The following is a 49,529-nucleotide window of genomic DNA, read 5'->3' as shown; positions in this document are numbered from 1 at the left end:
CGGTTACATTCCGAACCCGGAAGCTAAGCCTCACAGCGCCGATGGTACTGCAGGGGGGACCCTGTGGGAGAGTAGGACGCCGCCGAACAATTCTTCAAAAGGGTTGGACCCCGAACTTCGGTTCCGGGTCCAACCCTTTTTTGTTGCCCCGGTATGCGTACGGCCGCCGGCCGGCTCGGACGCCGCTGTGAACCTCCTGGTGGGTCGTCCCGGCCTGCCACGCCCGCGGGGGAGTGCTGCAGCGACGTCGGAAACGGCTCCGCGAAGCGGCCGGCGGTGGTTGGGAGCACGGCTGTGTTCGGGGTATGATCTATTCCGTTGCCGCGAGGGAAACCTCGTCGAGCGACCGGCCCCTATAGCTCAGTCGGCAGAGCGTCTCCATGGTAAGGAGAAGGTCAACGGTTCGATTCCGTTTGGGGGCTCTAGCAGAAAGGCCCCGCCCTTCCGGGCGGGGCCTTTCGCGTTCTTCCGCTCAGTCCTTCATGAGTTCCGGCACCCGCATCGCCAGGATCGCCATGTCGTCGGACGGCGCATCAGAGGCGAAGCGCTCCACGGCACGCATGATGCGGGCGGCCACGGCGCCGGCCGTCAGTCCGGTACAGGTGGTCAGGACGTCGGCCAGGCCGTCGTCGCCGAGCATCCTGGTGCCCTCGCGGCGTTCGGTGACGCCGTCCGTGACGCACAGCAGGACGTCCCCTGGGTCGAGTCTGACGGTCTGCTCGTACAACTCCAGGTCGTCCATGACGCCGAGGAGCGGCTGGGGCTCGGCGGCCGGTTCCACCGTGCCGTCCTGGCGCAGGCGCAGCGGCAGCGGGTGGCCGGCGCACACCACCTTCAGCAGTGCGCTGCCGTCCTCCTGCGGCCACAGCTCGCCGTACAGCAGGGTGAGGAAGCGGCTGCGGGCGCCCTCGTCGAGGATCGCGGCGTTCAGGCGCTGCAGGACCGCCGGGCCGCCGAAGCCCTCGCGGGCCAGGAGCCGCAGCGCGTGCCGGGCCAGGCCGGTGACCGCGGCCGCCTCCGGGCCCGTTCCGCAGACGTCGCCGATGGCGAAGCCGTACGCGCCGTCGCGGATGGGGAACAGGTCGTAGAAGTCGCCGCCGACCTCGTTGCCCTCGCCGGCCGCCCGGTAGATGACCTCGACCTCGACGCCGTCGATGTCGGGCAGGCCGGGGGGCAGGAGGCTGCGCTGGAGCGACTGGCTGATGGCCGTGCGCTCCGAGTACAGGCGGGCGTTGTCCAGGGCGAGCGCGGCGCGGCGGCTGAGGTCCTCGGCCAGTTCCAGGATCTCCTGGCGGAAGTGCTCGTCGGTGGGCTTGCCGAGGGTCAGCATGCCGATGACGCGGTTGCGGGCGACCAGCGGCAGGACCACCGTCTCGCCGCCGACCGCGGCGGCGGTGGCGAGGGTCGGGCCGATGGTCGTGCCGATCCGCTGGGGCGAGTCGCCGAGGCCGAGACTGCGCATGGACGTGCGCAGCGCAGCCTGGTGGGCCGCCTCGCCGGGAGCAGCCCAGACACGGGCGCCCGGGGTCGGTACCGGGTCCGGCGGCGGGATCCTCGACAGCAGGGCCTTGATGCCGTCGATCAGTTCCTCGTCCTCGTGCAGGACGTACGACAGGTACGGCTCGGACGCCTGGTCGGCGATGGTGTAGACGGCACACCACGTGGCCAGGGTCGGGACCGTCATCTGGGCCATCAGGGCGAGGGTCTGGTCGCGGTCGAGAGTGCCGGCCAGCAGGTCCGAGGCCTCGACCAGGAAGCTCAGGGAGCCGCGGCGCAGACGCTCCAGCTCGCCGAGACGCGCCGACTCGACGGCCAGGGCGATGCGGTCGGCGGCGAACTGCAGGCGCAGCGCCTCCTCGTTGGAGTACCGGCCGGGGGCCTCGGCGGCGACGCCGAGGGAGCCGGTGAGGCGGCCCTCCACCTTCAGCGGAACGGTGACGACCGAGCGCATCCCGGTGCCGTTGAGGAGGGGGACGGCGCCGTTGACGGCGGTGAGGTCGTCGTGGACGGCCGGCATGCGGGCGGAGCCGTAGCGGCCGGGGCCCGCCTCGACGGGGACCCGGGCGAAGCGCTGGCGGGCGGAGGGCAGGCCGGTGGAGGCGCGGACCTCCAGTTCCGTCTCGTCGTCGGTGGCCAGGAGGAGGAAGGCGGCGTCGCCGTCGAGCATGTCGCGGGCGCGTTCCACCGTGCGCTGGAGGAGGCCGTCGAGGTCGTCGGGGGGCGGGGAGCCGATGAAGACCTCGAAGGGGTCGCTGCCGGAGCCGTCGGCGGAGGCGCCCGCGTCGGAGGAGGCGGGGACACGCATCGGTGTCTGCAGGACGGCCCGTTCGTGGTCCCGGACGAGCAGGCAGACCGTGGAGGGCTCGCCGTCGGTGTCGCGGACGCGCAGGTGGGAGGCGTAGACGGGGATGACGCGGCCGTGGGCGCCGCGGATGCCGTAGCTGCCCTCCCAGCGGGAGAGCCGGAGCGCTTCGGCGATGCCGGTGCTGGTGCCCGGGGTGTGCGGCCAGGCCGCGAGGTCGGTGAGGGGCTTGCCCGTGACCTGTTCGGCGGGGTAGTCGAACAAGTTTTCGGCGTCCTCGTTCCAGGCCGTGATGGTGCCGCTCCGGTCGATCTGGACGACGGCGACCCGGACCCGGCCGTCGGCGACCGGCAGGAGAGCGGTGGGCAGGGCGGGGCCGGCGGCGCGGGCGCCGACCGGGCGCTCGGGCAGGTCGAGCTGGAACCAGACGCTCTTGTGGGTGGGCGTGTACTCCACGCCCCAGTGGCGGGCCAGTGCCGCGCACAGTTGCAGGCCGCGGCCGCCCTCGCTGTCGGGGCTGCCCATGTTGACCGCGGTGGACTGCACGGGGAGTTCGCGCTCCGGGTAGCGGTCGGACACCTCGATCCGTACGGCGTCGTCGCTGCGCAGGCAGGCCACCTCGGCGGCGGTGCCGGCGTGGACGACGGCGTTGGTGACCAGTTCGCTGGTGAGGACCACGGCGTCGTCGACGATGTCGCCGAACCCCCACCCCTGGAGGGTGTCGCGGACGAAGGACCGGGCGGTGGCGACCGATCGTCCGACGGGCTCGAAGCTGGCGGCCGCGCGCGCGGTGATCACAGAACTCCTCGTCCGGTTGTCGACGTGCTCGCCCGAGGGGCCGTCCGGGTCGTTGCGCTGCTCCGGCAGCTGCGGGCCCTTCGGCTGTGGCTCGGGGGTCTGCCCCCCGGCGATCACTCCGGTGGTCATGTGTGCGGCCGCCTCCGATGCCCGCTCGTTCCGTGCCACCGCCCAGGCCGGACGGACCGGCGCGGCTGGACAGCCCCGTGCAAGGTTACTTACCTTCGCCGTCCGTGCGGATGCCGGTCGCCAGTGTTTCCGCCCAGAGGTGTGCGGACGATGTGCGAAGCTGCCGAACTGTTATGGCCTGGTTCAGCAGGGGTGAAACACTGGGCAGGCTTCCGGTGACTAGCCGGGCAGGCTGAGTGAGCTCCGACGGCGGAGGGCAGCAGCCCTACGTGCGGTCCGACGGCACCGGCGGGCACGCGCGAAGCAACCGGTACGTCGAGCAGGATTACCGCCCAGCCAAGCAGTGACGGTCGAGCCCCGCGGGAGGGACACAGTGGAGTCTGGCGCAGCGACGCGTGGCACGAAGACGCGCGCGAAGGGCGGACAGTCCCTGAGCAACCAGCGGGTGGCGCGGAACGGGACCACCGTGGTCGACACGGCCTCGCTGAACCGTCTCCTGGCCGCTCTGGTGTCGATGCGCGACGGCAACTTCCGCAAGCGGCTGACGGTGTCCGGGGACGGAGTGCTGTCGGAGATCGCCGCGGTCTTCAACGAGGTGGCCGACCGCAATCTGCACCTGACGGGTGAACTGGCGCGGGTGCGCCGCGTGGTGGGCCGCGAGGGCAAGCTGACCGAGCGTCTGGAGACCGGCGCCTGTGAGGGGTCCTGGTCGGCCGCGGTCGACAACGCCAACGCGCTCGTGGACGACCTGGCGCGGCCCGTCTCCGAGGTGGGCCGGGTGCTCTCCGCGGTGGCCGAGGGTGATCTGTCGCCGCGGATGGAGCTGCGGACGCAGGCGCCGGAGGGCGCCGGGCATCCGCTGCGCGGGGAGTTCCTGAAGGTCGGGCGGACGGTGAACAACCTGGTCGACCAGCTGTCGACCTTCACCGACGAGGTCACGCGGGTGGCCAGTGAGGTGGGCACCGAGGGCAAGCTGGGCGGTCAGGCCCGGGTGCGCGGCATGTCGGGTTCGTGGAAGGACCTGACGGACTCGGTCAACACCATGGCCTACCGGCTGACCGCGCAGGTGCGGGACATCGCGCTGGTGACCACGGCGGTGGCCAAGGGCGATCTGTCGCGCAAGGTGACCGTGCACGTCGCCGGCGAGATGCTGGAGCTGAAGAACACCGTCAACACGATGGTCGACCAGCTGTCCGCGTTCTCCTCGGAGGTGACGCGGGTCGCCCGTGAGGTGGGTACCGACGGCATCCTCGGCGGCCAGGCGCACGTGCCGGGCGTGGCGGGCACCTGGAAGGAGCTCACCGACTCGGTGAACCTGATGGCGGGCAACCTGACCGCCCAGGTGCGCGGGATCGCGCAGGTCACCACCGCCGTCGCCAACGGTGACCTGTCGCAGAAGGTGACGGTGCCGGCGCGCGGCGAGGTCGCGCAGCTCGCCGAGACGATCAACCAGATGACCGAGACGCTGCGGATCTTCGCGGACGAGGTCACGCGCGTGGCCAACGAGGTCGGCGCCGAGGGCCGGCTGGGCGGGCAGGCGAACGTGCCGGGCGCGGCGGGGACGTGGAAGGACCTGACGGACTCCGTCAACACGGTCTTCCGGAACCTCACCACGCAGGTGCGGGACATCGCCGCGGTGACGACGGCCGTGGCCAACGGTGATCTGTCGCAGAAGGTCACGGTGGACGTGGCCGGCGAGATGCTGGAGCTGAAGAACACCGTCAACGGCATGGTGGACCAGCTGTCGTCGTTCGGTGCCGAGGTCACGCGCGTGGCGCGGGAGATCGGCGTCGAGGGTGAGCTGGGCGGGCAGGCGCAGGTGGCGGGCGCGGCGGGGACGTGGAAGGACCTGACGGACTCCGTCAACACGGCGTTCCGCAACCTCACCGGTCAGGTGCGCAACATCGCGCAGGTGACGACGGCCGTGGCCAACGGCGACCTGTCGCAGAAGGTCACGGTGGACGTCTCCGGCGAGATGCTCCAGCTGAAGAACACCGTGAACACGATGGTGGACCAGCTGTCGTCCTTCGCCGACCAGGTCACCCGGATGGCACGGGACGTGGGCACCGAGGGCCGGCTGGGCGGTCAGGCCCGCGTGGACGGTGTGTCGGGCACGTGGAAGGAGCTCACGGACTCCGTCAACTTCATGGCGGGCAACCTGACCTCGCAGGTGCGGCAGATCGCCCAGGTGACGACGGCGGTGGCCCGCGGCGACCTCTCGCAGAAGATCGACGTCGACGCCCGCGGTGAGATCCTCGAGCTGAAGAACACCATCAACACGATGGTGGACCAGCTGTCCGCCTTCGCCGACCAGGTCACGCGGGTGGCCCGCGAGGTGGGCACGGAGGGCCGGCTGGGCGGTCAGGCGCAGGTGCCCGGCGTCGCCGGTGTGTGGCGGGACCTGACCGACTCGGTGAACGGCATGGCGGGCAACCTGACCGCGCAGGTCCGCAACATCGCCCAGGTCGCCACCGCCGTCGCCCGCGGTGACCTCTCCCAGAAGATCACCGTGGACGCGCGCGGGGAGATCCTGGAGCTGAAGAACACGCTGAACACGATGGTGGACCAGCTGTCGTCGTTCGCCCAGGAGGTCACCCGGGTGGCCCGCGAGGTGGGCACGGAGGGCATCCTCGGCGGCCAGGCGGAGGTGCAGGGCGTCTCCGGCACCTGGAAGGACCTGACGCAGTCCGTCAACTTCATGGCGAACAACCTGACCATCCAGGTCCGCAACATCGCCGAGGTCACCACGGCGGTCGCCAAGGGCGACCTGTCGAAGAAGATCACCGTCGACGCCAAGGGTGAGATCCTCGAGCTGGTCACCACGGTGAACACGATGGTGGACCAGCTCTCGTCGTTCGCCGAGCAGGTCACCCGGGTCGCGCGCGAGGTGGGCACCGAGGGCATCCTCGGCGGGCAGGCGCACGTGCCCGGTGTCACGGGCATCTGGAAGGACCTCAGCGACAACGTCAACCTGATGGCCAACAACCTGACCATGCAGGTGCGCAACATCTCCCAGGTCGCGGCGGCGGTCGCCAACGGCGACCTGACGCGGACGGTGACGATCGAGGCGCGCGGTGAGGTGGCGCAGCTCGCCGACACCTTCAACACCATGGTGAAGACGCTGAGTTCCTTCGCCGACCAGGTCACCAAGGTGGCCCGTGAGGTGGGCACGGACGGCATCCTCGGCGGGCAGGCGTACGTCCCGGGCGTGGCGGGCACCTGGAAGGACCTCACCGAGTCGGTGAACCAGATGGCGTCCAACCTGACCGGTCAGGTGCGCAACATCGCCATGGTCACCACCGCCATCGCCAAGGGCGATCTGACCAAGAAGATCGACATCGACGCGCGCGGCGAGATCCTGGAGCTGAAGACCACGATCAACACGATGGTCGACCAGTTGTCCTCGTTCGCCGAGGAGGTCACGCGCGTGGCCCGCGAGGTGGGCACCGAGGGGCAGCTCGGCGGTCAGGCGCGGGTGCGGGACGTCGACGGCACCTGGCGGGACCTGACGGAGTCCGTGAACGAGATGGCCGGGAACCTGACCCGGCAGGTGCGCGCCATCGCGCGGGTGGCGACCGCGGTGACCCGCGGCGACCTGAACCTGAAGATCGACGTCGACGCGTCCGGCGAGATCCAGGAACTGCAGGACTACATCAACAAGATGATCGCCAACCTGCGCGACACCACGATCGCCAACAAGGAGCAGGACTGGCTCAAGGGCAACCTGGCCCGCATCTCCGCGCTGATGCAGGGCCGCCGCGACCTGGAGGACGTGGCCTCGCTGATCATGAGCGAACTGACCCCGGTGGTCTCCGCGCAGCACGGGGCGTTCTTCGTCGCGGTGCCGCTCGTCGACGGCCGGGACCTCGCCGCGGAGGGCGACGACCAGTACGAGCTGCGGATGCTCGGCTCGTACGGCTATTCGATGGGGTCGATGCCGACGTCGTTCCGGCCGGGTGAGGCGCTCATCGGCACCGCCGCCGAGGAGAAGCGCACGATCCTGGTCGAGAACGCGCCCACCGGCTACCTGAAGATCTCCTCCGGGCTCGGCGAGGCGCCGCCCGCGCAGGTGATCGTGCTGCCGGTGCTGTTCGAGGGCAAGGTGCTCGGCGTCATCGAACTGGCGTCGTTCACGCCGTTCACGCAGATCCAGAAGGACTTCCTGAACCAGATCGCGGAGATGATCGCCACCAGCGTCAACACGATCTCGGTCAACACCAAGACGGAGCAGCTGCTGAAGCAGTCGCAGGAGCTGACCGAGCAGCTGCGGCTGCGGTCGGAGGAGCTGGAGCAGCGGCAGAAGGCGCTGCAGGCCTCCAACGCCGAGCTGGAGGAGAAGGCCGAGCTGCTGGCCCAGCAGAACCGCGACATCGAGGCGAAGAACTCCGAGATCGAGGAGGCGCGGCAGGTCCTGGAGGAGCGCGCGGAGCAGCTCGCGGTGTCCATGCGCTACCGCAGCGAGTTCCTGGCGAACATGTCGCACGAGCTGCGCACGCCGCTGAACTCGCTGCTGATCCTGGCCAAGCTGCTCGCCGACAACGCCGAGGGCAACCTCTCGCCGAAGCAGGTGGAGTTCGCCGAGACGATCCACGGGGCGGGCTCGGACCTGCTGCAGCTGATCAACGACATCCTGGACCTGTCGAAGGTCGAGGCGGGGAAGATGGACGTCTCCCCGACGCGTATCGCGCTCGTCCAGCTCATCGACTACGTCGAGGCCACGTTCCGGCCGCTGACCGCGGAGAAGGGCCTGGACCTGTCGGTGCGGGTGTCGCCGGAGCTGCCCGCGACCCTGCACACCGACGAGCAGCGGCTGCTGCAGGTGCTGCGCAACCTGCTGTCCAACGCGGTGAAGTTCACCGACTCCGGGTCCGTGGAGCTGGTCATCCGGCCCGCCCGTGACGACGTCCCGCAGGCCATCCGGGAGCAGTTGCTGGAGGCCGGTTCGCTGACCGACCCGGACGCGCCGCTGATCGCCTTCTCGGTCACGGACACCGGCATCGGCATCGCGGCGAGCAAGATGCGGGTGATCTTCGAGGCGTTCAAGCAGGCCGACGGCACCACGAGCCGCAAGTACGGCGGCACGGGCCTCGGCCTGTCGATCTCGCGGGAGATCGCCCAGCTGCTCGGCGGTGAGATCCACGCACAGAGCGAGCCGGGGCGCGGCTCGACGTTCACGCTGTACCTGCCGCTGCACCCGGGGGAGCTGCCGCCGCAGGGCTACCAGCAGCCGGCGTCCTCGCTGGGCGCCGACGAGCTGGTCGCCGCAGCCGAGTCGGCGGGAGCCGACACGTCTGAGCTGTCCGCCGCGGAGATCGAGACCCCGGCCGAGGTGAAGTCGTACCAGGAGACCCAGAACGGTCCGGCCGCGCTCTTCCGGCGCCGCCGCAGGAGCCTGCCGCCGGCCGACCAGCGGCACGCGCAGCCGGGGCCGGCGGCGCGGGAGCCGTGGCCGGCCGGGGAGCAGGAGGCGGCGCCACGGGCGCACCGGGACGTCCGGTTCGGCGGTGCGAAGGTGCTGATCGTCGACGACGACATCCGCAACGTCTTCGCGCTGACCAGCGTGCTGGAGCAGCACGGCCTGTCGGTGCTGTACGCGGAGAACGGCCGTGAGGGCATCGAGGTCCTGGAGCAGCACGACGACGTGGCGGTCGTCCTGATGGACATCATGATGCCGGAGATGGACGGGTACGCCACGACCACGGCGATCCGGCGGATGCCGCAGTTCGCCGGGCTGCCGATCATCGCGCTGACCGCGAAGGCGATGAAGGGCGACCGGGAGAAGGCGATCGAGTCGGGTGCCTCCGACTACGTCACCAAGCCCGTCGACCCCGACCACCTGCTCACGGTGATGGAGCAGTGGACGCGGCAGGAGTGAGGCAGGTCCGAGGAGTGAGGCAGGTCTGAGGCAGGCGTCCGGTGGCGGGGCCCTCGACGGGGCTCCGGCCGGGGCGGCCGGCGGCCCGGTCCTGCCGGTGGTCCGGTCCCGCCGGCGCGTCCGTCGCGCCGCGCCGTGACGCCGGCGGCGGGCGGCCCGGCGGAGGCGGGGAGTGCCGGACACTCGTGTGCAGGTGCCGAGTGAATATGGCCGAGGCTGTGCGCAAGTACGGTACGAAGCCGTGTAGAAGCATGGGAATCGGGGAACTTTCTGGACTCCCGCTGCGTTTCCGCTACGTGCACAGTGACATCGCAGTGACAGGGTGTGGCGACGAGCGGGGTGCGGCTACGATGACCGGCACAAGGACGGGCGGCGCAAGGGAGTCGTCCGCCGGGGCGGCACCCGCGAGTGTCTTCCCGGTTCCTGCGGACAGGGGCGGCCCCAAGCCGGGGCGAGGAGGGCGGGCCATGGTGCAGAAGGCCAAGATCCTCCTGGTCGATGACCGGCCGGAGAATCTGTTGGCGCTGGAGGCCATCCTCTCTGCGCTGGATCAGACGCTGGTGCGGGCATCGTCCGGGGAGGAAGCGCTCAAAGCACTGCTCACGGACGACTTCGCGGTGATTCTGCTGGACGTCCAGATGCCGGGCATGGACGGATTCGAGACGGCCGCCCACATCAAGCGGCGGGAGCGGACCCGGGACATCCCGATCATCTTCCTCACCGCGATCAACCACGGCCCGCACCACACCTTCCGGGGCTACGCGGCGGGCGCGGTGGACTACATCTCCAAGCCGTTCGACCCGTGGGTGCTGCGCGCGAAGGTCTCGGTCTTCGTCGACCTGTACATGAAGAACTGCCAGCTCAAGGAGCAGGCGGCCCTGCTGCGGCTGCAGCTGGAGGGCGGCGGCAAGGGCGGCGTCGGCGAGGGCAAGGAGTCGGCCGGCCTGCTCGCCGAGCTGTCGGCCCGGCTGGCGGCCGTGGAGGAGCAGGCCGAGGCGCTGTCGAAGCAGCTGGACGACGAGTCGGCCGACGCGGCCGCGGTGGCCACGGCCGCGCACCTGGAACGCAAGCTCACCGGGCTGCGGCGGGCGCTGGACGCCCTCGAACCGGGAGCCGACAGCCCTTCCTCCTCGGTCTCCTCGCAGAACTGACGTCCCGCCGTCCCAGGTTGGCGCCCGCGCCGCGGACCCAGCGGCTGCCGGTGTCCTCATGACGACGCGTGATCCGGCCGGCCCGTGACGGGACGCGGGTGTAAGGCGCCGTCAGTTCGTGTCGCCGCACGGGCGACACGAACGGGTGAAGCATGGCGCACACGTGTCCACGGTGGTCCGCACCGGTAACCTCACACCCATGGCCTCACGTCCCTCCGCAGCCAAGAAGCCGCCCGCGAAGAAGGCGGTCGCTCCCGCGAAGGCTCCGGCGAAGAGGGCCGCTGCGAAGAAGGTCCCCGCCAGGAAGGCACCCGCCAGGAAGGCCGCGGTGAAGAGGCCCGCGCCCCGCCCGGCGCCCAGCCCGACCGGTGGCCTCTACCGACTCGTACGCGCCCTCTGGCTCGGCCTCGCGCACGCCGTCGGCGCCGTCTTCCGCGGCATAGGGCAGGGCGCGAGGAATCTCGACCCGGCGCACCGCAAGGACGGCGTCGCGCTGCTGTTGCTGGCCCTCGCCCTGATCGTGGCCGCCGGGACCTGGGCCGACCTGCGCGGCCCCGTCGGCGAACTGGTCGAGATCCTGGTGACCGGCGCCTTCGGGCGGCTCGACCTGCTCGCGCCGATCCTGCTCGGGGTGGTCGCCGTGCGCTTCATCCGGCACCCGGAGCAGCCCGAGGCCAACGGACGCATCGTCATCGGCCTGTCCGCCCTGGTGATCGGCGTGCTCGGGCAGGTCCACATCGCCTGCGGCTCGCCCGCCCGCAGCGACGGGATGCAGGCCATAAGGGACGCCGGCGGCCTCATCGGGTGGGGCGCGGCCACCCCGCTCACGTACGCCATGGGCGAGATCCTCGCCGTGCCGCTGCTGGTGCTGCTCACGGTCTTCGGCCTGCTGGTCGTCACCGCCACCCCGGTCAACGCGATCCCGCAGCGGCTGCGGCTGCTGGGGGTGAAGCTGGGCCTGCTGCCCGAGGCGGAGGGCGCACCGGCCGAATACGGCGAGTACGTCGAGGACGGCCCCTACGACGAGGGCTACGAGGACCAGTGGCGCGAGGCCCGGCCCGCGCGCCCCCGCAGGCGCCAGGGCGCCCCCCAGGCCTACGACCCCGACGGCGCGGAGCAGGAGGCCCTCTCCAAGCGCCGGGGCCGCCCGCGGCGTTCGGCGGTGCCGCAGCCCGAGATGGACCGGCGGATGGACGCCGTGGACGTCGCCGCGGCGGCCGCCGCCGCGCTCGACGGGGCCGTTCTGCACGGCATGCCGCCGTCGCCGGTCGTCGCCGACCTCACCCAGGGCGTGAGCGCGGGCGACCGCGCGGAGACGGCTGCCACGCCCGTCCCCGCCGCCCGCCCCGACCAGGAGGGCCCGGCGGCGCCGCCCGCGGCGGACGCCGCCCCGCCGGCCCGCCCCCGGAGCGACACCGCCCCGGCGCCCGTCCCCCCGTCCGGCAGGACGGTGAACGGCGTCCCCGACCTCACCAAGGAGCCGCCGGCCGAGCCCCGCGAGCTGCCGGCGCGCGCCGAGCAGCTCCAGCTGTCCGGCGACATCACCTACGCGCTGCCCTCACTGGACCTGCTCGAAAGGGGCGGCCCCGGCAAGGCCCGCAGCGCCGCCAACGACGCGATCGTCGAAGCGCTCACCACCGTCTTCACCGAGTTCAAGGTCGACGCCCGGGTCACCGGCTTCACCCGGGGCCCGACGGTCACGCGGTACGAGGTGGCCCTCGGCCCCGCCGTGAAGGTGGAGCGGATCACCGCGCTGACGAAGAACATCGCGTACGCCGTCGCCAGCCCGGACGTGCGGATCATCAGCCCGATCCCCGGCAAGTCCGCGGTCGGCATCGAGATCCCGAACACCGACCGGGAGATGGTCAACCTCGGCGACGTGCTGCGCCTCGCGCAGTCCGCGGAGGACGACGACCCGATGCTCGTCGCGTTCGGAAAGGACGTCGAGGGCGGCTACGTCATGCACTCGCTGGCGAAGATGCCGCACATGCTGGTCGCCGGCGCCACCGGTTCCGGCAAGTCGTCGTGCATCAACTGCCTGATCACCTCGATCATGATGCGGGCCACGCCCGAGGACGTCCGGATGATCCTGGTCGACCCCAAGCGTGTGGAGCTCACCGCCTACGAGGGCATCCCGCACCTGATCACGCCGATCATCACCAACCCCAAGCGGGCCGCCGAGGCGCTGCAGTGGGTGGTGCGGGAGATGGACCTCAGGTACGACGACCTGGCGGCCTACGGCTACCGGCACATCGACGACTTCAACCGCGCGGTGCGCGAGGGCAAGGTCAGGCCGCCGGAGGGCAGCGAGCGCGAGCTGCAGCCCTACCCGTACCTGCTGGTGATCGTCGACGAGCTCGCCGACCTGATGATGGTCGCCCCGCGCGACGTCGAGGACGCGATCGTGCGCATCACCCAGCTCGCGCGCGCGGCGGGCATCCACCTGGTCCTCGCCACGCAGCGGCCCTCGGTCGACGTCGTCACCGGCCTGATCAAGGCCAACGTGCCCTCCCGGCTCGCCTTCGCCACCTCCTCGCTCGCCGACTCGCGGGTCATCCTGGACCAGCCCGGCGCCGAGAAGCTGATCGGCAAGGGCGACGGCCTGTTCCTGCCGATGGGCGCGAACAAGCCGGTGCGCATGCAGGGCGCGTTCGTGACCGAGGACGAGGTCGCGGCCGTCGTCAGGCACTGCAAGGACCAGATGACGCCGGTCTTCCGCGAGGACGTCGTCGTCGGCAGCAAGCAGAAGAAGGAGATCGACGAGGACATCGGCGACGACCTCGACCTGCTGTGCCAGGCGGCCGAGCTGGTCGTCTCCACGCAGTTCGGGTCGACGTCCATGCTCCAGCGCAAGCTGCGGGTGGGCTTCGCCAAGGCCGGCCGGCTGATGGACCTCATGGAGTCGCGCGGCATCGTCGGCCCCAGCGAGGGGTCCAAGGCGCGTGACGTCCTCGTGAAGCCCGACGACCTGGCCGGCGTGCTCGCCGTGTTGCGAGGGGAGTCGGAGGGGTAGCAGTACGGGGAGGGGACACGCCCGTTCGGCGGATTGTCTTACTGCGGGCGGGTGGGTGGACCGTGATCCACCCGTTAGCGAACGGCGGGCAACCGTTTCCCTTGGGCATACGTCAAGTTGAGCGAAAGGTCGGAAGCCGGTCCCACCATGGGTTTCGGCCCCGGCCGGCCGTCGGTCTGCCCGGCCATTCCGACGGCGTACAAAGTCCTACCGCCGGGTCGCTCCACCCTTTGCCACCCCCCTAGACTGAACGTCCAGCACAGGCGGCTACACGCTCGAAAGGCGCCCCCGTGTCCATCGGCAACTCCCCTGAAGACGAGCGTCCGTTCGAAGACGTTCCCCAGGAAGCCCGCCCCTCCATCGGCCGCGCCCTGCGGCAGGCGCGCATCGCCGCCGGGCTGACCGTCGACGACGTCAGCAGTGCCACTCGGGTCCGCATCGCCATCGTGCACGCCATCGAGGCCGACGACTTCGCCCCCTGCGGCGGGGACGTCTACGCCCGCGGGCACATCCGGACCCTGGCGCGAGCCGTCCACCTCGATCCGGCCCCGCTGCTCGAACAGTACGACGCCGAGCACGGCGGGCGCCCCGCCCCCACCCCCGCCGCCCCGATGTTCGAGGCGGAGCGCATCCGCCCCGAACGGCGCGGGCCCAACTGGACCGCGGCCATGGTCGCAGCGATCGTCGCCGTGGTCGGCTTCGTCGGCTTCACGGCCTTCAAGGGCGGCGACGACGGCCGTACCCAGGTCGCCGAGGACGCCGCGCCGACGAGCGCCAAGCCGGCCTCGCCGACGCCCGGCAGCAGCAAGCCCACCGACCAGAAGCCCGAGCCGTCCGACAGCGCCATCGCCGCCGCCCCGCAGGACAAGGTGACCGTCCAGGTCAGCGCGCCCGACGGGCAGAGCTGGATCTCGGCCAAGGACCACAACGGCCGGGTGCTGTTCGACGGGCTGCTGAAGAAGGGCGAGTCCAAGACCTTCCAGGACAGCGACAAGGTCAACCTGATCCTCGGCGACGCCGGCGCGATCCAGCTGTACGTCAACGGCAAGAAGATCGAGGACCAGTTCCAGCCCGGCTCCGTGGAACGCCTCACGTACACCAAGGGCGACCCGCAGGTCGGATAACCGTTCCCAGCAGGCACGCAGCGACGGGGTTGGCCGTGTTCGGCCAACCCCGTCGACGTGGGCCGTCGCCGGGACAAAGTAGTCTGAGCCCATGCCTGAACGCCGTACCGTCGCACTGGTCACTCTCGGCTGCGCCCGTAACGAGGTGGACTCGGAGGAGCTCGCAGGCCGTTTGGAGGCGGACGGCTGGCAGCTCGTGGAGGACGCCGCGGACGCGGACGTCGCCGTCGTCAACACCTGCGGCTTCGTGGAAGCCGCCAAGAAGGACTCCGTCGACGCCCTGCTGGAGGCGAACGACCTCAAGGAGCACGGCAGGACGCAGGCCGTCGTCGCCGTCGGCTGCATGGCCGAGCGCTACGGCAAGGAGCTGGCCGAGGCCCTCCCCGAGGCCGACGGCGTGCTCGGCTTCGACGACTACACCGACATCTCCGACCGCCTGCAGACGATCCTCAGCGGCGGCATCCACGCCTCGCACACGCCGCGCGACCGGCGCAAGCTGCTGCCGATCAGCCCCGCCGAGCGGCAGGCCGCCACCGACGTGGCCCTGCCCGGACACGGCGCCCCGGCGGACCTGCCCGAGGGCGTGGCCCCCCGGTCCGGACCCCGCGCGCCGCTGCGCCGCCGCCTGGACGGCTCCCCGGTCGCCTCGGTCAAGCTGGCCTCCGGCTGCGACCGGCGCTGCTCGTTCTGCGCCATCCCGTCCTTCCGCGGCTCCTTCATCTCCCGCCGTCCGAGTGACGTGCTGAACGAGACGCGGTGGCTGGCCGAGCAGGGTGTGAAGGAGATCATGCTGGTCTCCGAGAACAACACCTCCTACGGCAAGGACCTGGGCGACATCCGCCTGCTGGAGTCCCTGCTGCCCGAGCTCGCCGGCATCGACGGCATCGAGCGGGTCCGCGTCAGCTACCTCCAGCCGGCCGAGATGCGGCCGGGCCTGATCGACGTGCTGACCTCCACCCCCAAGGTGGCGCCGTACTTCGACCTGTCCTTCCAGCACTCCGCGCCCGGCGTGCTGCGCGCCATGCGCCGGTTCGGGGACACCGACCGCTTCCTCGAACTGCTGGACACCATCCGCACCAAGGCGCCCCAGGCCGGCGTGCGCTCCAACTTCATCGTCGGCTTCCCCGGCGAGAGCGAGGCCGACCTGGCCGAGCTGGAGCGCTTCCTGAACGGCGCGCGGCTGGACGCCGTCGGCGTCTTCGGCTACTCCGACGAGGAGGGCACCGAGGCGGCGACCTACGACGGCAAGCTCGACGAGGACGTCGTCGCCGAGCGTCTGGCCCGGGTGTCCCGGCTGGCCGAGGAGCTCGTCTCGCAGCGGGCCGAGGAGCGCGTCGGCGAGACCGTGCGGGTCCTCGTCGAGTCCGTCGACGACGAGGACGGCGTCCACGGCCGTGCGGCGCACCAGGCCCCGGAGACGGACGGCCAGGTGCTCCTCACGAGCGGCGAGGGCCTCCGCGTGGGCCGTATGGTCGAGGCGAAGGTGGTCGGTACGGAAGGCGTCGACCTGGTGGCCGAGCCGCTGCCGGGCGCGCCCGCGTGGAGCGAGGAGGCGGGCAGATGACCGGAGTCCCGGCATCCGCGGCAGGCGGCTCCTCCGGCGCGCACGGGGCGCCCGCGGGGGCGGCCTCGGGCCGTGCGGACGCGGGCGGGACCTCCGGTCGCGGTTCCGGCGCGGTCTCCGGGGCCGCGGGCGCCGCCGTACCGGGCGCCGCGGAAGCCGTCCGGACGCCGGGCGGTGCCGCGTCCGACGGGCAGGGCGGGGCCAGGCCGCCGCGCGGCGGGAAGATCGCGGCCGCGGCCGTCAACCAGGCCAGCGTCTGGAACGTCGCCAATCTGCTGACGATGCTGCGGCTGCTCCTGGTGCCCGGCTTCGTGATGCTGATGCTGGCCGACGGCGGGTACGACCCGGCGTGGCGCTCGTTCGCCTGGGCGGCCTTCGCCATCGCCATGATCACCGACCTGTTCGACGGCCACCTGGCGCGGACGTACAACCTGGTCACCGACTTCGGTAAGATCGCCGACCCGATCGCCGACAAGGCGATCATGGGAGCGGCGCTGATCTGTCTCTCCGGCCTGGGCGACCTGCCCTGGTGGGTGACCGCGGTGATCCTCGGCCGGGAGCTCGGGATCACGTTGCTGCGTTTCCTCGTCATCCGCTACGGCGTCATCCCCGCCAGCCGCGGCGGCAAGCTCAAGACGCTCACCCAGGGTGTGGCCGTCGGGATGTACGTGCTGGCGCTGACGGGCTGGCTGGCCACTTTGCGGTTCTGGGTGATGGCGGCGGCGGTCGTGCTGACCGTGGTGACGGGGCTGGACTATGTCAGACAGGCCATCGTGCTGCGCCGGCGGGGAATCGCCGAGCGCCGGGCGGCGTTGGAGGAGACGTAAGCGTGAGGTCGCCGGCCGCCGACGTCGTGAGGCTGCTCACGGGCAGGGGCGAGACCGTAGCCGTCGCCGAGTCGCTGACCGGCGGCCTGGTCGCGGCGGAGATCACCTCGGTCCCGGGGGCTTCCAGGGTCTTCCGGGGGTCGGTCACCGCCTACGCGACGGAACTCAAGCACCGTCTGCTGGGCGTCGACGCCACTCTGCTGGCGGAGCACGGAGCGGTGCATCCGCAGGTCGCGGCCCAGATGGCCGCCGGAGTGCGGCAGGCGCTGGGAACGGACTGGGGCATCGCGACCACGGGTGTGGCCGGCCCCGACCCCCAGGACGGACAGCCCGTCGGGACGGTCTTCGTGGCCGTGGACGGGCCCCGCACGGCGGACTTCGGCGCCGCTCACGGCGGGAAAACGACCTCGCTGCGGTTGAACGGCGATCGGGCGGAAATTCGTATGGAGACTGTACAGAGCGTGCTTGCACTGCTCATCGAGCAGATCGCGAGCGAACAGACCGGAAATGAGCGGGCACAGGATACGGAACGGAACGGGGGGTTCTGATGTTTGCAGCCCTGAGTGAACACGACATCGCTCCCCGCACGGCCGCGGCGCGAGGCGGTACGGTGGGGCGTGAAGGATGCGGCTACGCGGTCCGAGGAGGGAGCCACCGATGATTCTGCTCCGTCGCCTGCTGGGTGACGTGCTGCGTCGGCAGCGCCAACGCCAGGGCCGTACTCTGCGCGAAGTCTCCTCGTCCGCCCGAGTCTCGCTCGGCTATCTCTCCGAGGTGGAGCGGGGGCAGAAGGAGGCTTCCTCCGAGCTGCTCGCCGCCATCTGCGACGCGCTGGACGTACGGATGTCCGAGCTCATGCGGGAAGTGAGCGACGAGCTCGCCCTCGCGGAGCTGGCCCAGTCTGCTGCTGCCACCGAGCGCGTGCCCACGCCGGTTCGTCCGATGCTGGGTTCCGTGTCGGTGACCGGCGTGCCACCGGAACGGGTGACCATCAAGGCGCCCGCCGAAGCGGTGGACGTGGTCGCCGCGTGACCTTCGCGCACCTGTTGCGTGCGTGAGCCCACGAAGACGTCGTAAGGCCCCGGCCGGGGCTTCTCCGGAGAACACCCGGAGGAGAGCGGCCGGGGCCTTTCGTGTGCGCCGGGAGCCGTAGCCCTGCGCGGGGGCGGCGGCGGGTCCGTGCTGCCCGCTTCCTGGGCCCGTTTGCCGGTGGTGTTCCGTGCGGTCAAGGTGGAGGGCGGGTTGTCCTCGGGTGACCGGCGCCGGACGGTGCCGGTGGCGCCTCCCCGTGCCCCGGTGCGCCCTCCTGCGCGTGCGGGCGGCGTTCTAGCGTCGGGCTGGAGGTGGGTTGCGATGGCAGGGCCGGCAGGGCGCTGGGGAGTCCTTCTGGGAGTGGGAGCCGTGTGGTGGTGGTCCGTGCTGCGGCTCGCGCTGACGGACGAGGCGGGGGTGCTGGAGGGGGCGGTCGCCGCCGGAGGGTGGGGGCTCAGCCTGCTGCCCGTGCACTGCGTCCCCGAGAAGACGGCTTCAAGGGCCCTGTTCGGGGCGGGACGCCGGCGACGGACGGCCATGGGCCGGATGCCGGCTGCGGCGGATCCGCCGGCCGCCGGCCCCGGTGACGGCCACCGGCCGCCGGCGTCCGCGGACACGGGCGGTCCGCCGTCCGGGGCGGGCAGGGCGTCGCTGGGGCCCGGGGAGGGGGACGCCGGTCCGGGCTGAACGACGGCGCCTCGCCCAGGGCGGGGCGGCGCTGGGGCCCGGCGGCGGGGACGCCGGCCCGTCTGGAACGACCGGGCCTCGCCGAAGGCGGGACAGCGGGCCCGGGGAGGACGCGCGCGGACGGAGAGCGCCCGGCGCGGCCCGCTACGTGGTCGAGCGGTATCGGTCCCGCCACCGCTGCGGGGAGCCCGCTGCCGGAGCGGGGCCCGCCTGGCAGGTGGGGCACCAGTAGGTGGGGCGCTCCTGGGTGCCGTCGCCCTGGTCGGCCACGCGGACGGGCGTGTGGCAGCGCAGGCACGGGCGGGCCGCGCGGCCGTACACGAACAGGTCGGGCCGGCGCAGACCGGTGGTGTTGCGGACCGGGCGGTCGCGGTTGGCCTCCAGCACCTTCTGGGCGAGGCCGGGCAGCTTCGCGGCCCGGTCGGCGGGCAGGGCGCCGACGGGGAGCCACGGGGTGACCCCGAGCAGGAAGCAGAGCTCGCTCTTGTACACGTTCCCGATGCCGGCCAGGTTGCGCTGGTCGAGCAGGGCCTCGCCGAGGGCTCGGGCGGGGTCCGCCTGGAGGTTGGCCAGGGCGAGGTCGGGGTCCCAGTCCCGGCCGAGCAGGTCCGGGCCGAGGTGGCCGACGGCGCGGGACTCCTCGCCCGTGCGCAGCAGCTCCAGCACCTGCAGGCGGTAGCCGACGGCCGTGCGGTCGGCCGTGTCGAGGACGATCCGGATCTGGTGGGCCGGGCCGCCCTTCCAGTGTTCGCCGTTGCCGTACACCTTCCACGCGCCGTCCATCAGCAGGTGCGTGTGCAGGGTCACACCGCCCTCGATGCGGGTGAGCAGGTGCTTGCCGCGCGGGATGACGTTGAGGACCGTACGGCCGGACAGGTCGACCGTGGCGTACCGGGGCACCCGGAAGTCGCTGCGGGTCAGCACCTTGCCCGCGAGGGCTGCGTGCAGCCGCCGTGTGGCCTGCCAGACCGTGTCACCTTCAGGCATGGCTCAAGGGTGACACGGTCGGGTGACTTCCTGCGGTCCGCTCCAAGGCGGCACGACCGGGCGACATCATCCCGTGCCGCCGGGATCCCTGGCGTCCCGTGGCCGTTGCGGTCCGTCGCCGCCGTCCGGCCGGCGGCCGCCGGCCGTGTCCTCACTCATGCCCGCAGCCGCAGTCCGCGGGGCGTCGCGACGAAGCCCGCCTGTTCCAGCAGCGTGCCGATGGGCGACGTCAGCGCCGGGGCGCCGTTGACGCGTTCCACCGTCACCGTGCCGAGGGAGCCCGCGCGCGCGGCCGCCGCGAGCGCCTCGGCCGCCGCCTGCAGGCGTGGGTCGTGGTCGGCCGCGCCGTCCGGGTCGGTGGGCCAGGCCAGCACCGTCTTCCCACCGCGCTCCACGTACAGCGTCAGCTCGCCGTCGACCAGCACCACCAGGGAGCCCGCCTTGCGTCCCGGCTTGTGCCCGGCGCCCGTGGGCGGCTCGGGCCAGGACAGGGCGGCGCCGTAGGCGTTCGCGGGATCCGCCGCGGCGAGGACCACCGCCCGGGAGTCCGCGGAGGAGGAGGTGCGGGAGCGGGGGCGGCGGTCGGCGAAGCCGTGGCCGCCCCCGCCGTACCCGCCGCCGCCTCGGGGGCCGCCGGAGCCGGGCGCGTCGAAGTCGCGGGGCGAGACGTAGTCCCCCCGGGAGGTGGGAAGGTCGAGCGGCCAGTCGCCGGTCAGTCCCGTGTCGCCCCACGGGTCCACCCGGCCCGAGGCGTCGCCCGGGGCACCGTCCGTCTTCCCGAAGGCGGGCATCGGCGGGAAGCCGTCCGAGCCGCCGGGCGGCTGCGTGCCCGCCTGCCCGGCCGTCCCCGGGACGCCGTGGCCGTCGGCCGGGCCGAAGTCGTTGCCGAAACCGTCCTTCGGGTCCGGGCCCGGCAGGCTCTCGCCCCGCTCCCGGGCGTTGGCGATGGCGCGCAGCCGGTCGACCGCTCCGTCCATCGCGAACTGGGCGGCGCCCAGCCCCTCGACGACGTAGCCGCGCCGGGCCTGCCCGCTCTCCTCGAAGGCGGACAGCACCCGGTACACGGCCGAGAAGCCGCCCTCGACGCCCTCCGCGGACACCGCGCCCCGGGTCACCACGCCGTGCCGGTCCAGGAGCGTGCGGGCCAGGGCGTGCGCCCGCACCGTCGGGTCGGCCTCGAGCCCGGGCAGCAGCGACCAGCGTCCGGCGACGGTCGGCGGACCACTGCGCGACGCCGTGCGCGCCGCGGCCGTCAGCGAGCCGTAGCGCCCCCGCGGAACGGCCCTTCGGGCACGGTGCGCCGTGGAGCCCGCGGTGCGGCCCGAGCCCAGCAGGGAGCGCATCGGGGCGAGCGTGTCGTTGGTGAGCCGTCCGGACCAGGCCAGGTCCCACAGGGTGTCGGCCAGTTGAGGATCGGTCACCTCCGGGTGCGTGGTCGCGCGGACCCGGTCGGCGATCTGACGGAAGAACAGGCCGTATCCGCCGGAGAGCGCGTCGAGGACCGACTGGTGCAGCGCGGTCTGCTCCAGCGGGAGGGGCTGGGGCAGGAGCAGCGGGGCCGCGTCCGCCAGGTACAGCGAGACCCAGCCGTCCTTCCCGGGCAGCGGGCCGGCGCCGGCCCACACCACCTCGCCAGCGGCGGTGAGTTCGTCGAGCATGGCGGGGTGGTAGTCGGCGACGCGCGTCGGCAGGACCAGCTTCTCCAGCGCGGAGGCGGGCACGGACGCGCCCTGCAACTGCTCCACGGCACGCACCAGTCCGTCGATGCCGCGCAGACCGTGCCCCCTGCCGACGTGCTGCCACTGCGGCAGGAACTGGGCCAGGGCGGCCGGCGGCACCGGCTCCATCTCGTGCCGCAGCGCCGCCAGCGAACGGCGGCGCAGACGGCGCAGCACGGCCGCGTCGCACCACTCCTGGCCGCTGCCCGCCGGGTGGAACTCGCCCTGCACGATCCGGCCGTTCGCGGCGAGCCGCTGCAACGCGCCCTCCGTGACCGCCACTCCGAGGCCGAAGCGGGCCGCCGCCCAGGCCGACGTGAACGGGCCGTGCGTCCGCGCGTAGCGGGCCAGCAGGTCGCCGAGCGGATCCTTGACCGGTTCGGTGAACGCCTCCGGGACGCCCACCGGCAGCGCCGTGCCCAGCGCGTCGCGCAGCCGGCCCGCGTCCTCGATCGCGGCCCAGTGGTCGGCTCCGGCGACGCGGACCCGGATGACCCGGCGGGCGGCGGCCAGCTCCGCCGCCCACTGCGGCTCGGCGCCGCGCTCGGCCAGCTCGGCGTCCGTGAGCGGGCCCAGCACCCGCAGGACGTCCGCCACCCCCTCGACGTCCTTGACGCGGCGGTCCTCGGTCAGCCACTGGAGCTCCCGCTCCAGCTCGGCCAGGACGTCCGCGTCCAGCAGTTCGCGCAGTTCGGCCTGGCCCAGCAGCTCGGCCAGCAGCCGCGAGTCCAGGGACAGCGCGGCGGCGCGGCGCTCGGCGAGCGGGGAGTCGCCCTCGTACAGGAACTGGGCGACGTACCCGAAGAGCAGGGAGCGGGCGAAGGGGGACGGCTCCGGGGTGGTGACCTCCACCAGGCGCACCCTGCGGGACTCGATGTCCCCCATCAGCTCGACCAGGCCGGGCACGTCGAAGACGTCCTGGAGGCACTCGCGGACCGCCTCCAGCACGATCGGGAACGAACCGAACTCGCTCGCCACCTGCAGCAGCTGGGCGGCGCGCTGGCGCTGCTGCCACAGCGGGGTGCGCTTGCCGGGGTTGCGGCGCGGCAGCAGCAGCGCGCGGGCGGCGCACTCGCGGAAACGGGACGCGAACAGGGCCGAGCCGCCCACCTGGTCGGTGACGATCTGCTCGACCTCGCCCTTGTCGAAGGCGACGTCCGCCGCGCCGACGGGAGCCTGCTCGGGGCCGGCCGGCGTGTGCGGGGCGGTGTTTGACGTCGCCAGTTCCTGGTCCAGCAGGTCCAGGCCCATCAGGTCCGTGTCCGGCAGCCGCAGCACGATCCCGTCGTCGGCGTGCATCACCTGCGCGTCCATGCCGTACCGCTCGGACAGGCGGGCGCCGAGGGCCAGCGCCCACGGGGCGTGCACCTGCGCGCCGAAGGGGGAGTGGACCACGACCCGCCAGTCGCCCAGCTCGTCGCGGAAGCGCTCCACGACGATGGTGCGGTCGTCCGGGACGTGGCCGCAGGCCTGGCGCTGCTCGTCCAGGTACGACAGGACGTTGCCGACGGCCCACGCGTCGAGGCCCGCGGCCAGCAGACGCAGGCGCGCGTCGTCCCGGGGCAGGGAGCCCACCTCGCGCAGGAACGCGCCCACCGCGCGGCCCAGCTCCAGCGGGCGGCCCAGCTGGTCGCCCTTCCAGAAGGGCAGCCGCCCCGGAACGCCCGGCGCGGGCGAGACGAGGACCCGGTCGCGGGTGATGTCCTCGATGCGCCAGGAGCTCGTGCCCAGCGTGAAGACGTCGCCGATGCGGGACTCGTAGACCATCTCCTCGTCCAGCTCGCCGACGCGGCCGCCGCCCTTCTTGGGGTCGGAACCGGCGAGGAAGACGCCGAACAGGCCCCGGTCGGGGATCGTGCCCCCGGAGGTGACGGCGAGGCGCTGCGCGCCCGGGCGACCGGTGACCGTCCCGGCGACGCGGTCCCACACCACACGCGGACGCAGCTCCGCGAACGCGTCGGAGGGGTAGCGGCCCGCGAGCATGTCCAGCACCGCGGTGAACGCCGACTCCGGCAGGGAGGCGAACGGAGCCGCCCGGCGGACCATGGCGAGCAGGTCGTCGACCTGCCAGGTGTCCATCGCCGTCATCGCCACCAGCTGCTGGGCGAGGACGTCCAGCGGGTTGGCGGGGACCTTCAGGGACTCGATGGCACCCGTGCGCATCCGTTCGGTGACGACGGCCGCCTGCACCAGGTCGCCGCGGTACTTCGGGAAGACGACGCCGGTGGAGACGGCGCCGACCTGGTGTCCGGCGCGGCCGACGCGCTGGAGGCCGGAGGCCACGGACGGCGGGGACTCGACCTGCACGACCAGGTCGACCGCGCCCATGTCGATGCCGAGTTCCAGGCTGGACGTGGCGACCACCGCGGGCAGCCGGCCCGCCTTCAGGTCCTCCTCGACCAGGGCACGCTGCTCCTTGGACACCGAGCCGTGGTGGGCGCGGGCGATGACGGCGGGGGCGCCGTGCGCCGCGCCGGAGGCGCCCATCAGTTCGGCGGGGGAGTGGTGCTCGTCCAGGGACTCGCCGGTGGCCCGCTCGTAGGCGATCTCGTTGAGGCGGTTGCACAGGCGCTCGGCGAGGCGCCGGGAGTTGGCGAACACGATCGTCGAGCGGTGCGCCTGGACCAGGTCGGTGATGCGCTCCTCCACGTGCGGCCAGATGGACGGCCGCTCGGCGCCGTCGTTGCCGTCGGCGACCGGGGAGCCGCCGAGCCCGCCCAGGTCCTCGACCGGGACGACCACGGAGAGGTCGAACTCCTTGCCGGACTCGGGCTGGACGATCTCCACCTTGCGGTGCGGCGACAGGTAGCGCGCGATCTCGTCGACCGGGCGGACGGTCGCGGACAGGCCGATGCGGCGGGCCGGCCTCGGCAGCAGCTCGTCCAGCCGCTCCAGGGACAGCGCGAGGTGCGCGCCGCGCTTGGTGCCGGCGACGGCGTGCACCTCGTCGAGGATTACCGTCTCGATGCCGGTCAGCGCGTCGCGCGTGGCCGACGTGAGCATCAGGAACAGGGACTCGGGGGTGGTGATCAGGATGTCCGGCGGGCGGGTGGACAGGGCGCGGCGCTCGGCGGCCGGGGTGTCGCCCGAGCGGATGCCGACCTTGACCTCCGGCTCGGGCAGGCCCAGCCGGACCGATTCGTGCCGGATGCCGGTCAGGGGACTGCGGAGGTTGCGCTCCACGTCGACCGCGAGCGCCTTGAGCGGGGAGACGTACAGGACGCGGCAGCGCTTCTTCGGATCGGCGGGCGGCGGGGTGGAGGCGAGCTGGTCGAGGGCGGCGAGGAAGGCGGCCAGGGTCTTGCCGGAGCCGGTCGGGGCGACCACCAGCACGTCCGAGCCCTCGTTGATGGCCTGCCACGCGCCCGCCTGGGCGGCCGTGGGCGCGGAGAAGGCACCCGTGAACCAGCCGCGGGTCGCGGGGGAGAAGCCGTCGAGGGCCCGATGTCCGGAACTGACCATGCATCCATCGTGCACCTGCGGACTGACAATCTCGCTGACCTGGGACTTTCTGCACCACATCGGGCGCTCGGCGGGCGGGGCCCATGCGGGGCCGGCCGGTGTGGTGCCGTGGGGCGGCGCGCGCCGGGGCGCCGCGGCGCGCGCCCACCGGCCGCCGGCTGACCGTCGCGGCGCGCGCCCACCGGACCCGTCGGCCGGGGCGGCCAGGCACCGGCCACCCTCCTTGATGGCGGAAAATGAGGGGTATGGGTGAGGAGCGCGCACGGCACTGGCAGTACGCGGAGCTGCCCGGTGTCGACCTCCTGCGCGCCCGGTACATACGCAAGGAGTTCGTCCGGCACACGCACGAGCACTTCGTGATCGCCGCCATCGCCGACGGCGTCGAGGTCTTCCAGCACCGCGGGTCCGACCAGTACGCCGGCTCGGGCGCCCTGGCGCTCGTGAACCCCGACACCCCCCACACCGGACGGGCGGGCGTGCCGGAGGGCTGGCGCTACGGAGCCGTCTACCCGTCGCCGGACCTGGTGGCCGAGATCGCCGCCGAGACCACGGCGCTGCGCGGCACCCCGGGCTTCGTCGAACCCGTCCTCGACGACCCCTACGCCGTGGGCCTGGTGCACCAGGTGCTGCGGGCCGCGGACGAGGGCAACGCCCTGGCCGCCGACACCCTGCTGCGGGTCGCGGTGACCCGGCTGCTGCGGCTGAACGGGGGCCCGCTGCCGCAGCGGAAGGTGCGCACGGCGGGCTCCCGGACCGCGGCCCGCGCCCGCGCCGTGCTGGAGGAGCGGATGGCCGACCCGCCGACGCTGGAGAGGCTGGCGGCCGACCTCGGCACCAGTCCGTTCGCGCTGCTCCGGGCGTTCCGCGACGTCTACGGGATGCCGCCGCACACCTGGCTGACCGACGTCCGGGTGCGCCGGGCCCGGAGGCTGCTGGACGCCGGCACCGCCCCGGCGGAGGCCGCCGTCGCCGTCGGCTTCGCCGACCAGTCGCACCTCAGCCGGCACTTCTCCCGGATCGTGGGCGTGCCGCCCGGCGCGTACCGGCGCGAGCGCAAGAACGTACAAGACGCGCGGTCGCGGCTCCTCCTACCGTCCACGGTGTGGCAGAACAGACAGCACTCGCAGACACAGGCACCGACCACGGAGGAAAACCGGACGCCGCCGTCGTACGGGACGCCCTCGGAGTCGGGGTCGCCGTAGGACTGTCGGGGTTCGCCTTCGGCGTGACCTCGGCCGGCAGCGGGCTCACGCTGCCGCAGACCTGCGTGCTGAGCCTGCTGGTGTTCACCGGCGCGTCCCAGTTCGCGCTGGTGGGGGCACTGGCGGCCGGCGGCAACCCGTTCACGGCGGCGGCCGGCGCCTTCTTCCTCGGGGTGCGCAACGCCTTCTACGGACTGCGTCTGTCGCAGGTGCTGGCCCTGCCGCGCCGGGTCCGCCCGTTCGCCGCGCAGTGGGTCATCGACGAGACCACCGCGGTCTCGCTCGCCCAGCCGACGCGGCGCGGCGCGCGGCTCGGCTTCACCGTCACCGGGCTCAGCCTGTACCTGCTGTGGAACCTCACCACCCTGCTGGGCGCGCTGGGCGCCAAGGCCATCGGGGACACCGACGCCTGGGGTCTCGACGCGGCCGGGCCCGCCGTGTTCCTGGCGCTGCTCGCGCCGATGCTGCGCAGCGCCACCGAGCGGGCCGTCGCCGGCCTCGCCGTCCTGCTGGGGCTCGGCCTGCTGCCGCTCGTCCCGGCCGGTGTGCCGGTTCTGGTGGCCGGGCTCGCGGCGCCGGCCGTGCTGTACCTGGAGGGCCGCCGCAGGGGCGGCACACGCGACGACGTCCGGGAGGAGGACCGTTGAACACCTGGATCGCCATCGCCGCGACCGCCCTCGGCTGCTACGCCGTGAAGCTGGCCGGGCTGCTCGTCCCGGCGGGCGCCCTGGAGCGCCCGCTGGTGAAGCGGCTCGCCGCGCTGCTGCCCGTCGCCCTGCTGGCCGCCCTCACCGCCCAGCAGACCTTCGCCGAGGGACACGCGCTCGTGCTGGACGCCCGGGCGGCGGGGCTCGGGGCGGCCGCCGTGGCGCTGGTGCTGCGGGCGCCGTTCCTGCTCGTCGTCGCCGCCGCCGTCCTGGTGACGGCCGGAGTGCGTGCCCTGGGCGGGTGAGGGGCGCCCCCGGTGCCGCGGGCACGCGCGCGGACCGGCCGCGGTGGAGCGGATTCTCGGGTGGGTGTGTGCCGGCGGGCCTCAGCCGCGGTTCCCCGTTGCTCACTCGGCAGGGGTCTCGGGATGTGGTCGATTTTCGGCCATGATCATCGCGGGCCGGAGTGTGGCCCCGGACCGTGGTCCGGGGCCGGGCCCACCCCGTGGTCCGGGGCCGCTCCCACCCCGTGGGCGGGATACTGGTGTCATGCGGTTGACGGTCTTCTGGGAGCGGATGGCGGAGCACTTCGGTGCGGGATACGCCGAAACCTTCGCGCGCGATCACGTGATGTCGGAGCTCGGCGGGCGCACGGTGCACGAGGCGCTGGACGCCGGCTGGGACGCCAAGGACGTGTGGCGCGTGGTCTGCGACGTCATGAACGTTCCGTCGCAGCGGCGCTGACCGGTCACGAAGGCCGAGGGGCGGGCACGGACGGCCGGCGGCGTGGGCCAGACTTGCACCGTGGCATCCACTGACGAGGCCGGGCAGACGGCCGAGCACGCATCCCCGTCCGGTACGACGCCGCCCGTCCGGCCCCCGGCCGGCGGCGGCGCCGCCGGGCCGCGCGCCCGCATGCCGCGCTGGCTGCCCCGCGCCATGGTGCTCGCGCTCGCGCTCGTCGCCGTCTTCCAGCTCGGCAGCTGGGCCTTCCACCAGCTGACGGGCCTGCTGATCAACATCCTCATCGCGTTCTTCCTGGCCCTCGCCATCGAGCCCGCGGTGAGCCGGATGGCCGCCCGCGGCATCCGCAGGGGCCTGGCGACCTTCCTGGTCTTCCTCGGCCTGACGGTCGTGGCGGCGGGGTTCGTCACCCTGCTCGGTTCGATGCTCGCCGGCCAGATCATCAAGATGGTCGAGGGCTTCCCGGAGTATCTGGACTCCGTCATCCACTGGGTCAACACGACGTTCCACACCGAACTCAGACGGGTGGACATCCAGGAGGGACTGCTCCACTCGGACTGGCTGCGCAAGTACGCGCAGAACAGCGCCGCGGGCGTGCTCGACGTGTCCACCCAGGTGCTCGGCGGCCTGTTCCGGCTGCTGACGATCGGGCTGTTCTCCTTCTACTTCGCCGCCGACGGGCCGCGGCTGCGCCGCGCCCTGTGCTCCGTGCTGCCGCCCGCGCGCCAGGCGGAGGTGCTGCGGGCGTGGGAGATCGCCGTCGTCAAGACGGGCGGCTACCTGTACTCGCGCGGTCTGATGGCGCTCGTCTCGGGCATCGCCCACTATGTCCTGCTCCAGGCCCTGGGCGTGCCGTACGCGCCTGTGCTGGGTGTCTGGGTGGGACTGGTCTCCCAGTTCATCCCCACCATCGGCACCTATCTCGCGGGGGCCCTGCCGATGCTGATCGCGTTCACGGTCGACCCCTGGTACGCGGTGTGGGTGCTGGGCTTCGTGGTGATCTACCAGCAGTTCGAGAACTACATGCTGCAGCCCAAGCTGACCTCGAAGACCGTCGACATCCACCCCGCGGTCGCCTTCGGGTCGGTCATCGCGGGCACCGCCCTCCTCGGCGCCGTCGGCGCGCTGGTCGCCATCCCCGCGGTGGCCACACTGCAGGCGTTCCTGGGGGCGTACGTGAAGCGGTACGCCGTCACGGACGACCCCCGGGTCCACGGGCACCACCGCCGGGGGCAGGGTCCGGGCCTGCTCGACCGTGCGCGCGGGCTGTGGGGGCCGCGGCCGGCGGGTGCGGAGGGCGGCCCCGAGGGGCAGCCGCGTCCGGGGGAGGAACCGGTCCGGTAGGACGGCGCGGGCCGGTCCGGCGGGGTGGCGCGCGGTCGGTCCGGCAGGCGGTGGAACCGGTGCGGTGGGGTGGCGCGGACCGGTCCGGCAGGCGGGACCGGGTCGTCGGGCCGCGGGTCGCCGGGGCAGCGTGGCGAGCTTGACACGAAAATCGAACATCTATTCTTATTGAGGCTCCGGAGCGGCTCGACGAGGGGGATTTCGACCCGGTTTGCGGGGAGAAGTGCCTGAGTTGTCCACAGGCCGGACGGACGTCGGGGCGCATTGTCAGTGGCAGGCGTTAGCGTCTTTGACGTGAAGCGATCGACTCAAGCAAACCGGGTGGAACCCATGGCAGGAACCGACCGCGAGAAGGCGCTCGACGCCGCGCTCGCGCAGATTGAACGACAATTCGGCAAGGGCGCGGTCATGCGCATGGGCGAGCGGTCGAAGGAGCCCATCGAGGTCATCCCGACCGGCTCGACCGCGCTCGACGTGGCCCTCGGCGTCGGCGGCCTGCCGCGCGGCCGAGTGGTCGAGATCTACGGGCCGGAGTCCTCCGGTAAGACCACGCTGACCCTGCACGCCGTGGCCAACGCGCAGAAGGCCGGCGGCCAGGTCGCCTTCGTGGACGCGGAGCACGCCCTCGACCCGGAGTACGCGCGCAAGCTCGGCGTCGACATCGACAACCTCATCCTGTCCCAGCCCGACAACGGCGAGCAGGCCCTGGAGATCGTGGACATGCTGGTCCGCTCCGGCGCTCTCGACCTCATCGTCATCGACTCCGTCGCCGCGCTCGTCCCGCGTGCGGAGATCGAGGGCGAGATGGGCGACAGCCACGTGGGTCTGCAGGCCCGTCTGATGAGCCAGGCCCTGCGGAAGATCACCAGCGCGCTCAACCAGTCGAAGACCACCGCGATCTTCATCAACCAGCTGCGCGAGAAGATCGGCGTGATGTTCGGTTCGCCGGAGACCACGACCGGTGGCCGGGCGCTGAAGTTCTACGCCTCGGTGCGCATCGACATCCGCCGTATCGAGACCCTGAAGGACGGCACGGAGGCGGTCGGCAACCGCACCCGCTGCAAGGTCGTCAAGAACAAGGTCGCCCCGCCCTTCAAGCAGGCCGAGTTCGACATCCTCTACGGCCAGGGCATCAGCCGTGAGGGCGGCCTGATCGACATGGGCGTGGAGCACGGCTTCGTCCGCAAGGCCGGCGCCTGGTACACGTACGAGGGCGACCAGCTCGGCCAGGGCAAGGAGAACGCGCGCAACTTCCTGAAGGACAACCCCGACCTGGCCAACGAGATCGAGAAGAAGATCAAGGAGAAGCTGGGCGTCGGCGTGCGTCCGGAGGAGCCGGCGGCCGAGACGGGCACGGACGCGGCAGCCACCGGCGCCACGGGTGACGCCGCCAAGACGGTGCCCGCTCCCGCGGCGGCCAAGGCCACCAAGCCCAAGGCCGCCCCGGCCAAGAGCTGACCCGTGACACGGCGAACCGACTGGCCCGAGTACGAGTACGACGTCCCGGGTGCCCCACGGGGGAGGGGCACCGGGGACGGCACGGGCTCCGCGACGGGCGGTGACGGCGCCTACGAGGGTGAGCAGCCGTACCCGCCGGGCGGTGACGAGGACGGCTTCGCAGCCGGTGACGGTCCGGCCGGCGCGTACGGGGGCGGACAGGGCGACGGCCGGCGTCGTGCGGACGGTGGGTCGCGCGCGGGAGGTTCACGTGCGGGCGGCTCACGCCGGGGCGGCTCGCGTGACGGCGGGGCTCCAGGCGGTCGCGGGCGTCGCCGGCGCGGTTCCGGCGAGACGTCCGCCGAGGACGGAGGCACCTCCTCCTTGTCGAGGGCCGAGCAGGGGGCGCCTCCTGGGGACCCGGTGGAGCGGGCGCGTGCGATCTGTCTGCGCCTGCTCACCGGGACCCCGCGCACCCGCAAGCAGCTCGCGGACGCGCTCCGCAAGCGGGAGATCCCGGACGACGCCGCGGAGGAGGTGCTGAGCCGGTTCGAGGAGGCCGGGCTGATCAACGACAGCGCGTTCGCGGACGCCTGGGTGGAGTCCCGGCACCACGGCCGGGGACTGGCCCGGCGCGCCCTCGCCCGGGAGCTGCGCACCAAGGGTGTCGACGGCGCGCTGATCGACGAGGCCGTCGCCCAGCTCGACTCCGAGCAGGAGGAGGCCACCGCGCGCGAGCTCGTCGCCCGCAAACTGCGGTCGACCCGGGGCCTCGACCGCGACAGACGTCTGCGCCGTCTCGCCGGCATGCTGGGCCGCAAGGGTTACCCCGAGGGCATGGCCCTGCGGGTGGTCCGGCAGGCGCTGGAGGAGGAGGGCGAGGACACGGAGTTCCTCGACGAGGGCGGCGTCTGAGGCCGGGCCGCGTGGCGCGGGCTCGGCGTGCGCTTCCGATGACGGGTGCGGGCGCCGGGGAACGGAAGCGCCGTCGGCCGGTGCCCTACGGAGCCCGGCGGACCCGGTGCCCTACGCGATCACCGGCAGTCCCGACGCCCTCCAGGCCTGGAAGCCGCCGATCAGGTCGGTCGCCCGGTGCAGGCCCAGCTGGTGCAGGGAGGCGGCGGCCAGACTGGAGGCGTAGCCCTCGTTGCAGATCACGACGACCCGCAGGTCATGGCTGGTGGCCTCGGGCACGCGGTGGCTTCCCCGTGGGTCCAGCCGCCACTCGAGTTCGTTCCGCTCGATGACCAGGGCTCCGGGGATCAGGCCGTCCTTGTCGCGCAGCGCCGCGTAGCGGATGTCCACCAGGAGGGCGTCCCCGGCCTCGGCGGCGGCGTGCGCCGCGCGGGCATCCGTCCGCTCGTAGCCGCGCCGTACCTGTTCCAGCAGTTCGTCGATGCCGGTCGGTGTGCTCACTGCCAGTCCTCCGGGCGTTCCACCTGCTCCAGGCGCAGCACCTGGCCCGTCCGACTGTAACGGCGGATCTGCGGCAGCGGCGGGAAGTACGCGTGCACGGAGACCGCGTGCCGGCCGGTGGACGCGTTGAGGACCTCGTGCACGTGGTGGCGGCCGAAGGCGCGGCCCCGGCCGGCCGGCAGCCGCCGCTCGCGGTCGACTCCGTCGGTGAGTTCGAGGGTCCGCCAGCCGTCGCCGGGCAGCCGGGCGGCGAGCGAGTGCTCCGTCAGCTCGCCCGAGGCGGTGAGGAAGGCGCCGACGGAGTCGGCGTGGTCGTGCCAGCCGGTGCCGGTGCCGGGAGGCCAGCCGATCAGCCACGCCTCGCTGCCGCCGGGCCCTTCCAGCCGCACCCAGGTGCGTTCCCGCGGGTCGAGCGGCAGGGACGCGATCAGCTCGGCGTCCGCGGCGACGCCCCGGACGAAGTCGAGGAGATCCGCCTCGGTGGGCGCCCGGCCGTCGGGTGGGGCCACCGGCGGCGATGCGGGGGCCGGGCCGTCAAAGACCGAGGCGGGTACGGCCGACGGGGGGACGTGGGCCGACGGAGCGGCGGCGGACGCGGGCGCCGCGGAGGTGGCGGCAGCGGAAACGGGGAAGGCAGACACGGACACCGTCCTGAAGAACGTTCGCGAAGGGCGCGCGGCGGCACGGGGCGGCGCACCCGGGGAAGAAAAGGCGAGTTCAGCAGGAGGGACGACACACGCAGCCCGCATAGCGGAGGAGGTCCATATGGACCCTCCGCCACAGGCGCACGTCGCTGTCGGTCACGTTCCGGAGTACACCACGGGGGTGCGGACCGGTCAACTCACGGTCACCATGCGGACCGGTGAACCCAACCGTCACCGTGCGGACGGTGAGCCGACGACCGTCGTCGGGCGGCTGAGCCGGCACGGCGGGACGACACCGCCCACTCCCACAGCCTCGGCGCACCGCGCTCAGCACGCCCGGGCTCGGTGCGCACGGGCTCAGCGCGGGGCCCGCACCGCCTGCCTCTGCGGAGCCCGGCCTCCCTCCAGCGGCCCCCCGCCTCCGCCCGGCGGTGCCCCGGCCCACCTCGGCCCCAGTGCCGTGCTCCCTGCCTCAGCGGCACCCACCCCAGCCCGTTCCAGCAGCGCCGGCCGTCGCGCTCCGGGCCGCCTCAGCCTCAGCGCGCGCCCCGCCAAGCCCCAGCCCGGGCCCGCCGTCAGCGCGCCCCGGCAAAGCCTCAGCCCCGGCCCGCCCTCAGCGCGCCCCCGCCTCCGCCCGGGTCTGCGACTGCGCGGGGCCGCCCAGCGTCGCCTCCGCCGCCGTGTACAGGTCCGCCGGCCGTACGCCGCTCAGTGCGGTGACCAGGTGCCCGTCGGGCCGTACCAGGAGCACGGTGTGGGGCGCGGCCCCCGGGTAGCTCTCCGCGACGAGCAGCTCGGCGCGGTGCGGCAGGGCGGTCACCGCGGCCGCCAGCCTGGGCATGATTCCGGCGCTCATCCAGTGCCGGCGCTCCCACACGACGCTGCCCGGCGCCACCAGCACCACCAGCAGCGCCCCGCGGCCCAGCCGGTCCCCGAGCGGTACGAACGAACCGTCCTCCGCGGTGACCGGGACGTCGGCGACCTGCGCGCCGACCGGGGTGTCGACGGCGACCTCCGCGTCGAGGGGCGGAGGGGCGAGCGGGGAGTCGGCGTACGTCCGCGGCGCGCCGAGGGCGCCCTGCCCCAGATGGCCGTCCAGGAGCAGCGCGTCGTGCCCGCGGGAGGTGCCGGGGACGAGGGTGCGCAGCCCGCCACCGCCCCGCAGCAGCGGAAGCACCTGGTCCGCGGCGCGCAGCCGGGCGGCGACGCTCGCGCGCCGCTCCGTCTGGTAGCTGTCCAGCAGCGCCTCGCGCGGCCCGTGGTGCCAGGCCAGCGCCAGCTTCCAGGCGAGGTTGTCGGCGTCCCTGAGGCCTTCGTCCAGCTGCTGCGTGCCGAAGGCGCCGAGCAGGTGCGCGGCGTCCCCGGCGAGGAAGACCCGCCCGGCGCGCCAGCGGCGGGCCAGCCGGTGGTGGACCGTGTGGACGCCGGTGTCCAGCAGTTCGTAGGCCGGCGTGGCGTCACCGGTCCAGCCGGTGAGGGTCTCCCGGATACGGGCGATCAGCAGCTCGGGCGTGACGAGGTCCTTGCCCGGCGGCAGCAGCCAGTCCAGCCGCCACACACCGTGCGGCAGCGGACGCGCGATGATCTCTCCCGCCGAGGGACCCGACGTGCGCCACGGCGGGTTGCGGTGGAGGAACGCTTCACCGGGCCGGGGCAGCTCGGTGCGCAGCGCGGCGACGGCGTGCCGCTCGATCGCGGTGCGGCCGGGGAAGCGGATGTCCGTCAGCTTGCGGACGGTCGAGCGCGGGCCGTCGCAGCCGACCAGGTAGCTGCCGCGCCACCAGGTGTCCTGAGGGCCGCGGGTGTGGGCCGCGAGGCCGGACGGTTCCTGTTCGATCGCGTCCAGGCGGCTGCCCACGGCGAGCTCGACCAGCTCCTCGTCGACGAGGGCGGAGCGCAGGGCGTCGGTGAGGACGTGCTGGGCGATGTGCAGCGGGGCGGGCTCGACGTCGTCGAAGACGACCTCGCGCATCACCTGTTTGCGCCGCATCGACCGCCAGCCGGACCAGCGCAGTCCCGCCTCGTCGAGCCGCACGCCGGTGAGCCGTTCCAGCAGCGCGGCCGTGTCCTCCCGCAGCACGACGGTGCGCGCGGCGCGCTGCGCGTCCCGCCCCGGACCCTCGTCGAGGACGACCGACGGCACCTCCTGACGCGCCAGCGCCAGGGCGAGCGTGAGCCCGACGGGCCCCGCCCCGACGATGATCACCGGATCCACGGCGCGGCGCCCCCTGCCCGCAGCGATGTCCAGACGGACGGTTGTGAACACAGGGTTGGAGCAGGGTGCACGATCACAGAACGTATGCAACCCACTGCCGCAGCCTGCGTCAAGCGACGGAGGCAGTGGTGATCACACCACTGCCTCCGGATTGCTCCTGCCGGCTGAACGACCGTCAGGCGGCCGCGCCCGTGCCCGCCGTGCCGGCGATGTCGGCCGCGGCCGACGGCGGCACCACCGCGCCGCCGGACTTCCTGCCGCGCCGCAGCCGCCGCTCCAGCCAGCTCGCGAACGACGTCAGGCTGAAGTTGAGCACCACGTAGATCAGGGCCACCACGGTGAAGCTGGCGATGGTGTTGGCGCCGTAGTAGGAACTCATGGGGGACACCGACGCCATCAGCTCCGAGTAGGTGAGGATCGCGCCGCCGAGCGCGGTGTCCTTCACGATGACCACCAACTGGCTGACGATGGCCGGCAGCATGGCGGTGACCGCCTGCGGGAGCAGGATCGAGGTCATGGTCTGGGTCTTGCGCAGGCCGATCGCCTGTGCGGCCTCCGTCTGCCCCTTGGGGAGCGACAGGATGCCCGCGCGGACGATCTCCGCGAGGACCGCGGAGTTGTAGAGCACCAGGCCGGTGACGACGGCGTACAGCGGGCGGTCGTCGGAACTGAGGTTGCTGTACTCGGCGAACAGCGCCAGCCCGAAGATCATCAGGATCAGCACCGGGATGGCGCGGAAGAACTCCACGACCACGGAGGCCGGGACCCGGATCCACGCGTGGTCGGACAGCCGCGCTATGCCGAACAGGGCGCCAAGCGGCAGGGCGATGATCATCGACACGGCCGCGGCGATCAGGGTGTTCTTCAGCGCGGGCAGCAGGTACGTGGTCCAGGCCTCGCCGTGGACGAACGGCTGCCACTTCGCCCAGTCCAGCTGGCCCTTGTCGCTCAGCTCGGTGTACACCCACCACGCGACCGCCGCGAAGACGAGCACGAAGAGGACGGTGTAGAGGACGTTGCGCCTCTTGGCCCTGGGGCCTTGGGCGTCGTAGAGCACGGAGGTCATCGCTTCACCGCCACCTTCTTGCCCACCCAGCCGAGGAGCAGGCCGGTCGGGAGCGTCAGGCACACGAAGCCGAACGCGAAGACCGCGGAGATCAGCAGCAGTTGTGCCTCGTTCTCGATCATCTTCTTCATCAGCAGAGCCGCCTCGGCCACACCGATCGCGGCGGCCACCGTGGTGTTCTTGGTGAGCGCGATCAGCACGTTGGCGAGCGGGCCGACGACCGAGCGGAACGCCTGCGGCAGCACGACCAGCGTCAGCACCTGGGTGAAGCTCAGACCGATGGCCCGGGCCGCCTCCGCCTGGCCGACCGGCACCGTGTTGATGCCGGAGCGCAGCGCCTCGCAGACGAACGCCGCGGTGTACGCGATCAGACCGAGGACGGAGAGCCGGAAGTTCGTCTGGTCGAAGTTGTGCCCGCCGAGGGTCACGCTCAGCGTCTGGCTCAGGCCGAGCGAGGTGAAGAGGATGATCACCGTCAGCGGGATGTTCCGCACGATGTTGACGTAGGCGGCACCGAAGCCGCGCATCAGGGGCACCGGGCCGACGCGCATGGCGGCCAGCAGGGTGCCCCAGACCAGGGAGCCGACGGCCGAGAGCAGCGTGAGCTGCACGGTCACCCAGAAGGCGCCCAGCACGTCGTAGCCTTCAAGAAAGTCGAACACGATCTCCCGTGCTTCCGCGTGTGGTGGGCCCCGGTGCGCCGCCCCCGCGTGGACGGCGCACCCGACGGACGCTGACTCAGCTCTTGATGTCGCCGATCTTCGGCGCGGGCTCGTTCTGGTAGTTCGCGGGACCGAAGTTGGCCTTCACGGCCTTGTCCCAGGAACCGTCGGCGACCATGTCCTCGAGAGCCTTGTTGATCTTGCCCTTGAGGTCGCTGCCCTTCTTGACGCCGATGCCGTAGTTCTCGTTGGTCATCTTCAGCCCGCCCAGCTTGAACTTGCCCTTGAACTGCGACTGGGAGGCATAGCCGGCGAGGATCGAGTCGTCTGTCGTCAGCGCGTCGACGGCCTTGTTCTGCAGACCGCCCAGGCAGGCCGAGTAGGTCGGGTACTGCTGCAGGTCGGCCTTGGGCGCCAGCTTGTCGTGGACGTTCTGCGCCGAGGTGGAACCGGTGACCGAGCAGAGCTTCTTGTTGTTCAGGTCGGACGGCGCCTTGATCGAGTTGTCGTCGGCACGGATCAGGACGTCCTGGTGGGCCAGCAGGTACGGGCCGGCGAAGTCGACCTTCTGCTGGCGTTCCGGGGTGATCGAGTACGAGGCGGCGATGAAGTCGACGTCACCGCGCTGCAGCATGGTCTCGCGGTCGGCGCTCTTCGCCTCCTTCCACTGGATCTGGTCCTTGTCGTAACCGAGCTTCTTCGCGACGTAGGTGGCGACGTCGACGTCGAAGCCGGAGTAGCCCTGCGGGGTCTTCTGGCCGATGCCGGGCTGGTCGAACTTGATGCCGATGTTGATCGTCTTGCCGCCGCCGGACGACCCGCTGTCCTTGTCGTCGCTCGAACCGCACGCCGTCGCGGTGACGGCTAGGGCGAGCACGGCGGCCGAGGCGGCGGTGACCTTGAGAAGCTTCATGGTGCACATCCTTCGAATGGTGAGAAGACGGAGGCGTCGGTGGCGGACGACGAGGTCGCCGGGGCCGGAGCCGCGGAGGGCGGACCGGGGTGGCGGACGGCCGGGGGCGGCGCGGCCGTCAGTGGTGCAGGATCTTCGACAGGAAGTCCTTGGCCCGGTCGCTGCGCGGGTTGCTGAAGAACTGGTCGGGCGTGGCCTGCTCGACGATCCGGCCGTCGGCCATGAAGACGACGCGGTTGGCGGCCGACCGGGCGAAGCCCATCTCGTGCGTGACCACGATCATGGTCATGCCGTCGCGGGCGAGCTGCTGCATGACCTCCAGGACCTCGTTGATCATCTCCGGGTCCAGGGCGGAGGTCGGCTCGTCGAACAGCATGACCTTCGGGTCCATGGCCAGGGCCCGCGCGATGGCGACGCGCTGCTGCTGACCGCCGGAGAGCTGCGCGGGGTACTTGTCGGCCTGCGCGCCCACGCCGACCCGGTCGAGCAGGGCCCGCGCCCGTTCCTCGGCCTTCTTCTTGTCGGACCGGCGGACCTTGACCTGGCCCAGGGTCACGTTCTCGAGCACGGTCTTGTGCGCGAAGAGATTGAAGGACTGGAAGACCATGCCGACGTCGGCGCGCAACCGGGCCAGCGCCTTGCCCTCCTGGGGCAGGGGCTTGCCGTCGATCGTGATCGTGCCGGAGTCGATGGTCTCCAGGCGGTTGATGGTGCGGCACAGGGTGGACTTCCCGGACCCGGAGGGCCCGATCACCACGACGACCTCGCCACGGGCGATCGTCAGATCGATGTCCTGGAGCACGTGCAACGCGCCGAAGTGCTTGTTGACGCTCTTCAGGACGACCAGATCGCCGGTCGAGGCCACCTCCTGCTTGGCCACCGATACTTCGGTCATCGCTTTCAGGCTCCGTCCTCCTCGGTTTCGGAGGACAGTAGATTCCCCGTGCGACCTGCGTCATTACATCTGAGGGGAATCTGAGCATCACGATCCGATAGCAATCGGACACCCGTCGTAGTACGGACGTCCTGGTACGTACCGGCTGCGTAACGGAAGCGGTGTGCGGGGGCGACCCTCTTGACGCCGTCGTCCTCCATCGGCGTGACTGCCTTCACGCACGCGTGCGGGTGCGTCGTCTGCACAGCGAAATCGTACGACCGATGAACCGGAGGGGGCCGGGATGAGACTGCTGCTCGTCGAGGACGACAACCATGTGGCCGCCGCCCTGTCCGCGGTGCTGGCCCGGCACGGTTTCGACGTCACGCACGCCCGCAGCGGCGAGGAGGCCCTCCGGGCGCTGGTCCCGGAGAGCGCCTGCTTCGGGGTGGTCCTGCTCGACCTGGGCCTGCCCGACCAGGACGGCTACGAGGTCTGCGGCAAGATCCGCAAACGCACCAGCACTCCGGTGATCATGGTCACCGCCCGCTCCGACGTCCGCTCCCGCATCCACGGCCTCAACCTCGGCGCCGACGACTACGTCGTGAAGCCGTACGACACGGGGGAGTTGCTCGCCCGCATCCACGCCGTCAGCCGGCGTGCCGCGCACGAGGACGTGAGCGGGGGCGCCGACAGCGTGCTGCGTCTGGGCCCCGTCCGCATCGAGCTGCCCACCCGGCAGGTCAGCGTGGACGGCACCGTGGTCCCCCTGACCCGCAAGGAGTTCGACCTCCTGGCGCTGCTCGCCCAGCGTCCCGGCGTGGTCTTCCGCCGGGAGCAGATCATCAGCGAGGTGTGGCGCACGAGCTGGGAGGGAACCGGCCGCACCCTGGAGGTGCACGTGGCGTCCCTGCGTTCCAAGCTGCGGATGCCCGCGCTGATCGAGACCGTACGCGGCGTCGGCTACCGCCTCGTCGCCCCGGCTGTCGCGTAGCGGGCACGGGTGCGCGCGCGTCTTCTGCCGCTGCTCATCGTCCTCATGGCGGCGGTGCTGCTGGCCCTCGGCATCCCGCTCGCCGTGAGCGTGGCCGCGGGCCGGCAGCAGAGGGTGGTCGTCGACCGGATCGACGACACCGCACGCTTCGCCGCCCTCGCCCAGTTCGTCGCCGACCGGCCCACCGGCTCCGAGTCCGTCGTCCCGGACGAGCGCCGCGAGACCCTCGGCCGCGAGCTCGCCAGCTACTACGAGGTCTACGGCATCCGGGCCGGCGTCTTCTACCGCACCGGTACCCCCATGGCCAACGCGCCGGCGAACTGGATCCTCCCCCAGGAGGGCGAGGTGCGTGCCGCGTTCGACGAGGCGCTCCTCAGCCGGCGCAGCCACGACCCCGAGCAGGTCTGGCCCTGGCAGCGGCGGCGCCTCGTCGTCGCCTCCCCCGTCATCCGGGACGGCGACGTCGTCGCGGTCGTCGTCACCGACTCGCCGACCGGGGAGCTGCGGTCGCGGACGCTGCACGGCTGGCTGGTCATCGGCGCGGGGGAGATCGCCGCGATGCTGCTCGCCGTCGGCGCGGCGCTGCGCCTGACCGGCTGGGTGCTGCGGCCCGTGCGCATCCTCGACGCCACCACGCACGACATCGCCACCGGCCGGCTGAAGTCCAGGGTTGCGGTGGCCGGCGGGCCCCCGGAACTGCGCAGGCTGGCGCGGTCGTTCAACGAGATGGCGGACCACGTCGAGGACGTGCTGGAGCAGCAGCGCGCCTTCGTCGCCGACGCCTCGCACCAACTGCGCAACCCGCTGTCGGCCCTGCTGCTGCGCATCGAACTCCTGGCTCTGGAACTGCCGGAGGGCAACGCGGAGATCGCCTCCGTGCGCACCGAGGGCAAGCGGCTCGCCCAGGTCCTGGACGACCTGCTCGACCTGGCGCTCGCCGAGCACGCCGAGGCGGACCTGCGGCTGACGGACGCCGGCGCGCTGGTCGAGGAGCGGGTGGCGGCCTGGGCGCCCACCGCGGAGGCCAAGGGGGTGCGGCTGGTGGGCACCTGCCCGGCCACCACGGCGTGGGCCGACCCCGTGGCGCTGTCGTCCGCGCTGGACGCGGTCATCGACAACGCCGTGAAGTTCACGCCGAAGGGCGAGTGCGTGGAGGTGACGGTCTCCTCCAACGGCGACACCTCCACGATCGTCGTGGCCGACCGCGGTCCCGGGCTCACCGACGAGGAACTCGCACGCGTCGGGGACCGGTTCTGGCGCAGCGGCCACCACCAGAACGTCAAGGGCTCCGGCCTCGGCCTGTCCATCTCCCGGGCGCTGCTCGCGGCGGGCGGGGGTTCGATCGTCTTCGGCCACCACGAGCCGCACGGCCTGAAGGTGACGGTCACGGTGCCGCGGTCGGGACCGGGGGTGTCCTGAGCCGTACCGGGCCGGACGTGGCTCGTCGCCACCGGCTCGTCAGTACCTTCCTGGGACCCGTCGCTGTACCGGGGCCGCACCGGCCCTTCGTGTTCGACCGCGGCCGGGCGGTGCCGAGCCGTACCGGTCCCTTCGTCCCCGGTCGGGGCCGGGTCCCTGAGCCGTACCGGCCGCCTTCGCGTCCGGTGGGTGGGACCGGTCCCGTGTGCCGGTCGCGGGCCCGGTCGGGGCCGGCCGCGCGTCGGCGGCGCCGGCCCCGTCCCGCCCGCTCTACGGCTTGACCGAGCGGTAGTAGCGCTTCGCGCCCTCGTGCAGGGTCAGCGGGTCGGTGTAGATCGCGGTGCTCAGGTCGACCAGCTGGGCGGAGTGGACGTGGGCGCCGATGCCGTCGCGGCTCTTGATCACCGTACGGGTGATCCACTCGGTGAGCCTCGGGTCCACGTCCTCGCGGGTCACCAGCACGTTGGAGACGGCGATGGTCGGCACGGTCAGACCGTTCTGCACGGTGGGGTAGGCCGACTCGGGCATGTTGGTGGCGCGGTAGTAGCGCGTGGCGCCGCCCGCGGCGTGCAGCTTGGCCACGAGGCCGGCTTCGATCGGCACGAACCGGATGCGGAGCTTGGAGGCCAGCTGCTTGATGCCGTCCGTCGGCAGCCCGCCCGACCAGAAGAACGCGTCCAGCTCGCCGCGCCGCAGCTGCCCCGGTGCGGCGTCTATGCCGTCGGGCATGGGCCGTATGTCCGTCTCGGGGTCGATGCCGGCCGCCTTCAGCACCCGTTCGGCGATGAGCCGCACGCCCGACTCCGGCGGCCCGATCGCCACCCGCTTGCCCCGCAGGTCCGCGATGGAGCGCACGCCCGCGTCGCGCGGCACCACCACCTGCACGTAGTCGTCGTAGAGGCGGGCGACACCGCGCAGCCGGGTGGCGCCCGTCTGGCCGTTCAGCTCGTAGGTCTCCACGGCGTCGGCCGCGGCGATCGTGAAGTCGGCCGTGCCGGTCGCCACGCGGGTGACGTTCTCCTGCGAGCCGTCGCTGGGCAGCATCCGCACGTTCAGATGCGGCATGTCCTTGCCGAACTCGGTGCGCAGGAGAGTGGCGTACTCCTGGTAGACGCCGCGCGGCGCCCCCGTGCTGAAGGTGACCGTCCCGGCGGGCGGGTCCTCGCCCAGCGGCAGCAGCCACCACAGCAGCAACCCGAGGGCCACGACGCCGGCGGCCGCGCCCTGCAGGGCGCGGCGCCCGCCGGTACGGGGGAGCAGCTTGGACATGCGCGCGATCCTGCCAGCCGGGACGCGGGCTGGCCAGCGCCGGGGCGCGGGCGTTCACCTGCCGGTGACGGACGCGGGGGAGCGGGACGGGGCGGAGCGGTCGTCCGGCGGCGGGCCGGGGACCGTCCCTGCCGTTCCCGCGGTGCCCGGGCCGGTCGCTACATTCGCCGTATGAGCTCTTCCCCCGCCGATCTCGTCCGTGAGTTCCACCGCGCCTTCGGGCTGGACGCCCGCGGCACGCCGGCGGAGGTGTCGCCGGAGCTCGCCGCGCACCGCGGTGAGCTGCTCGCCGAGGAGGCCGCGGAGGTGGCCGAGGTCTCCGTCACCGGCCCGCTCGACCGGCTGGCCCATGAACTCGCGGACGTCGTGTACGTGGCTTACGGCACGGCCCTCGTGCACGGGATCGATCTCGACGAGGTGATCGCCGAGATCCACCGCTCGAACATGACCAAGCTCGGCCCCGGCGGCCGGGTCGCCCGCCGCGCCGACGGCAAGGTGCTCAAGGGCGAGCACTACCGCGCGCCGGACGTGTCGGCGGTGCTGCGGCGCCAGGGGTGGGCACCGGAGGGCGCCTGAACCCAGCCCCTCCCAGCCGCCCGCGCGGCCGGGGAGCGCGCAACCCTCCTCGCCTGCCCGCCGGGCGCGGAACCGGCCTCGTTCTCCGGAGCGTGCCCGTGCGGCAGCGGCCGCTCGCGCGACAGCACCTGGTCAGGGCGTGGGCGGCCGGTCGCCGGACTTCCGCTCAGCTGGAGCGGGCGCCCGCTCCGGGGCGGGCGCCCGCGCGCACCGCACGGCCAGGGCCGCCGCGAGGACGGTCAGGGTGAACGCGTCCTTGAACGCCCTGCGTGTCGACGCCTCGAGATGGGGAAACGCGAACTCCGGCACCTGGGGGACGAGCGCGGTCCAGAACCACGGCGACCGCGCCACCGAACCCGCCTCCAGGGCACCGGCCAGCAGGAGCGGAACCACGGCGACCAGGTAGTGCTCGTAGGACGGGCGGGACACCAGGTAGGACGCCAGCATGAGCATCGCGGCCGTGTCCGCGAGCCGCGCCGGTCCGGGGTCGGCGCGCCGCCAGCGCAGCCACGCGCAGACCACGCCGGCCGCCGCCGCGGCGAGACCCACCAGGCGCGCGAGGGCCGGCGGCACCCCGAGGCGCGGCAGCACCGCGAGCAGGGAGCAGTCGAACGGCCGCATCAGCGCGTCGCCGCCCTGGAGCAGGAAGGGCAGCGTCCGGGTGAGGAACCCGGCCGGGTCCGGCATCAGCAGGGCCATGCCCAGGGACAACGCCGCGGGCAGCGCCACCATCCAGGCCAGGGCGCGCCAGCGCCGGGCCAGCACCAGCAGCAGGGCCACGGGCAGCAGCAGCGGCTTCACCGCCACGGACAGTCCGAGGACCGCCCCGGCCGCGTCCCACCGCCCCCGCTCCGCCAGCAGAAGCGCCGACGGCAGGGCGAGGGCGCCGATCACGGTCCAGTTCCCGAGGGTCAGCAGATGGCCCACCGGCGCCCACACCAGCACCAGCCCCAGCAGGCCCAGCACCGCGAACCGGCTGCGCGCCGGCACGCGGAACAGCCGCACGGCGCACCACCAGCCGCCGGTGACCAGCGCCACGCACACCACCGGCGCGGCCACGCGCAGGACGAGCGGGGGCAGCGCCGCCTGCGCCGCGGCGAACAGGACGGCACTCGGGAAGTACAGGAAGCGCCGGTCCGCGTACGGGGCGCGGCCGTCCAGCCAGACCTGCCCGGCGTGCACCACGAAGGCGTTGTCCATGCCGCCCTGCCGGAACGCGACGGCCACGTACGCCGCCCGCGCCAGCAGGACGGCGGCGAGGACCGCGACCGCGACCGGCCCGGCGGGTCGCAGCAGCCACGCGCCCACCGCCGTGGCCGGAGGCGTCTGCGGGGCGGTCGTGCGGAAGGCGTCACGCAGCTGCATCACACGTACCTCTCCGGGAGGGGGTGCGGTGTGCGGGACGGCGCCACCGGCCTGGTGCGCAACCATTTTGAGGTCTGGGCCCCGGCAGGGGAGTCAGGGCGGAGCCGACGGCCGGTCGTGTCGCGGGTGCGGGTGGATTCCGCCCGGGGCCGGGGCCGGGGCCGAACGGCCCGCGTCGCGTTCACCGGGGTGCCGGTTGAGGCGTCTCACCGTGCGGACGTGACCGTGGGGCAGTGCTCCGGTCTCCGGCCACGCCGCCGAAACCGCCCCGCCACGCCACCGCGCTGCCGAAACCGCGCCGTCATGCCCCCGGAAACGCCGCGCCGTGACGGACGACGGGCCGGGCCGGGGCGTGGCGTCCGGCGGAGCCGGACGTCAGGCATCTCACGCTCGCCGGGCCGCCGCCGGCCGGAGGGGCCGCCGTCCTGGCCGGCCGGGGAGGCGACCGAGGGCGGCGGGCCCGCGGGGCGCGTCAGTTCCCGGACGCGGCGGACGCGGCGGACACGGCGGGCACGGCGGGCACGGCGGAAACGGCAGGTACGCCGGCTGCGGCAGCGACGGACACGACGGTTGAAAAAACGTTACTTCCCTGCTGTTCGCCGGTGACCCGCACCCTGCGGCGGCCGTCGGGGCCGTCGGGGAGGACGGAGGCCTCGATCCAGCAGGGGGCGTCGAGTTCGGCGTAGCGGGTGAACACGGTGTCCATGCCGACGACCGTGCCGGCCCGCGTCTGCGTCACGGCGAGCGCGGCCTGGCGTGCGGCTTCGAGCAGCAGCATGCCCGGCGCGTGGTCCACGGGGTGGTCGAAGAGGACCGGGTGCGACGTGTCGACCCGCAGCTGGAAGCGCCCGGCCGCGTCCGTGGGGGAGAGGGCGACGTCGTCGAAGCTGTCCCGGCCCACCTGCCGGGGCGGAACCGGCGGGGTCAGCGGAATCACCCGCAGACCGGCGATGTCGGCGTACTCGCGGCGCAGCCGCTCGTAGACGGTCCGGTCCTGGACGGTGAAGCTCGTCCGGGCGGTGCCGACGAGGACGCCGTCGCGCGCGGCCTCGACGCTCATCGCCACGGCGGACGCGCGCTCCTTGCGGCGCCTCACGTCCGTGCAGGTGATGCGCAGTTCGATGTCGGACCCGTCGCGGCGCAGGCCGGCCGGGTCGAGGTTCCAGTCGAAGTCGCGCCAGAGCAGCTGGTGTCCGAGGGGGACCTCGTAGGCCCCGTGCGACAGCAGGGGGAGGGTCTGACGGACCGTCTCGCACAGCAGCAGCGGGTCGTGCATCCCCGGTCGGCCGACGTAGAAGGCGTGTTCCGCGGGCCAGTGGGCCGACACCGTGAACGAGTCCTCGCCCGTGCGGCACCAGTGGCGCAGGAGGACCTCGGACGCGTCGAGCTTGTGCGTGTACACCTGAGGGACAATCACCGGTATTTCGGACAAGCGAACGTGTGCGAGGTCAACGGACATGCGGGCTTTCCTCCAGCTGCTGAGATGCAAACGGCGCCGACGTGGCCTGATGGGAGGTGCTCGGATAACATAGAGGTCGTTCTTTTTGTTTGTCGAGAGATTCCGAGGAAGTCGGTGGCGCAGCGCAGGCAGGAACGTGCTCTCCGTACACGGGAACAGCTGCTCAGAGCGGCGGCGGAGGTCTTCGATGCGACCGGGTACTCCGGGGCGAGCATCAGCAAGATCCTCGACCGGGCCGGCCTGACGGCCGGGGCGATGTACTTCCACTTCAAGTCCAAGGAGGACCTGGCCAGAGCCGTCATCCTGGAGCAGGCCGCCGACCTCGACTTCCCGCAGACCGAGCCGGGCCTGCAGCAACTCCTGGACTCCACCGGGTATCTGGCGGTCCAGCTGCAGACCGACATCCTCCTGCGGGCCGGCGTCCGGCTGGCGGTGGAGCAGAACGAGTCGGGTCTGCAGGAGTACGCGATCTACGAGTACTGGATCGAGGAGTTCCGTCAGGAGCTGGTGCGCGCGCGGGAGAAGGGGCAGCTGCACCCCTTCGTCGACGTGGCGGACTTCGCACGGGTCGTGGTCGCCAGCTTCACCGGCACGCAGATCATGTCCCAGGTGGCCAGCGACCGGGCCGACCTGCCGGAGCTGATAGCGGCCCTGTGGCGCTGCCTGCTGCCGGCCCTCGCGCCGGCCGAGGTCGTCGAGCGGCTGGTCATCCCCGGCGACGAGGCGGCGGTGGCCGTGTGAGGCCGCCGCGCGTGGTGATGACGGGGGCCACCGGATTCATCGGCTCGGCCGTGCTGGACGGGCTCCTCCGGGCCCGAGCGGCCGGACGCGTCGGCGCCGTGCGCGCCCTGGTGCGCACACCGCCCGCACAGTGGCACGGCACCGGAGCAGGCCCGTCGTGGGTCCCGGCCGACCTGGCCGAACCGGGTTCGACGGCCGGGGCGCTGGAGGGTGCCGACGTCCTGGTGCACCTCGCCGCGCGCACCTCGGGCGACGCGAGCGTCTGCGAGGCCGTCAACGTCCGGGCGTCCGAGGCCCTCGCCGCCGAGGCCCGGCGCTGCGGCGTCGAGCGCGTCATCCATCTGTCCACCGCCGCGGTCTACGGAGCCGGCCCGCACAGCGGGCTCAGGGTGAACGAGATCGAACCCGCGCCGGTCTCCGCGGCCAGCGCCACCCGGCTCGAGGGTGAGCGTCACATGCTGGCCGCGGGCGGCACCGTGCTGCGGCCGGGTCTGGTGCTCGGCAGAGGGGACCGATGGGTCGTCCCCGCCCTGGCCGAACTGGTCGGGCGGGTGCCCGCCCGCTGGGACGGCGGGCGCGGTCTGCTGTCCCTGGTCGACGTCGGCGACCTGGCCCGGCTCATCGTGACCATGGCCACCGCGCCCGGGGCCCCGCCGCCGGGCGTTCACCACGCCAGTCATCCCCGGCCGGTGAGCAACGCGGCCCTGATGGCCGAGCTGGCCTCGCTCGGCGTACTCCCGGAGGTGACGGAGGACCTGCCCTGGGAGGACTGCCTGCGGCGGCTGCGGGAGGTCCCCGGCCGGATGAGCGAGCGTCAGTTCTCCCTGCTCGCCCTCGACCACTGGTACCGCAGCGAGGACGTCTGGCGTCTCACCGGCTGTCCGGAGGGCCCCGGGCCGCTCGCCCGGCTCGCGGATGCGGCGTCCTGGTACGTCTCCCACCTCGGCGGGCGGGACGAGGGCGCCGCCAAGGTGTGACGGCGGGTGGGTGGGGGCGCCGCTGCGGTACGGCGAGGACGTGTGAGGGCGCCGCTGCGGTCCGGCGGCGTGTGAGGGCGGCACCGTGGTCCGGCGGTGGGCAGCGGTCCGGGAGGACCGCCCGGCGGCCGGTTCCGGTGCGGCACCCCTCGCCCGGTACGGGTGGCGTGTGCCGCCGTACCGGGCGATCGCTGCGGCCGGGGCACCCGGGCGGTGCGTCCCGCGGGGAGGGGTGAAGCGTCAGACGGCCTGCGGCAGCGACTCGACGGCGGATCCGACGGCCGGTGTGACGGCGGATCCGGCAGCCGATCCGAGGGCCGGGGCGTCGGCCGGCGCGGCGAAGAGGCGGCCGTAGGAGTAGGCCGCCGAGACGAGGGTCATGTGGTGGTGCCAGCCGGGGTAGGAGCGGCCCTCGAAGTCGAGCAGGCCGAACTCCTCCTCCAGCCGGCGCATCGCCGCGTCCGCCCCGGAGTCCAGACCGGCGAGAGCCGTGAGGCGGCCCATGCGCTCGTCGAGGAGGTTGGTCATCCATATGCGGGCGGGCGTCCGGCGGGTGGGGCACCACTGGGCGAACAGCCGGTAGGTGTGCGTGCCGTCGGGAACGCGGACCCGGGCGGACAGGATGCGGGCGCTGCCCTGGCCGGGGTGCGAGCCCGCGGCGTGCAGGTGCCGGGTGCTGTGCCGTTGCAGGAGGCGCTGCACGCTGACCACCCCCGCGCCGGCCCCGGCCGGCCCGGCCGGGGCCGGCGCGGACCCGGGGGCCACGGGGAGCACCTGGAGGCTGGAGGGCACGGACACGACGAAGTCCCGTCCCCGCCGGCTCAGGCCGTTGATCAGCTGGGTGGCTCCGGGCTGCCTGCTCATGTCGACCACCGCGGGGACCGGCGCCCGGGAGGTGCGGGTCGCGAGGGCGTCCAGGAGGTCCAGGACGTGCCTCCAGAAGGGCCGGTGCCGGGCGGATCCGGGAATCCTGGCCCGCTCGCGCAGCCGCTCGTCCTGGCACCACTGCTCGGGCAGCACGAGGTCCCAGTCCACCGGCAGGTGCGTGCCGTGGGAGGACAGGAACACCCCCACGCCCAGCTGGCAGTTGATGGTGCGCCCCACCTGCGGCACGAAGCGGCGGTGCACACCGCACGAGTGGGCGCCGCGCTTGGGCAGCACGGCGGTGGTGACGGTCCAGGCCGCGGGTGTCATGCGGTCCTCCGCCACCCGGGTCAGTTCCTCGCGGGCGGGGTCCCAGTCCCACGGGCTGGCGTTGATGAACTGCTGCAGGGACTGCGAGGCGGTGGGCGAGGTCGAGATGGCCCCGGCCAGGCGCCGTACCGACTTCTTGCCCGGCGTCGTGAGCAGCCCCCGCAGGTAGCCGTGGGCCCACCGTCGCTGGTCCGCGCGCGGCAGGTGGCCGAAGAGGGCTTCGGCGAAGCTGGTCAGCGGGTCGTCGCTCAACTGCGGCGACAGGCTCAGGTGCTGCTCGGCCATGGTGCGTTCCCCTCCGCTACGTACCGTCCCCCAAACCATAGCGAGCGTTCTCTTTGTTTTTGAAGAGGGGGGCAGGTGCGATGAGACTTCGGGAAGTTGCCGGAGTGCGCGCCGGCTTTCACGCGAAGCGCCGTCAAACGGGTGAAGGCGGTGGGAAAGCCCGCGCTTCTATAGGAAGTTGACGTGGTGACGGGCTTCAGGCCGTCAGAAGCTGAACCGGGGTGGTCCGGGCCCTCCCCTCGGGAGGGGACCGCCGGAGGGCCAGGCGGGACCGCGACCCGTGCCGGCCGGTCGACCCGTGACGGCCGGTCGGCTCGTGCCGGCCGGGGCTCCGCCGGGGGCGGCGGTGGTCCGGGCGACCCCCGGACCCGGGTGGCCGGGCGGTACGGGGCGCCGCCGGGCCGCCGTGGTCACGGGCGCTGGTTCCGGCATCGCGGGGTCACACGACAGCCGCCCGGCCCACCCACGTTTCCCGGGAGGCGACTCGGGTGCGCGGACACAGGAGGCTAGGAATGGTGAAGCAGGAAAGAGCGGCCAGGACCAGGGAGTCCCTGATCCAGGCCGCGGGTGTGGCGTTCGACGAAGCGGGCTTCGACGGTACCTCGCTCGGGCGGGTCAGTGCGGCGGCGGCGATCTCCATGGGAGCTCTGACCTTCCACTTCCGCACCAAGGCGGACCTCGCCGACGCGGTGCAGCTGCGCGGGCTCGCACTCACCGGTGAGGCGGTCCAGCGGGCCGTCCGGGGCCGGAAGACACCGCTGGACTCCGTCATCGCGGTCACCGTCCGGGTCGTCGGACTGCTGGAGGACAGTCCGGCGGTGCGGGCCGCCGCGCGGCTCAGCCGGGAGCGCACGGAAGGCGCCGCCTCCTGGCCGGACTCCTGGGTCCCGGTGGTCGAGGACCTCCTCGCCCGGGTGCCCGGCCACGGCCTGTGTCCGGGCACCGATCCACGGGTGCTGCTCTACCTCGTCTCCCACCTCGTGTCCGGGGCCGAGGTGCACATCCGCAGCGGTCTGAAGAGCACCGACCAGCAGCGCACGCGCCCCGCGGCCCAGGTCGCCGAGGTGTGGCGGCTCGCCCTGCGCGGCATCTCCCCGGCGGTGCACCTGCCCGCTCCGGTGAAGGCCGAAGGCCGCCTCAACGGCCGCCCCGAAGCGGCCCGCACCGGCGACGACAGCGACGTCTAGAGCCTCACACAGCTCCTTGGGGGAGTTGCCAAGGTCGGACGCGGGCTGGAGCAGAAGCTGGGTCGGCGTTCCCCGAGCCGCATAGTGTCCGCTGCGACTGTCGTGGAGCCCAAGGAGAGGGGAACCGTGCACATCAAGGACGTCCGTCGTCTGGACCGGGTGATCATCCGGTTCGCGGGTGACTCGGGTGATGGTATGCAGCTCACGGGGGACCGGTTCACGTCGGAGAC

Annotated in this window: 37 protein-coding genes, 1 tRNA gene and 1 rRNA gene; 24 read left to right on the top strand and 15 right to left on the bottom strand. The window is 72.8% G+C overall.

Annotated elements, in window-relative coordinates; genetic code table 11:
- Positions 1-88: ribosomal RNA gene (rrf, locus tag ABZ920_RS27795) — 5S ribosomal RNA — on the top strand; the annotation flags it as partial.
- Between the two features lie 261 nt (positions 89-349).
- Positions 350-422: transfer RNA gene (locus ABZ920_RS27790), tRNA-Thr, on the top strand.
- A 50-nt stretch (positions 423-472) separates the two neighbouring features.
- On the opposite strand, the gene ABZ920_RS27785 is transcribed toward ABZ920_RS27790, so the two are convergent.
- Positions 473-3,229 (bottom strand): SpoIIE family protein phosphatase, encoded by a 2,757-nt coding sequence (locus ABZ920_RS27785; RefSeq protein ID WP_361510608.1) that lies wholly within the window; start codon positions 3,227-3,229, stop codon positions 473-475.
- Between the two features lie 373 nt (positions 3,230-3,602).
- Between ABZ920_RS27785 and ABZ920_RS27780 the strand changes: the two genes are divergently transcribed.
- From ABZ920_RS27780 to ABZ920_RS27740, 9 genes are all read left to right on the top strand, one after another.
- The gene (locus tag ABZ920_RS27780) at positions 3,603-9,104 is read left to right on the top strand and encodes a HAMP domain-containing protein (protein WP_361510605.1); all 5,502 of its coding nucleotides are present in this window, start codon (positions 3,603-3,605) and stop codon (positions 9,102-9,104) included.
- A 467-nt stretch (positions 9,105-9,571) separates the two neighbouring features.
- Positions 9,572-10,255, top strand: coding sequence for a response regulator (locus ABZ920_RS27775; protein WP_361510602.1), 684 nt, complete (start codon positions 9,572-9,574; stop codon positions 10,253-10,255).
- Between the two features lie 199 nt (positions 10,256-10,454).
- Complete coding sequence (locus tag ABZ920_RS27770) at positions 10,455-13,268, top strand: DNA translocase FtsK (RefSeq protein ID WP_361510599.1); 2,814 nt, start codon at positions 10,455-10,457, stop codon at positions 13,266-13,268.
- A 290-nt stretch (positions 13,269-13,558) separates the two neighbouring features.
- A complete protein-coding gene (locus ABZ920_RS27765; protein WP_361510596.1) occupies positions 13,559-14,392 on the top strand; it encodes a RodZ domain-containing protein in 834 nt (277 codons plus the stop codon).
- Positions 14,393-14,483: 91 nt separating this feature from the next.
- On the top strand, positions 14,484-15,956 hold the full coding sequence (gene rimO / locus ABZ920_RS27760) for a 30S ribosomal protein S12 methylthiotransferase RimO (protein WP_361510593.1): 1,473 nt from the start codon (positions 14,484-14,486) through the stop codon (positions 15,954-15,956).
- A complete protein-coding gene (pgsA, locus tag ABZ920_RS27755) occupies positions 15,953-16,783 on the top strand; it encodes a CDP-diacylglycerol--glycerol-3-phosphate 3-phosphatidyltransferase (protein WP_361510590.1) in 831 nt (276 codons plus the stop codon). Before rimO ends, pgsA begins: the two co-directional genes overlap by 4 nt.
- Positions 16,784-16,785: 2 nt before the next feature.
- A complete protein-coding gene (locus ABZ920_RS27750) occupies positions 16,786-17,331 on the top strand; it encodes a CinA family protein (RefSeq protein WP_361510587.1) in 546 nt (181 codons plus the stop codon).
- A 109-nt stretch (positions 17,332-17,440) separates the two neighbouring features.
- On the top strand, positions 17,441-17,815 hold the full coding sequence (locus ABZ920_RS27745) for a helix-turn-helix transcriptional regulator (RefSeq protein ID WP_361510584.1): 375 nt from the start codon (positions 17,441-17,443) through the stop codon (positions 17,813-17,815).
- A 321-nt stretch (positions 17,816-18,136) separates the two neighbouring features.
- Positions 18,137-18,502, top strand: coding sequence for a hypothetical protein (locus ABZ920_RS27740; RefSeq protein ID WP_361510581.1), 366 nt, complete (start codon positions 18,137-18,139; stop codon positions 18,500-18,502).
- 144 nt (positions 18,503-18,646) lie between these two features.
- Here ABZ920_RS27740 and ABZ920_RS27735 read toward each other — a convergent pair whose 3' ends face one another.
- Complete coding sequence (locus ABZ920_RS27735) at positions 18,647-19,489, bottom strand: DNA-formamidopyrimidine glycosylase family protein (protein ID WP_361510578.1); 843 nt, start codon at positions 19,487-19,489, stop codon at positions 18,647-18,649.
- Positions 19,490-19,644: 155 nt separating this feature from the next.
- A complete protein-coding gene (locus ABZ920_RS27730; RefSeq protein ID WP_361510575.1) occupies positions 19,645-24,669 on the bottom strand; it encodes a DEAD/DEAH box helicase in 5,025 nt (1,674 codons plus the stop codon).
- Between the two features lie 236 nt (positions 24,670-24,905).
- Between ABZ920_RS27730 and ABZ920_RS27725 the strand changes: the two genes are divergently transcribed.
- The 7 genes from ABZ920_RS27725 to recX all read left to right on the top strand — a co-directional run bounded on the left by ABZ920_RS27725 (position 24,906) and on the right by recX (position 30,958).
- Positions 24,906-25,871 carry an AraC family transcriptional regulator gene (locus ABZ920_RS27725; protein ID WP_361510572.1) on the top strand — a complete coding sequence of 322 codons (966 nt, stop codon included), beginning with the start codon at positions 24,906-24,908 and terminating at the stop codon, positions 25,869-25,871.
- Complete coding sequence (locus ABZ920_RS27720) at positions 25,772-26,518, top strand: AzlC family ABC transporter permease (RefSeq protein ID WP_361510569.1); 747 nt, start codon at positions 25,772-25,774, stop codon at positions 26,516-26,518. Before ABZ920_RS27725 ends, ABZ920_RS27720 begins: the two co-directional genes overlap by 100 nt.
- Positions 26,515-26,823 carry an AzlD domain-containing protein gene (locus ABZ920_RS27715; RefSeq protein WP_361510566.1) on the top strand — a complete coding sequence of 103 codons (309 nt, stop codon included), beginning with the start codon at positions 26,515-26,517 and terminating at the stop codon, positions 26,821-26,823. The genes ABZ920_RS27720 and ABZ920_RS27715 overlap by 4 nt, the downstream gene beginning before the upstream one ends.
- Before the next feature lie 244 nt (positions 26,824-27,067).
- Positions 27,068-27,262, top strand: coding sequence for a DUF3046 domain-containing protein (locus tag ABZ920_RS27710; RefSeq protein WP_361510563.1), 195 nt, complete (start codon positions 27,068-27,070; stop codon positions 27,260-27,262).
- A 60-nt stretch (positions 27,263-27,322) separates the two neighbouring features.
- The gene (locus tag ABZ920_RS27705; protein ID WP_361510560.1) at positions 27,323-28,606 is read left to right on the top strand and encodes an AI-2E family transporter; all 1,284 of its coding nucleotides are present in this window, start codon (positions 27,323-27,325) and stop codon (positions 28,604-28,606) included.
- 330 nt (positions 28,607-28,936) lie between these two features.
- Positions 28,937-30,064 carry a recombinase RecA gene (gene recA, locus ABZ920_RS27700; protein WP_361510557.1) on the top strand — a complete coding sequence of 376 codons (1,128 nt, stop codon included), beginning with the start codon at positions 28,937-28,939 and terminating at the stop codon, positions 30,062-30,064.
- A gap of 3 nt (positions 30,065-30,067) precedes the next feature.
- Positions 30,068-30,958 carry a recombination regulator RecX gene (recX, locus tag ABZ920_RS27695; protein WP_361510554.1) on the top strand — a complete coding sequence of 297 codons (891 nt, stop codon included), beginning with the start codon at positions 30,068-30,070 and terminating at the stop codon, positions 30,956-30,958.
- A gap of 111 nt (positions 30,959-31,069) precedes the next feature.
- On the opposite strand, the gene ABZ920_RS27690 is transcribed toward recX, so the two are convergent.
- The 8 genes from ABZ920_RS27690 to ABZ920_RS27655 form a co-directional block, all read right to left on the bottom strand.
- Complete coding sequence (locus tag ABZ920_RS27690; RefSeq protein WP_361510551.1) at positions 31,070-31,459, bottom strand: rhodanese-like domain-containing protein; 390 nt, start codon at positions 31,457-31,459, stop codon at positions 31,070-31,072.
- Positions 31,456-31,968, bottom strand: coding sequence for a cysteine dioxygenase (locus ABZ920_RS27685; RefSeq protein ID WP_361510548.1), 513 nt, complete (start codon positions 31,966-31,968; stop codon positions 31,456-31,458). The genes ABZ920_RS27690 and ABZ920_RS27685 overlap by 4 nt, the downstream gene beginning before the upstream one ends.
- 208 nt (positions 31,969-32,176) lie before the next feature.
- Positions 32,177-32,248 (bottom strand): putative leader peptide, encoded by a 72-nt coding sequence (locus ABZ920_RS27680; protein ID WP_310851512.1) that lies wholly within the window; start codon positions 32,246-32,248, stop codon positions 32,177-32,179.
- 468 nt (positions 32,249-32,716) lie between these two features.
- The gene (locus tag ABZ920_RS27675; protein ID WP_361510545.1) at positions 32,717-34,318 is read right to left on the bottom strand and encodes an FAD-dependent monooxygenase; all 1,602 of its coding nucleotides are present in this window, start codon (positions 34,316-34,318) and stop codon (positions 32,717-32,719) included.
- A 175-nt stretch (positions 34,319-34,493) separates the two neighbouring features.
- Positions 34,494-35,384 (bottom strand): amino acid ABC transporter permease, encoded by an 891-nt coding sequence (locus tag ABZ920_RS27670; protein WP_361510542.1) that lies wholly within the window; start codon positions 35,382-35,384, stop codon positions 34,494-34,496.
- Positions 35,381-36,046, bottom strand: a complete 666-nt coding sequence (locus tag ABZ920_RS27665; RefSeq protein WP_361510539.1) for an ABC transporter permease subunit — start codon at positions 36,044-36,046, stop codon at positions 35,381-35,383. The genes ABZ920_RS27670 and ABZ920_RS27665 overlap by 4 nt, the downstream gene beginning before the upstream one ends.
- A 76-nt stretch (positions 36,047-36,122) precedes the next feature.
- Positions 36,123-36,959, bottom strand: a complete 837-nt coding sequence (locus ABZ920_RS27660) for a glutamate ABC transporter substrate-binding protein (RefSeq protein ID WP_361510537.1) — start codon at positions 36,957-36,959, stop codon at positions 36,123-36,125.
- Between the two features lie 118 nt (positions 36,960-37,077).
- Positions 37,078-37,854: an amino acid ABC transporter ATP-binding protein gene (locus tag ABZ920_RS27655; protein WP_361510534.1), complete on the bottom strand. Its 777-nt coding sequence runs from the start codon at positions 37,852-37,854 to the stop codon at positions 37,078-37,080.
- A 283-nt stretch (positions 37,855-38,137) separates the two neighbouring features.
- Between ABZ920_RS27655 and ABZ920_RS27650 the strand changes: the two genes are divergently transcribed.
- Both ABZ920_RS27650 and ABZ920_RS27645 read left to right on the top strand, forming a co-directional pair.
- Positions 38,138-38,827 (top strand): response regulator transcription factor, encoded by a 690-nt coding sequence (locus ABZ920_RS27650; RefSeq protein WP_361510531.1) that lies wholly within the window; start codon positions 38,138-38,140, stop codon positions 38,825-38,827.
- Between the two features lie 9 nt (positions 38,828-38,836).
- Complete coding sequence (locus tag ABZ920_RS27645; protein ID WP_361510528.1) at positions 38,837-40,246, top strand: HAMP domain-containing sensor histidine kinase; 1,410 nt, start codon at positions 38,837-38,839, stop codon at positions 40,244-40,246.
- 270 nt (positions 40,247-40,516) lie between these two features.
- Here ABZ920_RS27645 and ABZ920_RS27640 read toward each other — a convergent pair whose 3' ends face one another.
- Positions 40,517-41,515 carry a TAXI family TRAP transporter solute-binding subunit gene (locus ABZ920_RS27640; RefSeq protein WP_361510525.1) on the bottom strand — a complete coding sequence of 333 codons (999 nt, stop codon included), beginning with the start codon at positions 41,513-41,515 and terminating at the stop codon, positions 40,517-40,519.
- Positions 41,516-41,686: 171 nt separating this feature from the next.
- Between ABZ920_RS27640 and ABZ920_RS27635 the strand changes: the two genes are divergently transcribed.
- Entirely contained in the window at positions 41,687-42,091 is a 405-nt protein-coding gene (locus ABZ920_RS27635; protein WP_361510522.1) for a MazG nucleotide pyrophosphohydrolase domain-containing protein, read from the top strand.
- A gap of 132 nt (positions 42,092-42,223) precedes the next feature.
- Here ABZ920_RS27635 and ABZ920_RS27630 read toward each other — a convergent pair whose 3' ends face one another.
- Positions 42,224-43,456 (bottom strand): glycosyltransferase 87 family protein, encoded by a 1,233-nt coding sequence (locus ABZ920_RS27630; RefSeq protein WP_361510519.1) that lies wholly within the window; start codon positions 43,454-43,456, stop codon positions 42,224-42,226.
- Positions 43,457-43,928: 472 nt separating this feature from the next.
- A complete protein-coding gene (locus ABZ920_RS27625; protein ID WP_361510516.1) occupies positions 43,929-44,858 on the bottom strand; it encodes a ScbA/BarX family gamma-butyrolactone biosynthesis protein in 930 nt (309 codons plus the stop codon).
- 171 nt (positions 44,859-45,029) lie between these two features.
- Here ABZ920_RS27625 and ABZ920_RS27620 point away from each other — a divergent pair, with 171 nt between their 5' ends.
- Both ABZ920_RS27620 and ABZ920_RS27615 read left to right on the top strand, forming a co-directional pair.
- Positions 45,030-45,656, top strand: coding sequence for a ScbR family autoregulator-binding transcription factor (locus tag ABZ920_RS27620; protein ID WP_361510513.1), 627 nt, complete (start codon positions 45,030-45,032; stop codon positions 45,654-45,656).
- 17 nt (positions 45,657-45,673) lie between these two features.
- Positions 45,674-46,633, top strand: coding sequence for an NAD-dependent epimerase/dehydratase family protein (locus ABZ920_RS27615; protein ID WP_361510611.1), 960 nt, complete (start codon positions 45,674-45,676; stop codon positions 46,631-46,633).
- A gap of 240 nt (positions 46,634-46,873) precedes the next feature.
- Here the strand turns inward: ABZ920_RS27615 and ABZ920_RS27610 are convergent, their stop codons facing one another.
- Positions 46,874-48,112, bottom strand: a complete 1,239-nt coding sequence (locus ABZ920_RS27610) for a transposase (RefSeq protein ID WP_361510510.1) — start codon at positions 48,110-48,112, stop codon at positions 46,874-46,876.
- A 512-nt stretch (positions 48,113-48,624) separates the two neighbouring features.
- On the opposite strand from ABZ920_RS27610, the gene ABZ920_RS27605 reads away from it, so the two are divergent.
- Positions 48,625-49,299, top strand: a complete 675-nt coding sequence (locus ABZ920_RS27605; RefSeq protein ID WP_361510507.1) for a TetR/AcrR family transcriptional regulator — start codon at positions 48,625-48,627, stop codon at positions 49,297-49,299.
- The last annotated feature ends 230 nt before the right edge of the window (positions 49,300-49,529 follow it).

Source organism: Streptomyces sp. NPDC046831, assembly GCF_040645305.1.
In the GTDB taxonomy this organism is placed as follows: Bacteria; Actinomycetota; Actinomycetes; order Streptomycetales; family Streptomycetaceae; genus Streptomyces.
Note: the sequence above shows the minus strand (reverse complement) of the source record. Positions and strands in the feature narration are given on the sequence as shown.

Coding starts and splice junctions, on each gene's coding strand:
- ABZ920_RS27785 (WP_361510608.1), bottom strand. CDS start 3,229: ATGACCACCGGAGTGATCGCCGGGGGGCAGACCCCCGAGCCACAGCCG.
- ABZ920_RS27775 (WP_361510602.1), top strand. CDS start 9,572: ATGGTGCAGAAGGCCAAGATCCTCCTGGTCGATGACCGGCCGGAGAAT.
- ABZ920_RS27770 (WP_361510599.1), top strand. CDS start 10,455: ATGGCCTCACGTCCCTCCGCAGCCAAGAAGCCGCCCGCGAAGAAGGCG.
- rimO (WP_361510593.1), top strand. CDS start 14,484: ATGCCTGAACGCCGTACCGTCGCACTGGTCACTCTCGGCTGCGCCCGT.
- pgsA (WP_361510590.1), top strand. CDS start 15,953: ATGACCGGAGTCCCGGCATCCGCGGCAGGCGGCTCCTCCGGCGCGCAC.
- ABZ920_RS27745 (WP_361510584.1), top strand. CDS start 17,441: ATGATTCTGCTCCGTCGCCTGCTGGGTGACGTGCTGCGTCGGCAGCGC.
- ABZ920_RS27740 (WP_361510581.1), top strand. CDS start 18,137: ATGGCAGGGCCGGCAGGGCGCTGGGGAGTCCTTCTGGGAGTGGGAGCC.
- ABZ920_RS27735 (WP_361510578.1), bottom strand. CDS start 19,489: ATGCCTGAAGGTGACACGGTCTGGCAGGCCACACGGCGGCTGCACGCA.
- ABZ920_RS27730 (WP_361510575.1), bottom strand. CDS start 24,669: ATGGTCAGTTCCGGACATCGGGCCCTCGACGGCTTCTCCCCCGCGACC.
- ABZ920_RS27725 (WP_361510572.1), top strand. CDS start 24,906: ATGAGGGGTATGGGTGAGGAGCGCGCACGGCACTGGCAGTACGCGGAG.
- ABZ920_RS27710 (WP_361510563.1), top strand. CDS start 27,068: ATGCGGTTGACGGTCTTCTGGGAGCGGATGGCGGAGCACTTCGGTGCG.
- recA (WP_361510557.1), top strand. CDS start 28,937: ATGGCAGGAACCGACCGCGAGAAGGCGCTCGACGCCGCGCTCGCGCAG.
- ABZ920_RS27670 (WP_361510542.1), bottom strand. CDS start 35,384: ATGACCTCCGTGCTCTACGACGCCCAAGGCCCCAGGGCCAAGAGGCGC.
- ABZ920_RS27660 (WP_361510537.1), bottom strand. CDS start 36,959: ATGAAGCTTCTCAAGGTCACCGCCGCCTCGGCCGCCGTGCTCGCCCTA.
- ABZ920_RS27655 (WP_361510534.1), bottom strand. CDS start 37,854: ATGACCGAAGTATCGGTGGCCAAGCAGGAGGTGGCCTCGACCGGCGAT.
- ABZ920_RS27650 (WP_361510531.1), top strand. CDS start 38,138: ATGAGACTGCTGCTCGTCGAGGACGACAACCATGTGGCCGCCGCCCTG.
- ABZ920_RS27640 (WP_361510525.1), bottom strand. CDS start 41,515: ATGTCCAAGCTGCTCCCCCGTACCGGCGGGCGCCGCGCCCTGCAGGGC.
- ABZ920_RS27635 (WP_361510522.1), top strand. CDS start 41,687: ATGAGCTCTTCCCCCGCCGATCTCGTCCGTGAGTTCCACCGCGCCTTC.
- ABZ920_RS27630 (WP_361510519.1), bottom strand. CDS start 43,456: ATGCAGCTGCGTGACGCCTTCCGCACGACCGCCCCGCAGACGCCTCCG.
- ABZ920_RS27615 (WP_361510611.1), top strand. CDS start 45,674: ATGACGGGGGCCACCGGATTCATCGGCTCGGCCGTGCTGGACGGGCTC.
- ABZ920_RS27610 (WP_361510510.1), bottom strand. CDS start 48,112: ATGGCCGAGCAGCACCTGAGCCTGTCGCCGCAGTTGAGCGACGACCCG.
- ABZ920_RS27605 (WP_361510507.1), top strand. CDS start 48,625: ATGGTGAAGCAGGAAAGAGCGGCCAGGACCAGGGAGTCCCTGATCCAG.